This is a genomic window from Dapis purpurea BLCC-M126 (assembly GCF_050015975.1).
In the GTDB taxonomy this organism is placed as follows: Bacteria; Cyanobacteriota; Cyanobacteriia; order Cyanobacteriales; family Microcoleaceae; genus Trichodesmium.
Map to the genome: position 1 here is coordinate 130,813 of NZ_JBNHER010000260.1, position 57,671 is coordinate 188,483.

The window sequence follows — 57,671 nt, forward strand, 5'->3', positions numbered from 1 at the left end:
CAGCTAACCGAAACTTACACATTTCACAATTCATTTTTACTTCTCCTAATTGTGTTTCTATTTCCCTTTCTCGCAACAATTCTAATAATGTTGGATGCGCTCCCATTTCTGGCAAACAAGTCATGGAAATATCTGGATATTGTTCTTGTTGTTGAGCGGTAATATCAAATATTTTCTTGACCAAAACTCCCGTAAATAAAAAGTATGGTAAAACAATAATTCGCTTCGGTTTATATAATCTTGCTCGCCGAAAACCTTCTTCTAAACGTGGATGAGTAATGCCAATAAAACAGGTTTCAACTGTTAGATAACCACTACCTTCCCATAACATTCTAGCTAATTTATAGACATCTCCATTAGCATCAGGATCGCTCGAACCTCGCCCTACAAATAATAAAACTGTTTCAGAACGCTTAAAGTTAGTTGCATCTAATTCTGTAAGACGCGATCGCCACAGTTCTATAATCTTTGGAGTAATACCAAAATGTCGCCCATAATAGAATTTTATTTGAGGATGTCGTTGCTTTGCTCGGTCTAATTCATTAGTAATATCAAATTTATTGTGGCGAGCTGCAAATAACAAAATTGGCAAAGCAGATAATTCTGTATAACCTTGTTCTACACATTTATCTACTCCCTCTTTAATTGTTGGTCCTGTTAATTCCAAAAAACAAGGTATTACGGGTCGAGATTTATCTAAATTTTGATAAGCTGCAACAAAGTCTAAGAAAGTTTGTTTTCCTTCAGCATCTTTTGTACCATGACCTATCAACAATAAAGGTCTTTGTAGAGGTAATTGCTGTAACTTCTCTTCTGTAGATAAATTTCTTTTTTCTATAGTTGAAGTTAGCATTTCTTCTGTTTTGATTTTTGGGTTTTGATTGAAATATTTCATTAATTATACTTTTCCCGTGTCAGGCAGAAAATTAGTGTTTACAACTGACAATTAGGTGTTCTGGCTCATCGATTTCTTTTAATTAGTAAGCAATTATTAATTTTTTCTAGTTTGCTATTTTTATCGATTTACAGTTGCCGCACAGCCTCGGAATTTCACCACAGTTTCCCTAATTTATCAGTAAAATATGGGGCAGAAATTATTTTTGGCAAAAATTCTACGAAGTTTTTGCTATTTGACTAAATTTATATTATTTTAGATCATATAGGTATTCTAAATCATTAGTAAAATATTAAACTTCTAACTGTTTAAACAAGTAGGTGGACAAAATTATTTGTACATTCAGTTATCGGCTATATTCGTTTTGTTTCTTACCTGTCTTGAGTAAGTCTGTCTATAGTAAAAACTGCTCCAAAGCAAAATCTCTGTTTTAATTTTTTTCAGGTACTTAGCAGATAAGTAGGTGAGTATAGACAAATTTATGATTATATCATTTTGAAAAAATAATGTTACAAAACTCTAGTTATAGGCAACAGCTTCATAAGGCAAAATGCAGCAGAGATTTGCAGCAAACATTTATCATGCCTGGTATTAGAGGGCGGGTGAGTGAGAACTCTATCATGCTTAGATCAAGGCTATCGGTGAAACCCACTGGTACAATTTTTTAACGTTTATAGAACTTATATAAAGTTTAGTAGTATTATAGTTTTATAATATATTGAATTGATAATAATATAAATATTAGTATAGTAAAAAATTTAATACAAAATTTATTCAAGACTGATAATATCTTTTTTTATACTGATTAAATTTTAATTATAAACGCTACATATACTAATATGTTATGGCTTTTATCCACAATACCTACTATATATAGTGTCTTTGCGTAAGTTATGATTTAATTATACCTACCTACTCAGTTTTTACTATCCGTCATTCAAAGTCGTATCAATTTTATAAAAAATCATCATATTAAATTTCTTACTAGGTAGTAGGTAGAGTGGTAACTCAGAAATATATGAATTAATAGTTTTCCAGACGATTTTAGTATAACTATACTTTTTTGAATAAAATTCTTGAGTGCAGTCCCAATCCAAATCAAGCATTTTAACTGTGGTTAGCAAAACTAATAAATAGGGCTGGCTGATTAAATCTAAAAGCATTGACAGATAAAGGTTTTAGGCTTTTTTGAGCGAAAAAAAGTAGGGCTTATTCAGCTTGAGCAACCAGAAAGTTAGGGTTTTGAGGAGAATAATTGCAGAAAAATTGAGGGATTAAATATTCGACTAACTCCTCTAAATTCCCCATTTCTCCTGTCTCCTAACTTCCCCTCCTGGGAGGGTTTAGGGGTGGGTTGTCTCCTGTCTTCTCCCCTCAGGGCAAACGGATCTAAATTCTGGAAACTTCTGCCGTTAAGCTTTAGAGGGATAATGAGCATAAATACTTAGAAGTATGATATCCTTGCCCTGTCAGAACTTCAAAATAAGATGAGTTTGCCCTGCTCCTCCGCTCACCTATAAGACTTTTTCAGCAAACCCTAAATAAAACCAAAGTATCCTGTTACTCTCAAGACCTGTAGAGAATATTTGCAAATAAAACCAAAGTTGTAGATCTTTCCAGGTTTGTAGAATTGCGGTGGACAGAAAAATTAAGCCCGCATTAATCTTCGATATGGTGTGTGGTAGTGGAAAAATGTGGACATATTTACGACACAATAAAGTTATTTGGGATATATAGAAATAAAAATCTATACCACTCACTTCAATATTTATAAATTTGAAGGAACAATCATCTTACATTTATAGACATAATTTTATACTCTATCCAAACCAGTCTTAAGCTTAAAAAAATGTATGAGGATAAAACAATCTTTCACCTCTAACGGCAATTCTCAACCAGAGTTAGCCCATAATATACAAAAGTAATTAAGCAAAATTGGTGATAAAACGATAGAATCATAAGCCGTAGTATCTGACCACATAACCTGAAAATTAATATGAATGACACAACCAACGAATTACTCGAAAATATGCCCAGGGAGCAGAGAGTTGGGCAACTGCGCAACTTAATTGAAACCTTGCATATAGCTGATGAAGTGGCCAGTAAAGGCTATCTGATCACTAGCTCTGAGCTGGCCGATTTAATGGATATCAACGCCAGTGCAGTTACTAGCCGTGGAGACCATTGGGTATGGCGTAACTGGGTTGTATCTAGAGTTCGTCGTGAAGGAAACCAAAGTGCGATTCGTTTCTGCTAAAAGTTAGGGTCATAGTGCCAAGATGTGAGCAGAGTAAGGCCATTAGCCTTATAACTAAATGACCTTGGAGGTGAGATTCCTTCCGCCCAGGTGCAGGGTTGACAGCATCACCCCTACGGTAGCGATTAGCCATCAATCCGTAAAGCGGGGTGAAAAGGTGGTAAAACTAGCAGCTTAAGTTGGTTCCCATCGAGCAAAATACCCATTGGATAGCTATAGTGCGAAGATGTGAGTGAAGCGTCGTCACGTTCAGCCAGTGAAATAAGCTGTGACACTGGAGCCAAAAGGCAAAGGATAGGGAGTTAGCGAGATTTGGTTCGACTAACAAGCACTTCCCGTAAACCCGGCGCAAAGCATCATCCTAAAGGTATATAAATAAGGTCATTTGGAACGAAGTAACCCATGAAAAACTCTTGAATTATTAGTAGAAGAAGTCAGGAGTCAGGAGTCAGGAGTCAGGAGTCAGGATTTAAATTCTTGCTGTGACTATATTTGCCTAGGCTTTTGCAAGTACGACAACTCTTTGTTTCAGTCGAATACCTGATAACTGATAACTGAAAAAGCTGATAACTGATAATTGATCAAGTAGGTGCTAACCGTATGTTTGATTGGGAGGGATTGTGTCAGAAGCAAAAGCCCTTAGTTAATTTAATGGGATATGCAGACGGACACACGGTGATTTGGAATGTAGAGTTTGAGTAAGTAATTATAGATGTCTAATACGAGTTTAAAGACTACGGGGGAATGGAATAACTGGCGGGAAATTAACTGGTCAAAAGTTGAGCGTCAGGTCTTCAAGTTACAGAAAAGAATCTACAGAGCCTCTCAACGTGGTGATGTTATTGCAGTTCGTAAGCTCCAAAAAACATTAATAAAATCCTGGTATGGGAGATTATTGGCAGTGCGTAGGGTTAGTCAAAGTAACCAGGGTGAGAAAACAGCAGGATTTGGTGGTGTTAAGTCATTGTCTCCAGAAAAATGTTTTGCCTTGGCTAAAAGATTAAAACTAAATAGCAAAGTTAAATCCATAAGAAGCACTATTCAAGATCATGCGTGGCAAATACTTGTCAAGATAGCTCTAGAAAAGCAATGGGAAGCAAAGTTTGAACCCTATTCTTACAGGTTTAGACAAGGGGAATCATGTCAGGAGGCCATAGAAGCAATTGTTAATTGTGTTAAGCTTGAGCCTAAATATGTACTTAAAGCTGATATAGTTAATTGCTTTAAATGTCTCGACTATGAACAACTATTAAAAAAATTAGATACCTATCTCACCTTGCCCAAACAAATCCGAGCTTGGTTAAAGGGTGGGAAAGATTTGTTCCTAGCAGAGAAAGTAATTTCTCCACTACTGACAAACATAGCTTTCCATGGCATAGAAGAACAAATCAAACATTATGCTGAAACACTTAGTGAAAAATGTCAAGGTTTAAGTTTGATTCGTTATGCAGGTAACTTGGTACTAGCTCACGAAGATATTGAAGTAATTCAAAAATGCCAATATATAATTAGAGAATGCTTATCTGACTTATGTTTGGAATTCAAACCAAGTCAAATTATAATTTCTCACACACTCTATATATGTGGTGAAGAAGAACCTGGATTTGATTTCTTGGGATTTAATATCAGACAATATGAGGTGAGTAAAAATCAAAGTAAGCTAGGTTTTAAAACCAAAATTAAACCAAGCATGGAGAGTATCAGGAGTCATTATTGTCAAATCGCTGAGGTGATAGATAAACATAAGTCTGCGCCACAAGCTACCTTGATTAGACAACTTAACCCTTTGATTAAAAGTTGGGTAAGCTATTACTCGAAATTTGTGAGTAAGAAAACCTTCCAGGATTTGGATAATTTAATATTCCAAAAACTCTGGGGGTGGGCAAAAAGAAGACACACCAATAAAAATAATCGTTGGATTTGCCAAAAATATTGGCCAACTATAGGGGAAAAGAACAGAGAATTTTCTGTTAATGGCAAGAATGACAGTCAAGTTAGATTATTGAGACACGCAGACTGGATTTATTGGAGCAAATAAAAACCCACTTTTTCTGTTTCATTCATAAAGATAAAAAGACAAAGTGCAGACTGCAATTTATGGAAATTACCATAATGTAAAAACTGCTAATAATGGCAGTAGAGGTACTCTTTGAATTAGGGCCTAATCACTGAGGAGCCGGATGAGGTGAAAGTCTCACGTCCGGTTCTGAAGACGAGCAGTTCTGGTGATAGAATTGCTTAGTTTAACTTCTCTGGCAATTAGAAAGGGTAGATTAAATTTACCCATAACTTCCTATTTAATTAGGGGTTTTAAAATTAGCGATCGCTCCTCAGCTAAGAAGGTAAGCGATCGCTTAGTCCCTAATACCATTTCCCAAAACTAATGTTACATATTAATTTCTGTATCAAAAATTTGATTTGATATCATGTCCGTTGTTATCAGAATGTGTAAAAGTTGGGGAAATATCTACAATATTTAAGGTTTTTCCTTATAGGCTTTTTGTCGCACTGCCGATGAGTGAATTAAACTACCTTCCTGGTTTGTCTGTTCTTGAGCATCCTTGAGCAGGAAATAAGCTTTATTCATATTTAATAAATTCCTTCAAAGTGCTTACAGACTGTTCGTAACAGGTGGTGTAAGGGGGAGTCTATTTGTGTTACTGCCAGCCAATAACAGCATATTGACTGAGGAGAACGATCGCAAAAACAACTATCGCCTGTAGCAGGAGTTTTCTGATTAATCTCATAACTTATACCAATTTCGATCAAACAATGTTATACGAACTTTGTTTATAGAGAGTTCATAGATAACAGGGAACACCACGTCTCAAATTTGTAGCACAAATGGTACAAGATCATATTTTAGATAAATCTGTATAGTAATAGTACATAAAGGCTAAAAGCCTAACTATACCCTTAATTCACTACGATCCTTTGAATAATTAGTATAAATCTCAATTTTTAAGTCAAAATTAAGCTAAATTTCACAACTTACTCATGCTATTAGTTTTTTATAGATAAATAATAAAACGAATATTAATGGCAGAATAGTTTATGAAAAATCAATTCAAGAAATTATTATTTTTATTTCCCATAATTATAATCTTAAGTAGCTGTGGTGGATTCAATAATTCTACAAATACAGTAGCAGAAACTCAACAAATACAAGGAGCTACTACTACTTCAGCCAAACCATTTAATTATCAAAACTACAACTCAATTTTAAAGGAATATGTCAACGATCAAGGATTAGTTGACTACAAAAAATTAAAAGAAAATCGACAACAACTTGATGAGTTTAATTCAACCATTGGAGCTGTAACCACAAGCACTTATAATTCTTGGACAGATTCAGAAAAAATTGCTTTCTTAATTAATGCCTATAACTCTTTGACTTTAGAATCTATTATTGATAGTTACCCTACTAAAAGTATTAGAAGAATTCCTGGTGTTTGGAAGATTAGGAAATTCGAGGTTGCTGGGGAAAAAATGACATTAGACCATATTGAACATCAGGTTTTACGGAAAGAATTTAATGAGCCAGGAATTCATGTTGCTTTAGTTTGTGCTGCAATAAGTTGTCCCCCACTGAGAAAAGAAGCTTATACTGGTAAGCAACTAGAAAAACAACTAGATGATCAAGCTAAAAATTTTCTAGGAAATAGTCAAGGCTTCCGTATAGACAGTCAAAATAATGTTGTTTATTTCTCTTCAATTTTTAAATGGTTTGGTCAAGATTTTGAGAAGAATTATGGTCAAACTGAGAATATTAATGGTTTAAATAAAACAGAGACATCTATCGTAAATTATGCTCGTCAATATGTAAATTCTAATGCTCAAATTTTTTTGGACAAAGGTGGTTATAAAGTGAAATATTCTGATTATGATTGGTCTTTGAATGTTCAATAATATTATGTTTGCTTCAATACTTACAGCATATTTCAGATTAATGCATTAGAAGTGAAGGTGTAAATATTTTTTAGTTGTTACCTATCCTCCCATCCATCTTTTGTAATCTTTACCTCCTATTCTCTACTCCCTTAAACCATCAACATCTGTATAATTAATCAGGTTTTAAAAACTTGATAGTTGAATGCTTACTACTTATTAATAAGCAATAGATAAAAATGATACAATAAGCGAAAAGGAGGTTTATTTTTATCAGTATCAGCAAGATATTTTTTTTGATTACTTAGTTATAAGAGAATATAAAACTCTGTTTCATTATACGCAAATAAAATAAATGCTTTTAGAAAGAATATTAGTAATTATTCCTGTGCTTAACGAAGAACATACAATCACAAATGTAATTAAATCATTACACTGTTACGGATTAACTAAAATAATGGTAGTTGATAATGGTAGTACCGATAAAAGTGTAGAAAAATCCATTAATGCAGGTGCAAAAGTTATGCTAGAACCCATAGCAGGTTATGGTAGAGCTTGTTGGCGTGGCATTCAAAATACACCTTTAAATTGTGATTGGATTTTATTTTGTGATGGGGATGGTAGTGATGATTTAAAGCAACTACCAAAATTTTTGGAGGCTACTAATAAATATGATTTAATTTTAGGCAATCGCCGTGCTACTAAAATAGGCAGGTCTGCCATGACTCCTGTACAAAATTTTGGCAATAAATTAGCTACTTTTCTCATAGGTTTAGGATGGGGATATTGGTATCAAGATTTAGGTCCATTACGTTTAATTCGGAAGTCTAGTTTAGAGAGAATAAGAATGCGGGATCGAGGTTTTGGTTGGACTGTAGAAATGCAAGCTAGAGCCATAGAATGTGGTTTAAAAATTAGTGAAATTCCTGTTGGTTATCGTCGTCGTCAGGGTGGGCGTTCAAAAATATCAGGTACGATAAAAGGTAGCTTTCAAGCTGGGACTATTATTCTGGCAACTCTGGGAAAATTATACTTAAAACGTTTGTGGAAAATGATAAAATTACAGCGTAATATTAACAAATTAAGAAAGCCTAGACAGATTTAACGGAGTCATAAGTCAGAAGTTTTTTTTGTTAGGAAAATTTTCAGCAACCCTCCAAAAAAAATTTCCTTAAAATTTGGGGTTTGAGAACCAATTATCAAAATAATTGCTGGAAAAAATCTGTCGTTATTCAATTATTTTCCAAAAAATATTCGATTGATAGAAGTTAGTCAGTATAGATTTGTAACATTTATTTTGTATAAAAATAAAACGGAATGATAATTAACTAAAATTATTTTTTTGTAAGGATTAAGAGGTATTTCATGCCAAATTAATAAATGTTTACTACAAATATTAATACTGTTTATAGTAGTCAATAGTCAGTAGTCATTAGAAGTAGTTATTATTATCATTTTTTCCCTCAAATAATCTATTTGAAAAAAGCCTGCATCTGACTTAAACTATTTTAATTGACTAAACTATTCGTAACATTCTTTTTTCACGCTTGGTATAATGGCTGATAGCTGACGGCTGGATGCTTACGATTTTATTGTAACTATCTAGGGATTAATTTGCTTATCGTCAAAATTTGTAGACCTGTATAAAAAATCATAAAAATGCAGCAAAATATCAACAAATGGAAAAAGTAAATATCAATTCAATTACTGGGAAAAATCGACCGTTATTACTAAGTTCAATTTTGATATTAGTAGGAGCAATTATCATCATTCCCTATGGTGATTTTCAGCAACCTGGTACAGTAATAAAATTTTGGATTGCTATTAGCATAATGAGTTTAGGATTTATAATTTCCTGGACAATAAAATCAATTAATTCTGCCTGGTTTTGGAGTGTTACTATTCTAGCGAGACTAATATTAATTCCCATGGAAGCAGGGAATGATATTTGGCGTTATTTGTGGGAAGGTTACATTCAAAATTTGGGTTTTAGTCCTTATGATTTAGCTCCAAATGCTGTAGAATTAATTCCCTATCGAACAGAATGGTGGTCATTAATTAATCATCCTGATACTTCTGCTATTTATCCACCTTTAAGTGAATTAGGATTTCGGCTTTTAGCAGCAATTAACCCGTCAGTATTAATATTTAAGTTAGCTTTTATCTTGGCTGATTTAGGAATTTGTTGGCTATTAAGTAGAAAATTCAGCCTGGAAAAAATTTTAATTTATGCTTGGAACCCTTTAATTATTTACTCCTTTGCTGGAGGAGGTCATTATGATAGTTGGTTTATTTTCCCATTAGTAGCAGCATGGTTAGCTTTTGATAATTATCGTTGGTATTGGAGTAGTTTTTTAATTGGTATAAGTGTAGCGATTAAATGGATGTCATTACCAATTTTATGCTTTGTAGTTTGGCAGAAAATCTTAGATAAAGATGAGTCTAATACCAATAATATTTCCCAAATTGATGAATTAAACAGAACTATAAATTTAGCAAAAAGAGAACAAAAGTTAAGATTAGGCTGTACCAAATTAACTTGGAAGATTCTGTATCAGAAAATCAAACAAGCAGGTTTTTTATTATTAATTGGTTTATTACCAATGTGCATTGCTGCCCTGAATTTTTGTGAACCTGGAAAATGTTCACTTATTCCTACCAGTTCAAATTTTGTTGTTAAAGGTCGTAGTGCTGAATTTATTCCCTATTTAGTTAGCTTGATTTCGGAACAATCAACACAATATAATTGGATTTATGGGATTCCACTCGCTTTAGGAGTTGGAGTTTTAATTTGGAATACTCATAGATTTGTTAACTTTGCTGAATCTTATTTTTTTATACTATTAACTTTATCTCCAATAGTTCATGCTTGGTATTTTACCTGGTTAATTCCTTTTGCTGTAGCAACTAGAAATCTAGGTATAAAATGGGTAAGTTTATCAACATTTATTTATTTTATTTTGACATATAGACAAAGTTTAGGAGATAACAATTGGCTTTTAACTCCAATGGAAAGATATTGGTTATGGTTACCTTTAATAATCGGATTTATTTGGAGTTATTTGAAATATAAAAAAAATCTAGAATCCTCAAAGATAAACTCTGAATTATCTAGATAAATTAGATTATTTTGAAAAAAAGAATGTTACACGGGCTGATTTTATAAGCAAAAGGCAAGAGGTATTTGTGGTAAATATTTATCGTGAATTGTATTAGAGGCTATTCATCCTAGCTCTGTTCTCCTAACAATAGCATAACTATTTGTGGCAAATATTTATCACACTTAGTATTAGGTAGAATTCAATATTAGACATTTTCAGATTCTTCTGGTTTATTAACAAATCCACTAATAAAACTAGAAACCAGAGATAAAACAATTGCTCCAATAACTGCAGGCCAGAAACCATCTACTTCCAAACCAGGAGTAAAATATCCTGCTAATGAAAGAGAAATACCATTTACTACTAACAAAAATAACCCCAAACTAAGAATTGTCAGAGGCAAAGTTAGAATCGTTAAAACTGGTTTAACTATCGCATTTACTAATCCTAAAATAATCGCTGCAACTGCAGCAGCAGGAATACTATCAATTCTTACACCAGGTACAACAAACGCTGTAATTAAAAGTGATATAGTTGCCATCAACCAAGTCAATAAAAAACTTCCCATAGCTATTGTTTTAACCTCCTAATAAAATTGGAAAAATTATTTAGTCTAATTGGAATAAACCAACCTAAACAGTCTACTTACAGCAGATTTCATCTTGGTGAAGTACACCCATAGCGGGCAAGATGCCCGTACTACAAACATCTGTTAGCGTTTGCGGAGCATTCCGTAGGAAAGCTTTGCGTTAGCAAACGTTAATATTTGGGTAGTGGTAAACAAGTAATGATTTTGCTCGTCTAGCTTCTGATAATTTAAGGGATGTACCAACTAACATCCTTGCATCTTTAGCACTACCAATATTTGTACCTCATATACTTGGAATCTGGTGTATTATCCACCACCTCTTTCATATAGCAATAGTCAACTTACTGACAATGATTTTTCTGGCCAAGTGCTTTAGTCAGCAGAATTAGAAAATGCTAATCTTCAGTTAACTAATTTTACCAATACTGACTTACGGGGAGTAATTTTTAATTATTCCACTATAACTAGAGCAAATTTACATAGGATTGATTTTACTAATGCCGATCTATCTGATGGAGTATTTGTAGAGACAATAATGTTAGGTTCGATTTTTGATGGTCTAGAATTCTACCTCACCAGTATCGGAATTACTATATTCTGCTATGAAGTAAAAAAAATAGGGTGCTATTTTAACACCCTATTTTGAGATTAAATTAAGTTAAATACATAATTATAATTATTATTTACAACTTGAGACTGTTACTCTTTTTCCTCTCTGATTTAGATATTTCTGAAGATGCTCTTGTGATGTTACCCAAGACTTTAAATTAACATCCCAAAAAAAATTAATCCGATTCCTAATTCTGAGAGTATGAACCCTTTGAAAAGATACTCCTAGAAGTCTTGCTACATTAGTTTGAGTTAATTTATCTTTCATAGTTGATGAGTTAATTGAGATTTAAATGTTTTTGGATAAATTTAAAACTTGCATCTATAGTTAATGACTTATTCAGTCATTTCAGATGTTCTAATATCATCATATAGATTAAAAACAAAACCTTCAATAGTAAGATTACCGAATTTTGAGAATTTTATTTGTAGTCAAAAAATATCTCTACCCTAGGGAAATTACTCAGACGTTAAACTTAGTAAATTCAATACCAAATTACAGTTTTATATGATATTTTTGACGTTAGTGAATCAAGCTATGAAACCGTAAGTAATCAAGTTAATATAATATTATTGATAACAATCTTTTTTTTTATAAGGTATAACCAAATATAAACAAGGATTTAACTTTCATTAAAAAAACAGCTTCTAATAGTTACTTCATTTTGAGATCTGCGTAAGTCCTAAAGATAAATCTTAATGGTTTAGCATTTGATCTAAATATAGAAAGCCATTCATAGTTCCAAATGAAATGGGAGAATATTTGAAGCTGATGCGTGTTTACTTATCTTCACAAACTAAAGAATTAAAATACCAAATAGCTTCACAATTATCTAAATGTAAATTCAAGTGTCAACTTTTGTGACAAATTACCCAACCTTCACAAGTTCTTCATATTTGTCGATTAACTTTAGTTAGTAAGGTCAGCAGTTTGCCCTAACACTGATATATAAATTTTTTCTTTGGAGGTAGGAAATGCAATCAGTTTATATCATTCTATTGACTGTTTCTGCAACCGCCGTATTGATTTATAACCACACATCTGAAGATATATCCTTTGTTTTAGCTGTATTAACAGGATTAATCTGTTTCTTCTGGGGTTTTGCTTGTTCTCCATGGCTTGTTCAACTACTAATAGTATGTGGCCTATTCTATTTTTACAGACTTTACTCACCAGATAGCCAAGGTATCAGTTAATTAAAGCAACATTTTTTGAAATTTTTTCAAGACAATTTTTGTGATTTTTGTTGCTGATTCAGATCAATCATTTATAAGTCTTAACTAATTTAATCTGATTTTAATTCCTCATCTAATAATTATCAGTTATTTGTTAGGGGTTAGTTGTTGGAAGTTTCGTATTTTTCAAATAAATTCGAGGTATACTATGCATACTTGTCCTTGCTGCTCTACAACATTACTTCGCCACATACGTCATAACAGTATTTACTGGTATTGTCCTCACTGTCGGGAAGAAATGCCTGACCTAGAATCAATGCTATTGAATCGTTCTAAGTTATCTAAGTCTTATGGAGGTTGGTTAGGGGTTCATAAACAAAAGTCTGAAGTATTAGTTGTTGTTCCAGCATAAGTTAATTGCTATCTGTACTTCGATATTTTGGCCTAGATTTGAATTTAACATTTATATAGAGAAGTCAAAGTCACTTACAAAATCATTTTTTGTATCTTTGGCATAAAAATATATATTCTTTCCCTGTTCCCTACTATGTGCTAAAAGTCTATATATTTTTCACACCTATTCCTATTGAGATGCTAATTATTAACACTTTTATAGAAACCACGCCTTGTTCTTTTTCCTGTATCCTTACACAAAATTATCGAAATATCTATGCCTTCAAGTCACCAGAGGATTTCAACTTTCAAACTAGTATCACACAGAGATACTATAGTATAGAGAATCAAAATTATTCAAAACTATAAAGTCTTAGATAAGTAGTTTTGAAAACTTCATCTCGGGTAAGTCATGGGTAATTTTAGTCTCAAAGTGTAACTTACTTATGCCTTTATCTTCAAACTATCCAACATATAATTGTGTCGAATCAATTCTGTTCCTAATTTTTTACAACATATCATTTCATTAAAACATCCTAGCTCTCATCTTAATTCCCAAACTCTGGTAATTTGAGAATAATCACTAACCCGATTTAACATAAATTCAAGAGCAAGGCATGGCCACTATTTGGGAATTAGACTTCTACAGTCGTCCAATACTCGATGACAGACAAAAAAAACTCTGGGAACTATTAATTTGCGAAAGTCCCGTAGGTATTAATGACCCGACAGACTCTTTGTATCGTTACTCGGAGTTTACAAGTAATCAAGAAGTAAACTCAATTTGGCTACGGAATGCGATAAAAAAAGCGATCGCTGATGCTCCCGAACCGCCTCAAAAAATACGCTTCTTTCGTCGCCAAATGAATAACATGATTACTAAAGCTTGTGCAGAACTGACCATACCTACAGCCCTCAGTCGTCGCACTTATTTACTTAACCAGTGGCTAGAACAACGAATGGAAGAAGTTTATCCGACTTATCCCGGTTATCAAGCAGGAACAAATCCTCCAGTTCAATATATGAATTCTGTACCACAACCTTTACCAGATGCGTTAATAGGAGAAAAGTGGACATTTGTTAGTTTAGAAGCTGGGGCTTTTGCAGAAATGTCAGACTGGGATATTGATTTTGGAGAAGCTTTTCCTCTTAGCATGATGAATCTAGCAGCTAATTCTCCTATTCCTGGTTTGATTATCTATTCGTCTAGGGCCAAACCTTTAGCTGCTTGGATGTCAGGGTTAGAGTTAGCCTTTATCCAATTTAATCCGAGCCAACCAGCTAGATTACTACTACAGACTGGAGGTGATGATTCTTGGATTTTGGCTAATCTAAGTAATTCATCAACTATTGCTGAAGCTCAAAGATTTTCTGAAGCCAAGTCAAAGGCCAAAGAAGTTCATTTTTTGGCAGTACAGTCAAATCCAGAATCAGAATCATTTGCTGGTTTTTGGTTGTTACAAGAAATTAATATTTAGTTAAGCTTTGGGTGCTGGACATTGGTACAATCCTACTAGCAATTCCATTGTCCAAAATCAAAAATCCCAAACAGAATGTTATGACCGAATTAGCAGAACAACTGCTAGAACTAGCTGCCAAGGCAGGGGCTGAGGCAGCAGAAGTATTTCAGGCGGAATCACACTCCCAGCCTATATTTTTTGAAAGTAATAGACTCAAGCAACTAGAAAGTACCCAATCAGAAGGCACAGCACTTCGGCTTTGGCGAAATGGACGTCCTGGATTAGCTGTAGCTCATGGGCCTGTGACGCCTAAAGCTTTAGTAGAAAGAGCCATTTCTATCAGTAGTTTGAATGAACCAGAATATATTGAACTAGCCTCAAAAGCTAAAAATCGCCATTATCCCAACCAAGGGATATTTGTACCTGTAGAACAACTGGTAAAGTGGGGCAAAGAAGCGATTGCCTTAATCCGAGAATTTTATCCAGATGTGATTTGTAACGGAGAATGGGATTGTGAAATTGAATCTACCCGTTTGATAAATTCATTAGGACTAGATTGTAATCATATAGATACAACTTTAAGTGGTTATGTAGAAACTGATTGGGTAAGAGGTGACGACTTCTTAAATATATCTGATGGTCAAATCCAAAGAAATAGCCTCGATCCGAAGACAGTTGCCAACCGAATCTTACAACGATTAAATTGGGCACAGAAGAATGTGGCCTCCCCTAGTGGTAGAGTACCTATTTTATTTACAGCTAAAGCAGCAGACTTATTATGGAGTACCATATCTGGAGCTTTGAATGGGAAACAGGTACTAGAAGGTGCTTCTCCTTGGAGCGATCGCCTGGGGGAGCTTGTTACTAATAAACAAATTACTATTTCTCAACAACCAGAAGAAGGACCTTTTAGTTGTCCTTTTGATGATGAAGGTACTCCAACCCGCTCCATCGAATTTATTCAAAATGGTGTTTTACAACTGTTTTATACAGACCGAACTACTGGTAGATTATTGGGTAGTGGTACTACTGGTAATGGGTTTCGCCCGGACTTAGGTAGGTATCCTACACCAGAATTATTTAATTTTATAGTTAAACCAGGAGAGCGATCGCTAGAGGAATTAATAGGGATGTTAGATGATGGAATTATAGTCGATCAAATTCTAGGTGGTGGTGCTGGTATTTCTGGTGACTTTTCTATTAATGTTGAACTTGGCTATCGTGTGAGAAAAGGTGAAATAGTTGGTAGAGTAAAAAATACAATGGTTGCTGGTAATGTTTATACAGCATTAAAGCAATTAGTAAAATTAGGAAATGATGGGGAATGGAATGGTTCTTGTTATACTCCTCATGTAATTGTAGAAGGATTATCTACTATTGGTAAAGTACATTAAATTACTGATAAGTTATTAATATTTGTACTTCATCTACTTGGAATCCATTGTATATCTGTATTCTCTTTCATCAAAAATATACGAAACTTTTCAGGATGAGAAAGTAGATAAGGCATTAATCTTATATCTCTATTAATTTTTTTCTGTTGCCTTTTGATTACTTCCCCATAATTTTAGACCTCATCAAGCTGCAAACTTTTGTATAAAATGGTGAGTAAATTTTACTATATTTACCATAGGTCTAAATTAGTCAATATTTACCCACCCTACTACGTTAATAATTTAAAATATAACCTTATTTCTCATTATTTTCTGCTTTAGTTTTTGTAGACTTCCTACCACGAGTAGACTTTTTAGTTGAAGCTTTAGCCTGCAAAAGTTCTAAAGCTTGCTCCAAAGTCATATCTTCTACTGCTTTATCTTTGGGCAAAGAAGCATTTACCTTACCATGTTTTACATAAGGTCCATACCGACCATCATAAATACCAACTGGCTCACCATCTTCAGGATGTTTACCCAAATCTTTCAGTGGAGGTGTAGCTTTAGCACTACCTCGTTTCGCTCTTTTAGGTTGAGCTAATAACTCTAAAGCACGTTCCAAAGTAATAGTCAAAACATCATCCCCAGCTTTCAAAGAACGATAATCTTTACCACCCTCTTTTCCTTGATCGTGGACGACATAAGGACCGAAACGTCCTAAATTAGTTTGAATTTTACAACCAGTTTCTGGGTGAGTCCCCAAAGTACGAGGTAAAGACAACAAACCTACTGCCATATCCAAAGTCACATCTTCCATATTCACGCCCTTTGGCAGTGAACTTCGCTTTGGTTTTTTCTTACTTCCCTCCACCTCATCGCCCAACTGTACATAAGGACCGTAACGACCTGTCATTATATAGATAGGTTTATCTTCTTCTGGATGAATTCCTAATTCCTCCGGACCTTCTGTTTTTTGCTTAAGAATTTTCTCGATTTGTTCTGGATCTAAGTCTGAAGGAGTTAAATCTTCAGGAATAGAAGCTTTGACAACATCTTCACCATTCTCTGCCTCAATATAAGCCCCAAATTTGCCAATACAGATACGATAAGTCATCTCTGGATCGTTATCCAAATTCTCTAACTCAATAGTGCGGGCTAACTTGGGGTCAATATGCTCCTCTTGTTCCTTAATTTGAGTATCCAGTCCAGTTTCTCCAGAGTAAAATTCTCGTAGATATGGCAACCATTGAGCTTCACCCGTAGAAATATCATCCAGAGTTTGTTCCATACGAGCGGTAAACTTAACATCGACAAATTCAGGAAAGTGCTTTTCCAATAAACTTGTCACCCCAAAAGCAGTAAAAGTAGGAACCAAGGCATTACTCTGAAGTTTGGCATAACCACGGTCAACGATAGTACCAATAACAGTAGCATAGGTACTTGGACGACCAATACCTTCACTTTCTAGAGTTTTAACTAGAGATGCTTCGGTAAACCTAGCAGGTGGTTGAGTTTCATGTCCTACTACTTCTATTTCTTTACAATTTGGACTATCGCCCTGTTTTAGAGGAGGCAATGGTACTTCTTGATTTTCCAAAGCTGCTTCTGGGTCATCCGAACCTTCAACATAAGCCCGGAGGAACCCAGGAAAGTCTATCCGTTTCCCATTAGAACGAAAACCTGCATCTTCGACTTGTAAATTAACAGTAATATGGGTTTGACGAGAGTCAGCCATTTGACAAGCTACTGTCCTTTTCCAGATTAAATCGTAAAGAGCAAATTCTTGATCCTTCAATCCTGTTTCCTGGGGAGTGCGGAACGTTTCACCTGCAGGGCGAATAGCTTCGTGAGCTTCCTGAGCCCCCTTACTTTTAGTAGTGTACTGCCTGGGTTCAGGACTAAGATATTCTGCACCATACATTTTTTCCACACAACTCCGGGCAGCAGCGATCGCCTCATCGGACAAATGAACCGAGTCTGTCCGCATATAGGTAATAAAACCCTGTTCATATAAATTTTGGGCAGTCCGCATAGTTTGCCTAGCACCCATTCGTAGCTTGCGGTTAGCTTCCTGTTGTAAAGTAGAAGTGGTAAATGGTGGGGATGGTTTACGTTTAACAGCTCGCTCTTCAACATTATTAACACTCCAAGGTTTATTCTCAAGTCTTTCTTTCAGAGCTTCAGCTTGAGTCTCATCCAACAAAACAACATTACGACCCTCAGTTATTTTGCCCGTATTTTCATCAAAGTCACTACCCGTAGCAACTTTTGTTCCTCCAAGGGTGACAAGTTTAGACTCAAACGGAGTTTTTTCTTGTTCTAAACTGGCCTTTAAATCCCAATAACCCCCCTGTTTAAAAGCCTGACGTTGACGTTCTCGATTAACTAATAGTCGAACTGCTACTGACTGTACCCTACCTGCAGAAAGACCCCAGGCAATTTTTTTCCACAGTACAGGAGAGAGAGTATAACCATAAAGTCGGTCTAAAATACGACGAGTTTCTTGTGCCCTGACTAACTGTTCATCTATATTACGACAGTTTTCAATTGCCTTGCGGATAGCTTCTGGAGTAATTTCATGGAATACCATCCGTTTAATAGGGACTTTCGGTTTTAGTAGTTGTAATAAATGCCAACTTATGCTTTCCCCTTCTCGGTCTTCATCTGTCGCCAGAACTAATTCATCCGCTTCTTTCAGAGCATCTTTAAGTTCTTTAACGGTTTTCTTTTTGTCTTTAGGGACAACGTAAACAGGTTCAAAATCTGATTCTACGTTTACCCCTAGATGTGCCCACTTTTCTCCTTTGTATTTTTCTGGTATTTCCTCAGCAGAAGGTGGTAGGTCACGCACATGACCCATGGATGCCTCAACACGGTAGTCGGAGGGTAGATAGTTACGAATAGTACGGGCTTTAGTAGGAGATTCAACAATAACAAGAGTTGACATGAGACCTTATATTAGGATATTAATAACTGAGATTTTTGTATGCTAGTATGCACCTGTAAGCAATGGGGCAGAGATGGGATAGTTTTATTGTTTGCTTTGGTTTAGCTTTACAGAATAGATTTTTTGGTTTGACGCTATATTAATTTTTTTGTGTCTGCCAAAATCTATGTTTAATGAACTTAGGAACGGAAATTAAATAAGACTGGGACATTCTGGTTTCTGGTTATCAAATCTCTTGAGCGTAATTAATTTTATCCGGTTTGATTTTGTTCTCATTCCTTAATGGACACATTCATTTTTCAGGTATCCTTATTAAAATTTGCTAGCATAATCAATATTTTATGTCAATAGTATTGAGACATTGTTGCTCAAATCAAAATCCACGAATACATCCATGAAGATAATGCTTGAGTAGGACTACTTTAACTATTTATAGTCTCCAGTCCTCTTGATTTGGATTATCTCTACTTGATTAAAAATTCGTAAGTATTTTATTCACATAAAAATTTCAACTGTCTATCTAAAAATCTGAATTTTCCAGTTGTAATATTATGCTGGGATAATTAGTAATAAAACTCCATTCTGCTGAAGGGTTTAATGTCCCGCAGTGAACAGCGAAACAAAAAACTTTCTCCTCTTGTAATATTATGCTGGGATAATTGGTAATAGAACTCCATTCTGCTGAAGGGTTTAATGTTCCGCAGCGAACAGCGAAACAAAAAACTTTCTACTCGTTATATAGCAGTCAAAGTAAAGATTAGGAAATTTATAAATGCTCAAACGAGCTTCAGGGATTGCTTCTAACTTCTGACTTGCGCGTAGAGCTATACCTTTTTTCCTTCTCCTCTTTCCTCCTCAATTCTAACTACTAAGTTTTTTCTAATTATTTAGAACTTTTTAACTCGATATACTATGAATTATGGTTTGTAAATCATACAAGTTTGGTGTATTGTTTAGTCGATAATCTCATAATGTTAAGTATATTTATTATGGCCGTTGATATTATCGACTATGAAATTAAAGGAGAATCTCTACAATTAGTAGAAATTGAACTTGACCCTGCAGAAGGAGTCAGAGCAGAAGCAGGAGCAATGACCTATATGGAACAAGGCATTGAAATGCAAACTACTACTGGTGGTGGTGCTTGGAAAGGTTTTAAGCGAATGTTGACTGGGGAAAGTTTTATGATTACCACTTTTTTCAATCAAGGTACAGGTAAAGCTAGAGTTGCTTTTGCTGCTCCCTATCCAGGGCAAGTTATTCCTTTAAATTTAACTGAATTAGGTGGGGAATTTTTGTGCCAATCTAGTTCTTTTCTTTGTGCTGCTAATGGTATTGATATTGAAATTGCTTTTACTAAAAAAGTAGGTGCTGGTTTCTTTGGTGGAGAAGGTTTTATCCTGCAAAAATTACAGGGAAATGGTTTAGCTTTTGTTCATGCTGGTGGTACAATTATAGAAAAAAATTTAGCTGAAGGAGAAGAATTACGAGTAGAAACTGGTGCAGTTGTTGGTTTTTCTACCTCAATAAAATATGATATTGAAATGGTAGGTGGTATGAAGAATATTGTATTTGGTGGAGAAGGTTTATTTTTAACTAAACTTATAGGTCCTGGTTTAGTTTATATACAAAGTTTACCTCTTTCAAGCCTGGCACGAAAAATTGTTGCTGCTGCTCCTGTAAGTAATTAATTCCTTGAAATTGTAAATTAAATATCTTTTCGAGCTAGGAAAAAAGAGTTTTTATATAACAAAATTAATCACTATTGAAATTAAGGTTCAATTATATCAATAAAATACATTAATGATGCTACTTACGATCGAATAAGGAGATTGATAAGTAGCATAATTTTTTGTGTTTCTGTTACACCTCTTTCAAAATTTAATAGTCAGTAGTTACTAGCTAGAAGTTAGAGAGAACAAAGGTATCAAGTAATGAAGCGGAATATGGTCCCTGAATCAGTTATGATTAAAATTCAGTAGTTAAATTTCATTGGGAAGCTCTGCAAAACGGCCATTTTACAAAAAATAAGATTGTTTGAGTAATTCCCCCATTACTTAGAAATATATGACCGTACAAATATTCAAGAAAACCTTAAATCTTCAAAATCTCCAAACTCTAATAGTATCTCTACTATTACTAATACTGGCCACTATTGTCCCAGTATCATCTGCATCGGCAACAGGAGTTTATCAAATGCCTAATTTAACGGCAGGCGATCGCACATTTATTGTTGATGATGCAGATGTTCTTAGTCGGGTGACTAAGAGTAAACTGAAAAATTCTTTAGAAAATTTGGCCAATGCCACAGGAAATGAAGTGAGATTTGTGACTATCCGTCGTCTAGACTATGGTGAGACAGCAGATAGTTTTACGGAAAAATTATTTGACAAATGGTTCCCCACTTCAGAAGCAAAAGCTAATCAAACTTTATTGGTACTAGATACTCTTACTAATAATGATGCAATTCGCATCGGTGATGCAGTTAAAGAAATTATCTCTGATGAAATTACTCAGAGTGTAGTTGACGAAACTATTCAAGTACCTGTTAGAGATGGAAACAAATACAATGAGGCTTTTTTGGCAGCTAGCGATCGCCTGATTGCTGTATTATCTGGAGAACCAGATCCAGGCCCACCGGAAGTTAAGGATGAACTTTCAGCACAAGTAGCTGCTACTTTTAAATCAGCAGAAGAAACTGACGATCAAAGTGCAACTATTTTGGTGGTTATATTGTTGGTAGTTGCTACAGTTGTGCCTATGGTTACTTATTTCTGGTATCAAGGCTTTTCTGGATAGAAATTAAGGAGAATGGTTGGAGTATATTTTTTTGCCATTCTCCTTATTTAACTAGCTATTAACCTTTCTTCAGGGAATGCTCCGCTTGCCAGAATTTAGCCGTCAGCTAAAAATTCAAGGGTTTAAGTAACCCACTATATTTGAAAAAGTGCGTGGTAAGCTGTTGTGCATTTAAAGGACTTATTGCTCTGTGTCTTGTTCAAAGGAAAACCTTGATTAATTCTGACTTTTGACTTCTGACTTCTGACTTGCTAATACCCATTTTAAATGTGTATTAGCTTATGTGTTAATGGGGGTTTAAATTCCTTATTCTACACCTTAAGAAGCTGAGTTCTGAGTGCTGCTTCAATTAATCTTGAATATATTCTTTGCCAGTTAATAAAGCTGTTTCAGCACGCAAAAATTCCCTTCCTAAATAAGCAGCATGATCTAACATTGTGACTAGGCAAGGGTGTGTTTCTTCAAATATTTTGACACACATTTCTTTTGCGGTTCTAGAAGTAAATGTTGTGGTTTCTTGACGTTCTACTTTTCCTTTTACTGGAATAGGTTTTCCTGTTTCTGGATCGATAGCTAAACCACGGTCATCAATAATATTAGTGAAGTGTTTTGCACAAATTAAGCTTGCTTCTCGGTCAATAAAAATAATGAAGTAACCACCTGGATCAAGGTCTATGTGACGTTTAGAAAGTTTTTCATCAATGGTGGTCATGTCTTCAAATGTTAGATTCATAGTTCAAATTTAAAATTACCTGTATTTTATTCTACATTTTTATCTAAATTTCGGCACAAGACCAGCACTATGTGGAAATTTTATTATCTCAATAAATGCCAATTATTATGATAAAAAAAGTGATATAATGGTAATAAAAAATATTTCTGCGCAGCCAATATTTAGTGTTAGTAATTAGATATTAAAGATTGAAAGCCAGATAAAAATATAGAATACATCGAAATCATATATTAAGTCAAAAGGTTAAATCAATTATTTGGGTGTTGTCTTTTTTTAGGAATCAAAGTTTATCCTAGTAAAATCAATTATATATTAATCAAAAATAGAAACCTGATTATGTTAATTTGACTAAGCAATTCATAAGCGAGGCAAAAAAGGAATTATTTTGGTTGAAAAATTTTCCATCTACATCTATTACAATAATCCAGCAAAGACTTAGGCTAACCTGACAGAAACTTTTTTGATAATTGTACTGGGAAATGTAAAGCTATTAAAGTTAAATGTCCTAAATTTAAGAGTAGAAATTCTAGACAATCTACTAAATTTTTAGGTAGAAATTATAGAATAGGCCAAGATAAACTGTTTCCCACAAAAATAGGTAAGGTCAAAATATTTTGGTCAAGAAAACTTCGTACTTAACCAACTTTTAGCCAAAATTATCAAAAATTTTGCTCATAGATACTTTGCTAGTTTTGTTTTAGACATTCATTCTGAACAATTACCTAAATATAGATAAGTTAGTAAAAATTGATTTAGGTATCTCAACATTTGGAACTTTATCAACAGAACAAAAGGAAAAAGATAAAAAATTTAGCTAAATTTCAACGTAGATTATCTAGAAAACAAAACGGTAGTAAACCTAGAGAAAAAGCAAGATTGAGAATAGATAAATTACTGATGTCAGCAACAATTATCCTCACAATTACCGAAGGAAGTATCAAAGGTCAACAGTTCATCTTTGAAGAACGTACTACCTGTGTGATTGGTCGTTCCTATGACTGTTACCCTCAACTACCTAACGATCGAGCTCATCGCACTATTTCCCGATACCACTGTTTATTTGATATTAATCCTCCTGACATCCGTGTGCGTGACTTTGGTAGTAAAAATGGTACTTATGTCAATGGCCAAAAAATCGGGCAGCGCCCAGCAAATCAGACTCCCCTGCAAGCTGCCCATCTAAATTTCCCAGAATATGACTTAAGTGAAGGTGATGAAATTAAAATTGGTTCTACTGTGATAAAAGTTAGTATCTTAGGTACTAGAGAAGGTGATAGAAGTGATTTTCTCAACAACTTAGGTATTGAGGATGATGATGAGACTATTGCTGAATCAAAAGTTTCTCATGGTTCAACAACTGCTCAATTTAACCAACAGGAAATTGTCAAAAATCTACGACAGATAGTCAATGAAGGAGAGCCTAATCTTAAAGCTTTACAGGAATATACTATTATTAAACAACTTAGCAGTGGAGAATGCAGTCAGGATTATTTAACTTTGAATGAGGATAGTGGAGAGTTATTAGTATTGAAAATAATGCTGCCTCAAGTAAGGGTTAGTCAACGTGCGAGAGAAATGTTTCTTCAGGAGGTAGAAAATACTAAGGCTTTGGATCATCCTCACATAGTTAAATTTCAAGATTATAGTTATTTTAATGGTACTTTTTTCCTTACTTTGGAGTATTGTCATGGTGGTACTGTAGTAGATTTAATGCAGCGAGAGGGAGGTAAATTATCAGTTGAACAAGCTCTACAAATTATGTTTGAGGTGTTAGATGGTCTAGAATATGCTCATAATGCTGAAGTTCCTTATGTGAAACAAGCCGATAGTAGTTTTAGTCAGGGACGAGGTTTAGTTCACCGAGATTTAAAACCACATAATATTGTGCTGGGTAATGTCAGAGGTACTTCTGTGGCGAAAATAGCTAACTATGGATTGGCAAAAGCTTTTGATATAGCTGGTTTGAGTGGTCAAACTATGAGCGGCCTAACTTTAGGATTACCTGTTTTTGTTCCTCGTCAACAGGTGATTAGTTTTAACTATATGAAACCGGAAATGGATGTTTGGGCAATGGCAGCAACTCTCTACTATATGTTAACAGGAGCATACCCCCGTGATTTTTTGGAGAGAGACCCATTTTTGGTTGTTTTACAAACAAATGCTGTACCTATTCGAGAAAGAGATGTTTCTATTCCAAAAAATTTAGCAGAGGTAATTGATTTAGGATTAACTGATACACCTGAGATTTATTTTAAGAGCGCAGCTAAGTTTAAACAAGCTCTAATGAATTCAGTAGAAAATTAGTTTCTTCCATACATTTATCTACGATTTTGTCAATGACTAGAATTACTTAAGCATTTATAGCTGTCTAAATTTTGTTTATTTGAGGTTGTCTAAATTATTCTGAAAATTGGGGGATTTGAGATGAGATTAACGTAAATACTAGGTTGCAGCCTTATTTATCAGAGTCTTTTTTAAATTTATTTATAACATTGGCACAATATCTTATGTACAGACTATGATACCAAATCTCTGAAATAAGGCAAGCTCGTGAAATAATTTGTCATAAGCTCGAGAAAATGAGGCTAATTAGATTTAGAAAAACAATATTAAAAGTTAATTTGATTAGTAAAATCTATATTGAGCGATCGCTATTTTGTTTTGTTTTTGAAAGTTATTTTATCTTACTGCTTCCTCATCTCCCCCTCTCTTTTGAAAGATATCTCGAATGGTTTCTAGTATTATCTCTATCATCCCATTATGGGTAGGTAGGTGGGAAAATTTACAACTACGTCATTGCGACTGGAAAGGAGTGGAAGTAAGTAATATCAAGGGTTTCGAGTGTATTGATATTCGTTACAGAGTGAGGTTTATTCGCGCCTACCTACTTACTGTTTATCTGCTGGAAAAGCTTGAAACTCAAAGATAGGAAATTTTTCAGGATTTTCAGGAAGTTAGGTAGGGTTATGGATGGAAAAAAAATACATAGAAGTCTGATTAAATCTGGCTTTTGACTAATGTTTTGCTTAAATTAGAAAAAGAATTTTTTTAACTGCCTAAAGTCCTCTACAGTCTCTAGTACTGATACGATATATTGATAATTAATAAGAAAGTAGAAGGAAACAATCTTAAGGTTGATGATTCCTGAATCTTAAATAGTTAAATTTATTCCCATCTACTTACTTATTAATAAAGATAACTTTTAGTTCTAACCAGAATTTATATTCAAAGTTGAGAGAGAAATAATAAGAGTAAATTTAGGAGGTTAAATATGAATATACTACTTAAACCAACAAAACTAATTAAATACTCCCTGATGGCTTTTATAATTGGAACTTCAGTTGTTGTTTCCCATCAAGAAAAAGCCTGGGCAGGATATGGTGCGATATCTTATTCACCAAGTCAAAAAACAAACGGGATTTCAAATAATAAGGTTTCACAAGATAGCGCTGTAGAAGAAGCGAAACAAGATTGTGAAAAGCAAGGAGGAAAAAATTGTAAGACAAGATGGGTTAGAAATGGCTGTGTAGTCCTAATGGTTAATTCATCTAACGCACAATATTCGTTTGGCTCTGGTATCTCTTTAAGCAGTGCAGAAAATGATGCGAAAAACAATTGCCAAGAATGTGAAATTACCAGATATTTGTGTACCAGTAATTAATTAGCTTTACTCAAAGGCTTTAATTAAAGTTTTAATCTTATTCTTCGCCTGTGCTAAAATCATCTTCGTCATCAGAATTAGTTGGTGAAGAATCATTTGGGGTATCTTGTTCTGCCTCTTGCCTCTCGATACCAAACTGTAAAAGGTATTGACTTGTGTCAGGTAAAAGTCCAGAGTTAATTCCGGGGTCAAATCTTGAAATTAATTGTAGTAATTTTTGATCTATTTCAATAATGAAGATGCTATTTTTTTCAGTTGGATTTGCTGCTTTATCTTGACTGTTTTTATTGATGAAATTCTTATCTGAATAGCCATTAGTTGCAATGTAGCTGAGAATTCTATTTTCAATATTTACAGATTCTATAAGTGTTACCAAATGATATTTATGACTCAAATTGAACTGAAATAAAAGAGGAACTTGAGTAATCAAAATCAACCAAAAACTATTAACTATAAATAAAGTTGCAGGACGTTGAGCACCAGAATTTTCTTGCTTAAATATTTTTTCAAATCCATCTTTACTTAGAAAAACAAAAAGTATTCCACTAACTAATGCTAGTGGCCAAGCAAACAAACTCGTGGTAAAGTCTAGAGAATTGTAGAAAATTAATTTATCTTTTGCTATCTTTATGTGTTGCTTTACTGAGTTTAGCTGCTTTGTTATCCTCTCTTTTTGTGCTGGAGTAGCCTGTAAATTTGAGAGGATAACTATATATTGCAATTCTTTTTCAAATTCTTCCCATTTGTGTCTTTTAATCCAGTTGAATCGGAATATAGGGCTTTGTTGGTCTTCTGAGCAAAATAATTTATAACGGCTTGATTGACATAGTGAATCAATCAAAGAATTTTCGTAAGCTACATTATTATTATTTTTTAATAAAGGTAACAATTCTGAAATTGAATTATGTATATTTTGATTTATTTCTTGTTCAGATGTTTTTATTTTTTCCTTTACCTCAGATATTTTCTTTAAAACTTCTTCCTTACTATCATCTTTTAGAATTATTTCTATATTATCCTCAAAATTTTCTAACTTGTTCTTTATTCCTTTAAAGAAATAGAAATTTATTTCTATTAATTTTATTTGATCGTTAATATTAGATATTGCCTTAAGTGAAGAACACTTCTTCTGTCTCTGATATTCACTATCACTATCACTTAGACTACCTTGAATCGCTTCATTTTCATTGAAACATTTTTCATTGTTAACATCATCTGCAAAGTTATTATTATTTGTAATTTCCGTCAAATCCCGAATAATTGATTCTAAAATATCGCTAGCTTTTATAGTATCTAATGAAGGATATTCTATCAATTTTATTTGAATTTCATTTAAAATATCATCTGGCTGATACAAAGAATTGATTTTAATAGCTTTTTCAGCAATTTCCTTATTCAAAGGAGTTCTTAAATAATATGATTGACCGTTTAGCCATTGATTAACTTGCCACCGCTTAAAAAACAAAACTAATAGAAAAAAAAGTCCAAAACTTAGAGAATAAATGAACAGAATTCTGAATATAAGCCAAGTATCTATTTTCTCACATGAATCTGTTGTTTTTTGTGAATCTTGTGGTTCTTTTTTGCTGGTCATATTGATATACTTCTACAGTTCAATATTTAGTAATAAATAGGTAGATGCACTAAAATTTTCAAGAGTTGAGATTTTGTTAGATGAAGTAGTATTTTAATCGATAAGCGCCTACATAAATCGATATTTACATATTCATGATTTTAGAATCTCAAATATGTAATTTATTTTGTTGACCTGTTGAACACAATTTTAACAAAAAATTCTGGTTTATATAGGGGTTTTCATATTAATGAACTAGGGTATTTTTTTCTATTATTTGTATTTGTTCCCAATTTCCTAACAAATGCTGAATTTTTCAGCTAAGTAGGTGAGCATAAATAAGCACCATTTCTGTTATAGGATAGGTTTTTAGGGAGAAATTGCTAATTTCTCAAAGCTTTCTGCCAAACCCACCCCTACAATTTTTTTAACGTTTCATTAGACCTACCTACTTAGTCGCTAAAATTAAACTAAGCCAACTAATTAAAAAAAGAGAACATGAAAGGAATCTGGCTAGAAAACCAACAACTACAACTCCGCACTGACCTTCCCACACCGGAACCTCCAGAAGGAGAAGCACTTGTTCGAGTCTTGCGTGCTGGTATCTGCAATACAGACTTAGAACTTCTTAGAGGTTACTACCCATACAAAGGTATTCTCGGCCATGAATTTGTTGGTGTGGTGGAACAAGGACCAGAAAATTTACTCAATCAAAGAGTGGTGGGAGAAATTAATGCCGCTTGTGGTAAATGTCGCTTTTGCTTGAGCGACCAACCCACCCATTGTGAAAATCGGACAGTCTTAGGAATAGTTAACCGCAACGGAGCTTTTGCCGAATATCTCACCTTGCCAGTCAAAAATCTCCATCCAGTACCTGAAAATGTCTCAACAGATGAAGCTACATTTACCGAACCAGTCGCAGCAGCATTAGAAATTCAACAACAAATACAAATTTGCCCAGTAGATAAAGTCTTAGTAGTGGGGGATGGTAAACTCGGACAGTTAGTCGCGCAAACTTTAGCTTTAACCGACTGTCAGTTATTGGTTATTGGTCGTCATCAGGAAAAACTGGCAAATTTAGAAGAGAGGGGAATTAAAACTGGGTTTGTTGATGCAGTTACTACAGGAGCTTTTGACATTGCAGTGGAATGTACAGGCAACCCAGAAGGATTTGCTATTGCTCGTCGCGCTCTACGTGCCCGTGGTATTTTAGTTCTCAAAAGCACTTATGCAGGGAATCTGAGTTTGGATATTTCCTCATTGGTGGTGGATGAAATTACTTTAATTGGTTCTCGTTGCGGACCTTTTGAACCAGCATTAGAACTTCTATCAGAACATAAGCTTAATGTCAAGCCATTAATTCAAGCTCATTATCCCCTAGAAGCTGGAATGGATGCTTTTACTCATGCTCAGAAAAAGGGTGTTTTAAAAGTATTAGTAGATATTGGGAGAGGATAGGGTATTTATTGATAGACAAAAATATCTGTGTACTTATGCTCAGGTATATTTTACCCTACCAGTTCCTTGTTCCCTACCTCTAAAAATTTATTTGTCAAAGAATTTTTTTTAGGTGAAACAGTCATGGAGAAAAAACTCTTATTTTTACTCCAATATTGATTTGGAATAATATCAGGTTTAAATAATTACTGATAAATAAAATATTCAAGTCTTTCCCACAGAGGATAAATAAACCAGATAAATCAATTTCTCCCCTACTTCCTATTAGTATCTCAGGATTGATGGGAGGGATAAGCCATTAAATTTTCCCCCTGGTCTACTTTCCTTGCTTGTATTGTCAAAACTATAGTCATTTCAAAATTGACAAACAAGTAATCCTTCTCTATTAGGAATTAACCTTATCGTACCAACTCACAAATTTAGGTCTGTAGTCAATACAATTAATTGCTTTTTCCGAAAGAGCAACTTTAGGTTGTACAGGACATTTTAGATGATAATCTCCGGTAAAAAATAGACAATTAGCACAGGGAATATTGTGCATCTTTTTAGCCCTAGTGACCGAATCATAAATAGCGCTTATTATACTCCAAACTGTTAAAATTATCAATCCCCAAGCAAATAAAAAACACAGAGGAACTAGAAATGGCTGTATGGCATGAATTACAAAGTAAAGAATTTGAAACATAGCTAGTCATTCATAACACAAATTGCATAAATTTTAACTTAACCTAATTTAATCCATTTTTAACGTAATTTTTAAGAATATCTAAAGTTAAAAGCTTGAGTTCCTATAAAATGAAAATATGGTAATTGTTCACTATAAACAATATAGGAAATTAGACTATGACTTTAAGACTAGGTGACAAAGTACCTGACTTTACTCAAGCTTCCTCCGAAGGGGACATCAACTTTTATGAGTGGGTAGGTGATAGTTGGGTAGTATTATTTTCTCACCCTGCCGACTATACACCTGTTTGCACAACAGAATTAGGTATGGTTGCCAAACTCAAACCAGAATTTGATAAGCGTGGAGTTAAAGTTATTGCCCTCAGTGTAGATGACGCAGAATCTCACAAAGGTTGGATTGGAGATATCAATCAAACCCAAACCACAACTGTTAATTATCCCATCTTAGCAGATGTAGATAAAAAGGTTTCTGACCTATATGATATGATTCATCCAAACTCCTTAAATAATCTAACAGTTCGTAGTGTTTTTATCATTGACTCAGAAAAGAAACTGCGCCTTACTTTAACTTATCCAGCTAGTACAGGTCGTAACTTTGATGAAATTATCAGAGTAATTGACTCTTTACAACTAACAGATAACTATCAAGTTGCTACTCCTGTAAATTGGAAAGATGGAGATGATTGTGTAATTGTTCCTTCTCTAAAAGACCCCGAAGTATTGAAAGAAAAATTCCCCAAAGGTTACACAGAAGTTAAGCCATATTTACGGATGACTCCTCAACCTAATAAGTAAATTTATAATGTAGTTAAGGATTAAGAGTGATAAGTTTGCTTCTTAATCCTTAATTATTTTTAGGAGGGAGAAAGATGCTTGAAGAACAGATTATTTTCCAAATGCTTCCAGATTAAAAAATGACAGAGGAACAACTTTTTTAATTCTGTCAAATTAATCCAGATTTACGCATAGAAACTAATAAGTTTGGAGACTGATTAATCATGCTTCCTACTGTTTCAGAAACAGGAAATAGAGAAGGTAATACCTTTGGGCAGTTATGGGTATCGTCATAACAAGATGGTACAGGTATAGTTTTCAGTTCAAGCACTGGATTTACTCTTTCTACAGGAGCAAAAAAATCCCCGGATGTTTCCTGGATAAAATTAGAAAGATGGAATAGTTTATCTCAAGAACCAAAAGAAAAGCTTGCTCCTATTTGCACGGATTTTGTATTGGAATTAATGTCACCTTCAGATAATCTGAAAACTCTGCAAGCAAAAATGACAGAATATATGGAAGAGCCTGGAGTAAAATTAGGTTGATTAATTGATAGAAAAGAGAGAAAAGTTTATATTTATCGCCCAGGAATAGCTACCGAATCTTTAGAAAATCCTGAGAGTATAAGTGTAGAAACAGTCTTACCAGGATTTGTTTTAAATATGAATAAAATTTGGTAAAAAGGAGGGAAAATTATGGTTGACGATTTGATGATTTTACAAATGCCTCCAAGTTTAAAAATGACAGAGGAACAATTTTTTGAATTCTGTCAAATTAATCGAGATTTACGCATAGAAACTAATAAATTTGGAGAGCTATTAATTATGTCTCCTGCAGGTTCAGAAACAGGAAATCGAGAATTCAATATATGTCTGCAACTAGGGTTATGGTCAGAACAAGATAGTACGGGTTTAGCTTTTAGTTCTAGTACAGGATTTACTCTTTCCACAGGAGCGAAACAATCCCCGAATGTTTCTTGGATAAAATTAGAAAGATGGAATAGTTTATCTCAAGAACAAAAAGAAAAATTTGCTCCGATTTGCCCGGACTTTGTAGTGGAATTAATGTCACCTTTCGATAATCTGAAAACTCTGCAAGAAAAAATGACAGAATATATGAAAGAACCTGGAGTAAAATTAGGTTAGTTAATTGATAGAAAAGAGAGAAAAGTTGATATTTATCGCCCAGGAATGGCTACCGAATGTTTAGAAAATCCTGAGAGTGTAAGTGGAGACCCAATATTGCCAGGATTTGTTTTAAATATGAGTAAGGTCTGGTGAATACCGAGAATTAATCTCACTTTCAGATAATCTGAAAAACCCCTAAACAAAAATGACAAAATATATTTAATAAGTGGGAATAAAATGAGGTCAGTTAATCGAGAGAAAACAGATAAAAATTTATATTGATTATTCAAAGTTACTAACAGAATGTTAACAAAATTATAACAGTTTGAATAGAGAACCAATATTGTCAGGGTTTGCATTAAATATGCAGAAAGTTTGGTAAAATTTTATTTTGTAAATACTAAATAGTAGATTGGTAAAAACATGGATATTAAACAAGGCTTTGTCGGTGCCGTTGGTAACACACCATTAATTAGATTAAATAGTTTCAGCGAAGAAACTGGATGTGAAATTTTAGGCAAAGCAGAATTTCTTAATCCAGGAGGTTCAGTTAAAGACCGAGCAGCACTTTATATTATTAAAGATGCAGAAGAAAAAGGTTTACTCAAACCTGGTGGAACAGTTGTGGAAGGAACTGCTGGTAATACAGGAATAGGTTTAGCACATATTTGTAATGCTAAAGGTTATAAGTGTTTAATTATTATTCCCGAAACTCAATCTATTGAAAAAATGGATGCTTTGAGAACTTTAGGTGCAGAAGTTAGAGCTGTTCCAGCAGTTCCTTATAAAGACCCAAATAACTATGTGAAAATGTCAGGTAGATTAGCATCGGAAATGGAAAATGCTGTCTGGGCAAATCAGTTTGATAATTTGGCAAATAGAATCGCTCATTATGAAACAACTGGACCAGAAATTTGGGAACAAACTGATGGAAAAGTAGATGCTTGGGTAGCTGCTACTGGTACAGGTGGAACTTTTGCAGGTGTTTCATTATTTTTAAAAGAAAAAAATCCGCAAATTCAAACTGTTTTAGCTGACCCGATGGGAAGTGGTCTTTATAGTTATGTAAAAACTGGGGAAATTTCTACTGAGGGTAATTCTATTACTGAGGGTATTGGTAATGGTCGGGTAACGAAAAATATGGAAAATGTGCCTATTGATGATGCGATTAGAGTTGATGATAAAGAGGCAGTCAGAGTCGTTTATCAGCTATTAAGAAAAGACGGTTTATTTATGGGTGGTTCTGTAGGAATTAATGTTGGTGCAGCAGTAGCTTTAGCAAAACAAATGGGTCCTGGTCATACTATTGTGACTGTATTATGTGATAGTGGTTCTCGTTATCAATCTAAATTATTTAATCGTGAGTGGTTAGCTGCTAAAAATTTATTGCCAGATGAAGCATAACTTTGATAATTTATGATGGAAAATAGTCAAGTTAAAAGAGTTTTATTAGTCTGTCAAAATCGCACTTGTCGGAAACAAGGTTCGGAAAAAGTATTAACTGCTTTTCAGGCATTTGATACTCCTAATATTACTGTTGAAAAAAGTGGATGTTTGGGTAAATGTGGCAGCGGACCAATGGTTTTAGTTTTGCCAGAGGAAGTTTGGTATAATCATGTACAACCTACAAATATTTCAGTAATTCTGGAAAAACATTTGCTGATTAGACTACCTGTTAAAGAAATGGTTGATTCTAATTTTCATTTGGTTAAGTAATAATTAAATATAGCACTACAAGTTAAGATTAGACAAATACTGTAAATTCTGCATTAAAACTCCGATCAAACTCTGTTCTATAATTTCCTGATTTTAGGTCTTAACTTATATTTGTAGTGCTATACCTGAGAAATATTACCCCTACTAATAATGTCAAAAAAGGTTCTTAAGTTTTGAAAATCTTAGTTTGAGAATGGCGATCGCTTCCCCGAAAAAAAATTATGGTTAAAGAAATTAAGGCAATGAATCAAAAATCTCAAGAATTTAATGAACAACGTACCCTCTCTCATGGAAATAAGAATGAAACCATTGAAGAAACCATAGAAAGGATTAAACAAAGAATCATTCAGAGTGGAGATAAACCCCATGTTACTGTTGCCAGACAATTAGAACTTCTTAATGAGTTAGCAAGTTTTCCTTTAGGACAATTTTTATTACAAAATAGAGGAGTAAATGGCTATTGGACAGATTATGTAATGGAACACCAGTATAGAGGAAGAATTACTGGTATTGATGCAGAAGGTCGTATTTTAACAGAATTGGAAAAATTTTTGCTGGATAAAAAATTCTTGCCTACACAACAAAGATATGTCATTTTTAGTGAATTTATTCAGAATTATGTGAGAGATGGTATAGTTTTTGCTTCCTTACCTTGTGGGGTAATGAAAGATTTGTTGAAATTAGATTTTACAGGTATAGAAAATTTTCGCTTAGTGGGGATTGATATTGACTATGAAAGTTTAGAATTGGCAAAAAAATTAGCTGAAGAATATGGATTATCTGAAAAAGTAGAATTTCATCAGGAAGATGCTTGGAAGTTGCCTTTTGAAGATGAATTTACACTATTGACCAGCAATGGATTAAATGTTTATGAAGCTGATGACAATAAAGTAACAGAGTTATATCGACAGTTTTTCCAAGCATTAATGCCAGGAGGTATATTGGTAACTAGCTTTTTAACCCCATCCCCAAATATTAACCCCAATTCAGAATGGGATATGAGTCAGATTAATTCAGAAGATTTATTACTTTCAAAAATTATATTTTTTGATATATTAGATGTTAAATTTACAGCCTTTAGGAGTTCATCAACAACAAAATTACAACTACAAAGTGTTGGTTTTGATGAAATAGAATTTATTTGGGATAATGCGAGAAGATATCCCACAGTAACAGCGCGTAAACCTAAATAGGGCCTGGATAAATTTCTTATTTAATAACAAAGATTTAGCAAATATTTAAACTCCCTTTCTTGACCGTGTGAAAGAAAACCTCCTACCTAAGAAATTTAGGCCAACTAAAACTTAAATAGTTTAGTTGGTTGATATAGCAATCAGGAATGAGATGTGAGAATTTTTATGATAGTTGCTTTGAGGTGAAAACCTTAAAAATTCTGACTCCTGACTCCTGACTCCTGACTCCTAACTACCATCAAAATCTTACAACTGAAATAGGATTGCTATAGTTTGTTATAATTTCTTTAACAAAATAGTTATAGGAATCCCAGGATATCAATTATGGCATACGATTACGATTTATTTGTAATAGGTGCAGGTTCAGGAGGGTTAGCATCTTCAAAAAGAGCAGCATCTTATGGAGCCAAAGTAGCGATCGCTGAAAATGATTTAGTTGGAGGTACTTGTGTTATTAGGGGATGTGTACCGAAAAAACTAATGGTTTACGGTTCGAGATTTTCTCACTTATATAAAGATGCCGTAGGTTATGGTTGGAGTGAAGTAGAACCTAGTTTTGATTGGCATAAATTAAGAGATTCCGTAAATACAGAAGTTCTACGTCTGAATAAATTACATATCAGTTTCCTGGAAAAAGCAGGGGTAGAGTTAATAGAGGGATATGCTAAATTTATTGACCCCCATACTGTAGAAGTAGGCGATAAGAAATTTACAGCAGATAAAATTTTAATCGCTGTTGGTGGTAGACCAGAAAAAATAAATATTCCCGGAATTGAACATAGTGTTACCTCCCGTGAAATGTTCCACCTTACAGAAAAACCAAAAAGAATGGCAGTTTGGGGAGGTGGTTATATCGGTGTCGAATTTGCTGGAATTTTAAATGGGTTAGGCACTGAAGTTACTCAAATTATTCGTCGAGACCTAATCTTACGAGGATTTGATGACGATATCCGCAGCAATATTCAAGAAGGAATGACAAAACATGGTATTAACTTCCGTACTAATACCAATGTAGAAAAAATTGAGAAAGTACCAGAAGGGTTAAAAGTTCACTTGAGTGGAGAAAACGCTGAACCCTTAATAGTCGATACATTCCTCTGTGCAACTGGTCGTAAACCAAACTTAACAGGTTTGAATCTAGAAAATGCTGGAGTAGAAACTCTCAGAGGTGCAGTTGCTGTCAGTAACAACTGTCGCACAACTCAACCAAATGTTTATGCTGTGGGAGACTGTATAGATAAAGCAAACTTGACCCCAGTTGCTATTGCACAAGGTCGCGCTTTTGCCGATACCGAATTCGGTAATATTCCTAGAGCAATTTCTCTCGATAATATCCCGACTGCTATTTTCTCAGAACCAGAAGGAGGAACAGTAGGTCTGACAGAAGCAGAAGCACGAGATAAATTTGGTGAGTCTATCAAATGCTACCGCGCTAAATTCCGCCCAATGTTCCACAGTTTCACAGGTGCAGAGGATAAAGTAATGGTGAAATTGGTAGTCGAAGGTAATACTGAGCGCGTTTTAGGAGTACACATGGTCGGTAAAGATGCTGGTGAGATTATTCAGGGTATGGCGATCGCTGTAAATATGGGCGCAACCAAGGCTGACTTTGACCGCACTATTGGTATTCACCCTTCTACTTCAGAAGAGTTTGTGACTTTACGTTAAAGAATTTAGAATTCATAAGTTAGTATCAGTATTGGTGAAATAAGGTATGTTATTTGTATCAGAGTCAAATTAATAGTAAGAAAAAAAACTGTTTTAACTACTGACTACTGACTACTAAAAACCATACAATCATTCACCAATACCAAAAAAAGATTTAACTGATAACTGATAGATATGCCTAAGAAAGAATTGGTTAGGACAGAGACTGATGAATCTTAGACTATGAAATGTTTTTTCAACTGTTCCCTGCTATAATTGATAACTCAAAAGAGGCACTTTAGCGTTTTTGATCAATTCTTAGTCCATACTACAGGCAAATTATTAAGAGGAAAAATTTTATGTCTCCGGTTTTGATTTCTGCTGTATTAGGATTATTGGTTATGCCTTTAACTATTAGTTCTGTATTAGCAAATCCTAGTTATAATAATGTCTCTGAAAAAAACAACCCAATTATCAAAGTACAACGTCCAGGACGAAATCAAAACAGGATATTTGAACAACTAAATCTTACCGAGGCGCAAACTGAGAAAATTATTACAATTCGTAATCAAAATCAACAAGAAATCAGACAAAGTTTACAAGACTTGCGTAATGCTCAAGCAGAATTAAATACAATGATTACTGGTAGGGAGACTGATAATCAATTACGGAAAAAACATGGTGAAGTTTTACAGCTGAGACAAGAACTAGCACAATTACAATTTAATACTCTGCTCAAAATCAGAGAAGTTTTAACTCCTGAACAATTACAAGAGTGGTCTAAATTAATGCAGCAACGTCGGGAATCTCGTAATACTCCCTAGGTAGGGGAGTGTGGGAGTGTGGGAAAAAAATGTATATTCTTACTATTACTATGTAGGAGAACTGAAAAATCAATTAGGATTTATGAAAAGACACTACATATAGTAGATATAATCGAGAAAAACCATAACATTTTAGTATATGTAGTGTTGAGAACTAATTTATTCCCTAAGTTCTGAGTTAGATAGGAGCGATCGCTATTTTCTCTGGTTTAATGGAGGTAAGTTGTTAAGTATTTTGACTGTTTCTAAACTAACTCTAACTATCCTTTTTACTAAGTTTACTATATAACGGGAATCTTCTGACCAGTTGTTGGGGTCGTTGACTATTCCACTGTTTTTATCTTTGGTAATTTTATATCTTTCTATTATCCATTCTAATGCTGATTTTCCATTAACTATATATTGGTAAGTTTCTAGAGAAATTTGTGATCAGGTCAGTTTACTGTTATAGATGATTGTGGTTTTATCTATGCCGTTTTTGTTTCTGCCAAATGTCATTTTTTCTACTCGATAATCTTCATCATTATTCACCATAGAATTACGAGGAGTAAGAAATATCACCGCATCCAACGCCGAAACATCTACCCCTTCCGATAAACACCGAGCATTAGACAAAATTTGACAGATATTTTATAGAGTATTAGTCTCAGCTTTTAACCACTCTAACTTTCCATTTCTTTCCAAATAATTTTGTTTACCATCAACAGGATCTAATTCACATTGTCAAAATTCCTTATCATCAGGATTTAACTGTTGATATTTATGAATAATATCAGCAAATAATTTGACAATTTTTTGTGAATCTTCAATACTACGAGAAAAAGCAACCGCTTAACTTAAAAAAATGCTGAATAATTACACTTTTATTTATTTACATGGATTTGCCTCTAGTCCGAGGTCTAATAAAGCAATATATTTGCGCGATCGCTTCGCTGAAATTAACGTTAAGCTCAATGTTGTTGACTTAAATCAAGATGATTTTTTTAACCTAACTCTTAGTAGACAAATACATCAAATTGAGTCAGAAATTCAAAATAAATCTACACCAATAATATTAATTGGTTCTAGCTTTGGTGGTTTAACATCTACCTTTTTAGCAGAAAGAAACCGAAATATTAAAGCAATAGTTTTACTAGCACCAGCCTTTAATTTTTTATCTCATTTGCGCAAAAGTTTGGGAGAAGAAAAATTACAAAAATGGAGGGAAAGAGGCAATTACTGGATCTACCATTATGGAGAAAAAGGTTATTCTCTTTTGAGTTATAATTTTATAATAGATTTGATGAAATATCAGGATGAAAAATTACGGCGTCCTTTACCAACTTTAATTTTTCATGGTTTAAATGATGGTACAATTCCCATTCAAGCTAGCCGAGAATTTGCCGTTAAACGGTCCTGGGTAGAGTTAATAGAACTTGATAGTGACCATACTTTAGGAAATGTTATGCCAACAATTTGGGAAGAAATTAATCAATTTTTTCAGTAATACCATGTCTTAAAAAAAATCCTATAGTTACTGAATACTTCAGTTATTAAGTAATAAATAAGTAAGAACAATCTTGTTAAGGATTCCTTTGCAAAAAGCAAATAATTTTATGCCTAATAACCCTACTCCCTACTCCCTACTCCCTACTCCCTACTCCCTAATAATAAATAATTAAGATAAGCTTATAAATGCTCTCAGAATCAAAAAATAGTCACTATTATAATATAAGAATATATCAGTAATAAACTAAGAAATAACTATGCAAACTTTAGCTGTTGATATTGGTGGCAGTGGCATTAAAGTAATAGCCTTAAATGAATTAGGAGAAGCTACCACAGAACGTAGTCGCGTAGAAACACCAAACCCAGCAAAACCAGCACCAATATTAACAGAGATTGTATCTTTAGCAGCAAAACAAGGAGAATTTGACAGAGTATCGGTAGGTTTTCCTGGTGTAGTCATGGGTGGCATTGTTACAACAGCAGTCAATTTAGATCCTGACTGGGTAGGACTAGATTTGGCGGCAGTGCTATCAGAAAGGTTAGGAAAACCTGTGCGAGTTGCTAATGATGCTGATATTCAAGGATTAGGAACAATTGAAGGTAAAGGAGTAGAATTGGTAATAACCTTGGGTACTGGTTTTGGTTCAGCATTGTTTGTAGACGGGAAATTAGTGCCAAATTTGGAAATGGGTCATCATCCATTTCGCAAAGGTGAAACTTATGAGGAACAATTAGGAAGAGCTGCATTAGATGACGCTGGTAAAAAAAAGTGGAATGAACGTTTAGAAAAAGCCATAGCTACTCTAGAACATCTATTTAATTGTGATTATATTTATCTAGGTGGAGGGAATACAAAAAAAATTACATTTGATTTACCACAAAATGTAAAAATAGTGCCAAATGTGAATGGTTTATTAGGTGGTATTGCTTTGTGGCGAGATTAATTATAGTAGGGAACAGGCAAGAGTAGGAAAAACATTTATTAGTCTAAGATTGATCGTTAGTTTATGGCTAACCGTTTTGATTGTTGGTATAGTAAGTGATAAAAATTTTGTGGAGTAGGTAATGGATAAATAGCAACCTTTCTCTTGATAATTCAACCTACCCCTACTCTATACATTCATATTATTGTTATTACTCAACTAGCAAAAAACAAAGCTTTGAATCTAGACTGACTAATTACCTTTTTATACCAAAATATTACAACATCAAATTGGGATAATTATCATCCCAAGTTAAATATTTATTTATCTTTATGATTCATGCAAGGAATGGAGAGATTTATCAAGTTCCATTCTCTGTTTAGCTTGATTTAAAAAGTAACCGCTCATCATTGCAGAAGCAAGAAGTTGACCAAGGTTTTCTTTGCTAGTAGTTATTGCCATAGAAAAATGTTCGGATGGTAAATGTCCCAACATTCCTCTTAAATTTTGTTCCATAATTTGAGCTACTTCTGGATCTGGTTTAGAAAGTTGAGCAACTATTTCTGGATTCATAGATTGAACATATTGCCATAGTAAATTACTGCTATTCGATTGGTCGCCAAAATTTTCGGAAGGATTACCAGAAAGATTATTCATAATATTTACCTCGGACAAGTAGAGTTATTTAAGATTAGTTACATATTAACAAGATATTTTCCAGCTACTCTAGTCAGTGCAACCGAACTTTCAGAGACGGACTTTTCGACAAACTGTTATAAGGAAATTTCTAATTTTACTTTGTACTCAAGACATAAACAAAGTTGGTAGTCCTTTGATCATTCTGACTTGTTGTAGAAGTAGGGAATAGTTAAATAATTAATAATTACCTTTCCTTAAAACGGATAGGATTGACCAAAATGATTTTTGTTCTTCTCTTGGTCGATTGGATATGGCGCACTTCGGAGCGGCTCTGTAAGAGCGACAAATCCTTCCTTCCGGGACGCTGCCTCTTGCCTCCTCCGGAGGAGCTGCGCTTTTTCGTATAGGGAATGCTCCGCAAACATGTCGCGTAGCGAAACAGAGGATCTAACGCTAACGCGCACTTCGGAGCTTTGCCTTACCAAGCGCCATCCCATCCTACGGACAGCTCCGCTGACCACTTTTTCTACTTAAAAGCTTAATACCCTAATTATCCGGTAATAGGAAAAAACCCAAATTTGCTGCTTTTAAAGGAAGAGTATTTTCTGATCTAATTGATTTTTTTCATAAGCTTATACCAATTTAATAAATGTTTGTTACAAATAGACAGGGTATTTTTTAGGAGTCAGGAGTCAGGAGTCAAGAGTCGCATGGGAATAGCTTCGATGCTTTTTTTTAGTTCATAAATCATCTTTTTAGTCAAAGGGACATCTCCTGTAAAATCTTTTTATCGTCCTTATTATTCGTAACATTCTTTTTTCAAAATGGTATTACTACTTGTACACTACTACCAAAAAGTCCAAAAAGTAAGGTTGAATCTACTCTGCATAATGAAACTCATTCAGAGGTTATTTTTGACTTTTGACTTGCCCGTAGGGCTGTAGACTGGGTATGTAGAGATGGAAAAAATCCCATGAAAAAATCATCTAAAGCTAAAGGTCGCCTAGTTTGGAATCATTCAACCCATATCGAAGGGTTAATCCCAATTTTAGAGAAATTAACCCAACATCAAGGTATTGAAACTGTTACTCCCGGAGTTATCAGTAGGTCTAGAAGCCACATTCCCCAGATGAAGCTCAAAGTATCAGTACCTATTCGGGGTGGTTTTAAACTTATTGCTAGACAAGGAAAAACAGTACAAGAAGTATTTATGTTGACCAGTTTAGCTCAAGAAGATTTAGAAGAGGCGATCGCTAAAATCTTAGCTAAATAAATATACTTCCTGTCCGATTTTTGGTAGATGTATTTGGATAAGCTATTTGATTAAAGCCTACACTTTCCCACTGTAAGTGTAGGCTCTTATATTTTTTCTGACAATTACTACACCTTAGAGGATTAAATTTTGACCTGTATTTTATTCAACTTCGATAATTTAACTTTTAAACCATCACGGGGATGAGGCGTACGTACTGCAACTAAACTTAAGTCTTGTTCTGGTCAAAGTTACAATTCATAACTCCGCAACAACATTACTGCAAAAATTTTCATCTCCAAGCGAGCAAACTCTTTACCCAAACATTCCCGCATTCCACCACCAAAGGGAATATAACCAAATACTTTTTGTTTATCTACAGCATTTTCTGGAGCAAAACGTTCGGGGTCAAAATTTTCATGGTCTGGGTAAATAGTCTCATCTTGATGAGTCTTACTAAATCGACGAATGTTTTTAAATCGCGGTTTGCAGTAGATAGGTTTTTAAACTCCCGTTGCCATGCCTGCTTTTGCAATTCAGGCAAATACTCAACCTCAGTTAAAAATCTAATATTATCCAGCAAATATTCAATTAAGTTAGTAGTAGAATGGCTGAGTATTTTCAGAAATAATCCACCTAAAAAAGCACCAACTAAGGTGGTGATAAATGCACTCGACATCCCAGACAATGCCTTGCCAAGTCCAGATAAAGAAGCTGCCATGTTGGAAGGATCAGCAATATCCGTAGACTGCATATTAACTCTAATTCCATCAATTGCTTCCAAAAGACCACCCATCGATAAAGTCAAGCCAAGCACAGTACCTATCATTCCTAGAGTAATCAATAAACCGGCAAAAAGCTGTACCCAATTTTCCCTTCGGCTCAACTTATTTTCCATTATTTGTAACAAAAACTCTTGGTCAACTTGCAAACTATTTTTAGCTGCCTGTTCTAGATTTTTAATATGCTGCTTGAACAAACTAAAGTTAGACCCACTGTGTTTTACATTTGCAAATTCCCACTTAATTTTAATTGTATTGGTAATATTTATTAGCAATGCAACTAAAAATAGAGCGATAATTACAAATGTAATTCCGGTCTGGTCTGTGTAATTTTTGGTGTTGTTTGAGTAATATCCAATCACTGTAATTGAGATGATTGAAAAAATTGCTAACTAGAACAGCCATAATAAAAAATCTTTACCAGAAGAACGCATATTTAATAGCAAATAGTTATCAAAAAAAAGCTAGTTTATCAAAAAATATCGTACTCCCCTGTTATAGCCATCCTATTTAGCTATTATTATCACCCACATTCTGTGCTTAAAATACAGCACAAAAGTAAGATAAGATTGAGAATCCCTCCGAATATTCACGGTAGGGAGTATGTCAATCTTTTATTAACAACTCCTCCAGGGAATAGTAGTTTACAAAGCCCAATTATCTTGCCACTTGACATTTCCCTCTTCAGCTAACAACCATTGTCGAGAAACCAAATTTTCTCGCTTCGGTATTTGGGTTTCATTTCCGTGTTCATCTCGATAAACAATTGCATACTTATAAGAAATAACTTTTCCTGCACTTTCATCAAAGGGAATTTCATTAAACCAAGTATTAGAATTGATATACTCTAACTGGTAAGATTTACTAAGATCCCAATTTCCCAACTCTGGGCAATCTCCCGTTACTACTATTACCTCACCATGATTAGTTGAAATTCCATTTAACTGCGCCCGCACAACAACTTTTCCTTTGACACGATCGCCTAAATAATTAATCACAATCATGTCTTGTACACCGAGTTCTAAATTATGTAGAGCACCATCTTTTACTTCAAAAAAGCGCTTAGTTAAACTACAAATATATTCCCCATCTTCCAAATCAGTTTCTACCCGATCAATTGTTATTGGATTACCGCGATTAATTGCTACAAAACAACGATAATCTCGGTAACGTCGCACATAACAATAAACATCCTCATTCACATATTTTGCCCACTGACTTCCCAGAGAAATAGCAGGATTAATTCGACGTACTTTTGATAATAATTGAATATCTCTATAAATAGGTGTATCTGTATCCCATTTTTCCATCATCGGGCGATTATAAGGTTCTTCTCCACCATCTGTATCATTATAAAGATATTGCTCACTACCATAATAAATGCAGGGAATACCACGGGAAGTCATAATTAAATTAATAGCTAATCTCAAAATTCCTGGGTCGGGATTCAAATTTTGAAATCTCGGCATATCGTGGTTATCAACAAAAGTTACCAGTTCACTAGGAGTGTTATAAACATTATCTTGGTCGAGTAATTCTTGAATAAGATGAAATCCTCCCGGTTCACATTTTCCGAGAGCGCGTCTAATAGCAATACAAAAACCAAAGTCTAGCATTGACATTCCAGACTTATTGGCAAATTCCACTGATGGAGAATCATAAGGTCCGCTAAAAATCCATTCCCCAAAAATAAATACTGATGGTTTGTGACTTTTAATATCAGCATAAAATTCTTGCCAAAACCATAATGGCATATGTTTAATTGTATCTATTCGTAGGGCATCAACTCCTCTATCTAACCATAATTTTATTGCTGATTTTATATATTCTCTATAATCATGATTATTTTCATTAAAATCTGCCAATCCTCCCAATTCTTGGTTTTCAACTTGCCATTTATTATCCCAATCTTCTACTTCACCATAGTGATGATACCAGTCATTAACATCATTATGAAAATCAGCAATTAAAACTCCATCATCAAACAGTTGACCTTTCTTTCCTCCTGCATCTGGGCTACTGTGATTACAGACAATATCTAAGATTATTTTTATCCCTAAATTATGAGCTGCTGCTACTAATTTATCAAAAACAGTCTCCTGATTTTTTACTAAGGAAATCTCATCATCTTTATCTACTAAACGAGGATTGAGGCGCTTAAAATCCTTAGCCCAGTAGCCATGAATTGGAGCCATTTCAAATAACTCTTCTTCTATTTGTTCAAATAAAGGAGTCATCCAAATAGCAGTAACTCCCATTTTTTTGAGATAGTCAAGTTTATCAATTATTCCCTGTAAATCTCCACCCCAATATAAACCCCATTTTTCTTTATTGGGGTCATATAATTTAGGGTTAGGACCTTCATTATTACTAGGGTCACCATCAAAAAAACGGTCTACTATGATAAAGTAAATTGTTTCTTGGCGAAACTCAATCGAGCGAGTAAATAAAAATTCAAAATCACTATTAATATTAGATTCACCACTAGATGTTTGACTTGTAGAATTTGTTGGCATTCTTGAGTTTTCTCCGGTTAAAATAGTCTATGCTTCATTTGTTTTATACCAATTTTAAGTAGCCATGTAAAATTAATTGGAGATAAAATTTAGCTCAAAAGCTTGTTTAACAAGGATAAATGTACAAATAATTTTGCTTAGTGCCGCTACGCAGAAGTTAAAAGCGAGTGCGTAATTCTGAGGTTTCCTCAGAATGCAAGACGCACTAAAGACAGTCAAAAGTATTGATTAGTAAGGCTTTTAGGATTTTGTAACTGGTCAGTTATTTCCGCCATTCTGCACTAGGTACTTATAGCAATCATAAATTGGTTGTGATAATTTTTATAACAGTTAATTTTAATTGAAAACTTCTGAAATTCTGACTCCTGACTCCTAACTGCAACCAAAATATAACAACTTCAATAGGACTGCTCATAGCACTACGTATTGAGGTTAGGACATTGGTAAACCCTGTTTACGGAGCATTGACCTAGGAAAAACTCAGTCAGATATTATTTTTGACTTTTGACTTTTGACTTTCGCTATATTACTTCATCTGCAAAGCTAGCCCAACGAACAAACTCAAAAGGTCCAGCGATCGCTCCCCAGACTTGTTGATCAGTTTCCGGGTCACATCCTGTGTCATGGCTCATAAATTTATGTTCATTTATCTCAAAATGACTTTTTAGATAGGTAGTTTTTCCTTTACGAACTACAGTACAAGCTTTCCCTGGCTCTACCTCGCCTCTAAAACTCTTACCTGTCCATTTGGTAATAAAGGTGCAACCAGGAAGTTTTTTAATGTGTTCAGTTTTGAGATTTTCTAGACGTTGGGGGTCACGGGAACCTCCATAAAATTCTTCTTCTTCGTCAATGGCGTAGTTTTCAATATCTATATGGTCTTCTGAAGGGACTAATTTAAGAATTCTAACTCGGTAGGGTTGATTAAGGGTAATGTCATAAGCTTGCTCTAGATAAAGGCTAAGTCCATCGAGTAGTTGATATGGAAGTGGACGCATACAGACGCGAATGTGGGCAAAGAGGGGTGGGTTGTCAAAAGCTTGTTGTTGGTTACTGAAGTCAGCAGCTAACCAACGCGCCAAGGTAGTAATATCTGTTGAGTGGGTCATTTCAGTTATCAGTTATCAGTTATCAGTCAGTGCTTACGCAGAGACACTATATACAGAGTTTAAGAGCTATAAAGTTATATATATGTGCTGTTTAGAACTCATGCATTGCATAAGTACTATTAATTTTATACACATAACGATCCTTACTCCTAAATAATCGACAAAAACACCCATTGGGGATGTCCACACTAACCATTTCCTATATTCATAGCGTCTTTTTCTGATATCTTGTCTCTCTTCTTATGATAGAAATCTTCAACAGCAACTTGAGCCCTAGCTATAACTGCTAAAGTTGTATCTGTATCACTAATTTGATGAATTCGAGTCACAATATCTTTAAACCAATCTTTACCACTAACTTTGACTACTTTTGCTAAACCTTCCAAACCTACCACAGCTGCATAACGCACTACCCATTCGGGGTCTTGAGATACTTGCAGCAGGGTTTGAAAAGCACGTTTTTGCGCATCAGAAACTTCTGCTTCTGATAACTGTTCCCAATGAATAAAACCTAAACCTCTAGCTGCACCTCGTCGTACACTAAAAGAAAAGTCATTTGCAGCACTATCTAATAATATTTCTAACCCACGAGGGTCACCAATACCTGCTAATGCTCTTATTGCCCAAGCTCTAGCACCATAGTTATAACCATCCAGTGTTTCTAGGAGTGGGAGTACCGCAGGTTCTCCTATTTCGACTAATCCATCAACTGCTGCCACTGCCGCACCAGGGTTATTATAGCCCAAAACCTTAATTAATATTGGGATAGCTTCTTTGATATGAGCTGCTGCTAAATCTTTAACTGCATCTATTAAACCTTGAGAAGAGTCTGCTTCTTCAACTGCTCGGATGAATTTATTATCTATTATTAAGGATTGATTATTCATTCTTAGGGAGTAGGGAGTAGTTAATAATTAACAATTAATGATGTATAACGTAATCATAATTTAAAAGGCAAAAGTTGTTTTTGTAACTAGGATTTTGAGCAAACTTGCAAAAACATTTATCCTCAAAAGGCAGGGTTTTAAACCCAATTATTTTGATCAATGAATGTTTTATAGAAGAGAGTCCATTAAAGTCATTACCTCAATAACCTCATCTGATAATAATAGTTGAGATTCTACCTTTGAATTTTGACTCTCTTGCTGCCCATTCCCAAGCCAGTCCGTTGAGCAGATCTCCTGACTTGAAGGAACTGGCGTTTGTGTATCACGACGACGCGGGGTTGCACCGCTTTTGACTTTTGAATTTATTGTGAGGTGATGTTCTAAAAGTCCTTTCAGAGCAATTAATTTCATACTATTTTCGGCTAAGGTTTCTGATATTGCCTTAGCTGCTGGCAAATAACCGATCACCGCTAAATCTAATAGTGCAGATCGTCGTAACTGTAAATTATCACCCTCTAATGCTTGAGTCAAATATTCTCCATATACTGCCTCTTCCGTAAGTTGATACAGAGATCTAGCAGCAGCATATTGTACTTTTTCTGCCGGATGTTCTATAAAAGGCTTAATTAAACAAATTGCTTCTTGAGCTTGTAGTGTTCCCAAGGCTTCGATAATATCTTCGTAGGGTTGAATCAAATGAGGTTTACCAGGAACCAAAACAGCAGTTTCAACACCTCCCTCTAAAAGCTTGATTAACGCTGGAATACAACTAGGATCTCCCAACATTTCCAATGCTTCTATTGCTGCTTCCCTTACATAATAGTCAGAACATTCCAAACATTTTATCAAAGCAGGTACAGCTTTTTTATCTTCTAACTTACCAAGGGCGCGAGCAGCATTCCTTCTCAGGGGATATCCACCATCCTCTGTGCGGTCAGACTCATCTTTTAGTGCAGCAAGCAAACCCTCAATAGCATCAGGAGTATTAACTCTAAATCTCCCTAACCACCAAGCAGCATAATATCGTTTACCTAATTCTTCATGGCGTAAGTTAGCGATCGCCTTTTCCACAGTTAGAGACTCGCCATTGTCTGATAATTCTTGTGATGGTAATTCCAAATACTGCTGCTCCATTTTTATATCTATGATTTATAGGGTCTCCTTAATTACTTTTTAAATAATAACCAAAAAATAAGGTCAATAGGCTCCCCTTGGATAGGAGATGAAAAAAATTAACTTCAGCATTTTAAGGCTCTGACTTCAGCAGTCAATAATTATAACTGATAACTGAAATAACGATGCCCGGAAAGATTAACAAATACTAACCATAGGCCAGCACCTATATACCTGTCCGGGCTACGTTGAATATTAGCTCAGGGTAGTTAATTTAGTGAATATTAATTTCACATTCACTACCTAGTTAATGTGACAACTACTAGCTAAGAGCATTAATAGCGTAATCAATGTAGTTGTTGGCTTCAGTAGCAGGATCACCAGTGATACCATGGTTAGCTTTGATGTACTTCAAAGCTTCAATGTACCAGCTAGGAGATAACTCGAAAGTGCTATTGATTTCATCAATACCTGCAATGAGTATCTCATCCATAGGACCTGTACCACCAGCAATCAGACAGTATGTCACCATCCGGAGATAGTAGCCAATGTCACGAGAACACTTTGCCTTTCCTACAGGAGTAGAAGCATAGTTAGGTCCCTGCATTGTAGTAGTGTAGGGGAACTTGTTGTATACTGCTTGAGCAGCACCATCAATCAAGGTTTGAGCTTTATCAGTTAGAACCTTAGCAGCTTCTAAACTTGCCGGAGCATACTTATAACGACCAAACGCTGCAAATAATTCTGTGCTAGTCAGGAAGCGGCCTTGAGAATCTGCCGCAGTTACTGCTTCAGTCAGAGGTGTTTTCATGTTTGAGGTACTTTCCTTATTATTGTGAGTACAAATTTTGGTACAAATTTAAAATCTGTAGAGATGCTAAGGTGCATCTTTACAAAAAAGTTTTTTACAGTGTTTTTAAGCGACTGATGCTGCTGCGCGGTCGAAGTAGCCACCAATCTCAGCCATTAAAGAGGAGCAATCTCCAGCAGTAATGCCATTAGGATCGTTAGCAATAGCAATAGCAGCTTCTTTCATTTTTTGCACACCTAATGCTACAGAAGCACCAGGAGTTCCTAGAGCTAAGTATGTTTCACGAAGGCCATTGAGGCAACGGTCATCTAATACACTTGCATCACCAGCGAAAGTAGCATAAGTTACATAACGTAGGATGATTTCCATGTCACGCAAACAAGCAGCCATACGACGGCTTGTATAAGCATTTCCACCAGGAGCAATCAACTGAGGCTGATCTGAGAATAGAGAACGAGCTGCATTAGCAACAATAGTAGAAGCGTTGCTAGTAATACGGTTAACTGCATCTATCCGCTTGTTGCTGTCTGCAACCATTGCCTTCAAAGCCTCAATCTGGCCAGCAGGAACAAAATCACCCCTGGCATCTGCCTGGGAAACTACTTTTGTGAAAGCATCAAACATTGATTAATTCTCCTAATTTGCTTTTTTTTATTTGCTTTTCGATGCTATGGGTATTTTTCAGTTTTTTCAGGCTAGGTGTCCATGCCTGGAAAAGTAAGACTAGGACTTTTTGATAATCCTGAGAAAATCTGACACTTTTTATGAGAAGCTTTTCAACTTCGTTAATAATTGGTCTTATTGATTTTCCCTATCTTTTAAACCCTTCAGATATTCTTTATACAATGCTGTTGTGTTTTTGTTTATTACAAATTATTAACAAACCTTTCTGAAGCGGGAAAGTTAGGCAGGATTTAAGGCCAATTTCCTTTCTAGGTCAAACAGAAAGCCATGAATGTATTCTTCTGTCCATTGTGGGCCATAAAACCTCGTAAACATTCCCCTAGCTGGATCTTTCTCAGCTCGATACCTTAAATAACGCAGTTGTGATTCCTTAATTTCTGCTAATTTTTCTGGATCAGTAATGGGTTCTGCTTGCTTTACAAAAATTAAATAAGCTTGCAGATAATCTTTGAAGGCATCAAATACTTTTGTCTCAACTAACTCAGTTTTTTGAGGACGAGTCCAAAGAAAGGCTGGAGAAAAGAATGGGGTTGCTTCTTCAGGAAAATCACCTCCCCAAGGTAAATATTTCTGATGTTCTTGGAAAGTCTCCCATATTGGCTGAGTATACTTTTCTTGGTACTTGGGATCATCCCTAAATAAGGGCTGCATATCTAGGGCAATTAAATGTCCCCCAGGCAAGGTAACTAGATCTGCTCCAAAAAAGGGCAAGTCATAATTCAAATGAGGGAATATGACAAAATTTAATACTTGCAGGGCACTGCCACCTTGGACATGAGCTGCTCTAATTTGCCGGAGTTTGGGGCTACAGTAGGCGTAACTGGTTGTGTCTACTTCTTGTTCCTTTTTACCCTTACCAGTCATAGCAACTTTATGTTCAAATCCAGAGGGTATGGGGTACGGTTGTAGTTTTAGTTCCTGCTTGAGCTGAATCAAAGCATAATCTAGAAAAGGTTGATACAAATTCACAATATTTTCAGTAGGTGTCATTTCAGTTATCAGTTATCAGTACCTCAGTAGGAAGCAAGAAAATCCCAAATTTCCTTATTTTATTCCTTTGAAAGGGGATGACTGTTTCATTGTCGTATTAAAAAGATGGATGTAGAAAGAGGAAATTGGATTAGAGGGCAAATTTTAGGGGAATAATCTGGCAAATTATCAAATTTATCCGATAATTATTTTTCAGGAATTACATCGATAAAAATCAGTTCACACCCCCCTGAAATTGTTGGAGAGGTGTGAGTTAAATTCTTAGACTTAATAGTTAATAAAGTCATCGAGTTGTAGTAGGAACTGCTAATGGTACAGCATCTTCAAATAAGAATTCGTAGAGAAATTTTTCTGACCATTCATGGCCAAAATAACTACTAAATAATCCTGATGCTGGGTCTCGTTCAGCACTATATTGATCGTAATCTTTTTGAGCTTTAACTATTTTTTGAATATCTGCTTCTGTTTGGATAATTTCTGCTTGGTCTAACATTTGCCAATATAAACTAATGTAATCTTGATAAGCTTGGAAAAATTTAGTTTTTACTGTTTCTGGATCTGTTTTGGCAAATAATAAATATTTAGAAAAATATTGATTGGCATCGTAAAACTTCATTTCTAAGTTTTGAGCCAAGTCATTATATTTCTCTCGTAGCGATCGCATCGGTTCTATATACTTGGTTAAATATGATTCTTCTTGGAATAAAGGTTGAAAATCTAATACTATTAAGATTTTATTTTTACCGAAAGATAATAAGTCTATTCCTAACAGTGGGATATCGTAGTGATAACTGGGATAAATTACACTATTAAATACTTGAGCTGCAGCTCCTGCGTCAATGTAGGTATAACGTATTTTTCTCAGTTCGGTACACTCGTAACACCAACTTTGAATGGTGGCTTGATTTTTGCCTCTGTTACTAATGTTAGCTTCCAAACCAGCAGGAATTGGTCTGCTGCGTAAGTCAAATTTACTAAATAACTCTTTTTCTAAATGTTCAAGAAATGGTCTATACATCGATACTTATAGTCATATATTAATTCGTTTACGACAATAATAGATGGCCATAACCAGAGTCTCATTTCTTAGAAACAAAGCAACAATCCTTCATAAAGTCAAAAGTCAAAATTTAAAAGTCAAAATTTAAAAGTTAATAAAATTAAGTAGAGTTTCTTCAATAAAGTCTTTTGGTGAGAGCAGGGAATAGAAAATGGGTAATAATTTGACTGTTAATTTGTCTGCTTTTTCGCCTCACATTTTGGCAAAATTATAGGTTTTTGAATTGTTGGGGAGTTATCTGAGGATGTTTGGAAATAGTATTCTCTATAATAAATATTGACATTCTCCTGGATAATAATGATCGAAAAATTTATTTTACCTATGTTAATTACTTAATAGTTGAAGCTCCACATAAGTATAGCATTATTTTTTTGAATTGGTATAAGAACCCATAATAATATTTAATTACAAAGATATAATAATATGATATATTTCTGAAATATTTAAATATTTTAACTTTTAATAATCAAACTAATTTAGTAACTATTTTTAACTCAGCTCTGATGGTACTTGTTGCTAAAATAAACCAGATATAGCGTTTATCAAGCTGGTGAGAAACATTTATGTTTTTGTCTTTTTATTCCCTGTCTCTTGATAACTGAAATGACCATAATTAGCAACATTTTACCTCAGAGAAAATTTTATGATTTTAGCTTTTTTTTTGTAGGTTGACTAATCAGAATTTCCTCAATACCTTTGATAAAGGTTGCATAGGTTAATTTTTCTTATTTAGATATGAATTGGAGAATTTTTGCTCAGGAAAAAATCTGTGATTTTAGTTTTTATTTTGTAATTTGACTCGTCAAAATTTCCTTAGCTTTTTTGCTCAAGTTCTGATGGTACTTGTTGCCAAAGTAAACGATATAGTTGTATGGGTTCTTCTTTTCCTTTAACCATAACTGGTGGAATTTTTTCTAAGGGAAAAATCTGTGATTTTAGTTTTTGTTTTGTAGTTTGACTAATCAGAATTTCGTCAGCTTTTGCTTCACTACATATTCGGCTAGTAACATTAGTTGTATCGCCAATAGTAGCGTATTGAATTAATTGTTCCGAACCAATATTTCCCGCTGCTACTTTACCAGAATTAATTCCTATATGAATAGCAATTGGTTTTTGATGACGTTTTTCTCTCTGTTGATTTAACCGACGAACTGCCCATTGCATATCAATTGCTGCTTTGATCGCTTTTTCTTCATCATTAGCAGTTTGATAAGGAGCGCCCCAAATAGCAAATAAAGCATCTCCTATATATTTTTCTAAAGTTCCTTCATACCTAAAAACAATATCTTCGACCATAATTTTAAAATACTCATTCAGCATAGAAATTATTTGGCGTGGCTCCATCGTTGAAGACATTTTTGTAAAGCCACTAATATCAGAAAATAAGGCTGTTACTTCTGTATCAACTATTTCTAATTTATCTGTTTCCTTGAGTTTTCTAGCTACAGTTAAAGGAAAGAAGCGCTCTAATTTATTTCGGAGAATTGCCTCTGCTTGTATCTTCTTATAGAGTTGGGTATTATCTATAGCGATCGCTGCTTGATTAGCTAAACCTGTCAGAAATTCTACATCTTCATCAGAATAAACATTTGATAATGATAAATTATCAGCATATAAAACTCCAATTACTTTATTTCTAGGTTTTAGTGGGATACAAACTGCTCCATGTATTGATTGAGAAACAATTGACTCTGGATTCTCAAAGCGTTGATCTAGACAAGCATCTGTAGTGAGAAAAATTGTACCTTTTTCTAATGCAAAATTAGTAATATTTTGGCTATAAAATCTACCTTCAGTTATAATTCCTTCTTTTCCTTTAACTGCTTTTTGTTCAAGTTCTCCAGTTTTTTCATTCACTAAAAGTATGACAGCTCGATCTACTTTAATGATCTTAAACAGCAAGTCAAGAATTTTTTCTAATAAAATTTCTAATTCCGTAGGAGAAGAAAGTTGTTTACTGACTTCCAACAAAATTTTTAATTTATCTACTGCCTGAAGATTAATATCTTTTTGCCTCAGTTTAAGCACTGATTGTGAATCATATTGTTGTTGATCTAAGAGTTGATTTAATTCAGTTTGAGTAGATTCTTGCAAGTATTCTTTAACTATATTTGTCGGACTTATATCTTGTTGTTGATTAGGATTAGTAACAAATTTAAAAATTGCATTACCACAATGAATTAAATCTCCCTCATTGAGTAAGCAACTATCAATTTTAGTCCCATTAACAAAAGTACCATTACTACTGTTTTTATCGACAATATTCACACTATCTTGAGAAATTATAATTTTTGCATGATGACGAGAAACGCTTGTTTCATTAGTAATAGCAATAATATTGTCTCTTTCCCTACCAATACTAATTTCACCTTTGGGTAGTTCATATACTATTACATTGCTAGTATCTGGAGCATAAATTAAGTATGGCATTTATTATTCTCCTAGAGAGTTAGACGAATTAAATACATAGTAAGTATACAGATATATTATCTTAATTCCGATTGAAATCAGGAGGAAGTTGGTATTGAAAGTTTTCCAAATTCTGTATAACACTGCTGCAAATTGATTTTAGGCAATAGGTTCAGTTTTGATCGTAAAGTCTGAAAATTAAACAAATAAAAAAATACTGTTTAGCTGAGGAGAGTAGGAAACACTATCTATGGTGCAACTACAGAAGATATTTTTCATCCCATGAGCAAAAGTTGTATTTTATTTAATTGAAATATATTTAGCAAAAGTCTTCTGATATGCAGATGAAAAACTATATAATACCAATTACCAAAAGTAATGCTATACTTGGGTGTGATTTCAATTATTAAGTAATTTAGACAAGCCAAATAACTTTTTTGATAATTACTGGCTGGTTAATGTCAATTATTCTTATTTTTACTTCTCCCCCACTCCCATCCTCAATAAAATGTAGAAAAGTTTTTGAGAAATGGTATAATACCAATTTTATAAATTTTTACTACAAATAGTATAAATAAGGAAGAAGGAAGAAGCAAGAAGGGATAAACATTCAAAAAAAAAGGAAAAACGTATAGATATAACTATCTAAAATGAATTGGAGCAGCTATTTTTCAGCACATCTGATCGAGAGCTACCTTTTCGTAGCATTCTTTTTTTAAACTGGTATAAGGTCTTTCCTACTCTTGTACATAGCCAAACGATAGTAGGGGCAATTTATTAATTGCCCCTACTAAAAATTACTAAAAAAATTTAATTTACCAATCTTTTTTCAAACTGATAAAACTAGCTAGATTTATTTCATAAATGAACCTACTACACCATTCATATCACTATCCAAAGGATCGCCCAAAGCATTAAATTTCCACAATGTATTATCTCGATAAACTGCTCCCATTAACATTGATATTTTACCTTCATAAGTACCATTACCAGATAAAGTATATTTGGCTATTTCTACTCCTTTATTATCAACAGCTCTAACAAAAGCATTTTCTACCATTCCAAATTGTTGTTTCCTATCTTTAGCTTGATAAATACTTACTGCTAGGATAATTTTTTGATATTTTTCAGGAATAGAGTTTAGTTTCAAGATTATTTGTTCATCATCTCCCTCTCCTTCTCCAGTTAGATTATCTCCTGAATGAATTACTGTCTTATCCTTAGATTCTAAATGACCATAATAAATTACATCTTCTTTGTAATTTTTGAGTTTGTCATTATCTTCTAATAAAATTGCATAACCATCAAGGTCAAAATCGGATCTGTTACCAAATAAACTAGCTAAACCACCTGCAGATTTTGCTACATCCCACCCTAGTCCCATTGTCAGTCTTGATAGATCATATTCACTTTTATCAAGTACAATTTTTTGTCCTTTTTTGAGATTAATAGTCATATATTTATTTCCCTTTATAAACTCTAAAACACGTTTTTTATTTTAGCTATAGCCTTATCCAAAATACTCTTTTATTTATTAGTAAACATATTTTTCTACAAAAGTTTGTAACCCAGCATTATATCCTGTTCCTACTGCTTGAAATCTCCATTCACCATTTTTCTTATATAGGCGACCAAATTCTATTGCAGTTTCTCTGGAAAAATCTTCTTCTAATTCATACTTAGTTATTTCTTCTTGAGTCTCTAAGTCATAAACTCTAATGAAAGAATTTTTAACTTGCCCAAAGTTTTGCCTTCTTTTTTCTGCTTCATGGATAGTGACAACAAAAAGTAGTTCTTGAATACTAGAGTTAACATGAGTTAAATCTACTTCTATTGTTTCATCATCTCCTTCCCCTTCTCCAGTTCTGTTATCTCCCCAATGCTTTACAGAACCATCTAGAGATTTTAAATTATTGTAGAAAACAAAATATTCATCCTCTGGAATTTTTCCATCATCTCCTAACATAAAAACAGAGGCATCTAAATCAAATTCTGTACCTGTATCAGTAGGATTAACATCCCATCCTAAAGCAATAGCAACTTTTGTTAAGCCTGGTGCATCCTTAGAAAGATTAATTCTGTGACCTTTACTGAGTTTAACAGACATTTATTTTCCCTCTTTAAATAAATAATTTCCAGTATCTTTTAAGATAACCATTTATATTTATCTTGATTTATTATTGCGGACTAAATTCCTTTCAGTTATCACTTATAAATACCTCCTGGAATAGGGAGTCTTGAAATACTAAAACTTTATTTTTTTATCCCCCTTAAAGAAGATGATTGAAACCTTATTTTTTTGTCAGAATAATTTATGGAAGTGAAGTTTAGCAAATAGCAAATCAAGTAAATTTTGATTCGAGGCAATATCTATTTACTTAACCTCTCAAGTTATTGAGTAGATTTTCAAACATATACTCGTAGCTATTTTCTAAACTCCACGTATTTCGTAAGCATTTCTTGTCGAATGCTGGGCAAAGATCCATCAGCTATTACCGAATGGAGGAAGCAAAAGTACTGGAGTAATTTAGATAAAATTCCAAGTTACTGCTAAAGTACGCTCTCTTAAAAGCAAACAGTATTTATTTAAACCTGACCTTTAAAAATCAGAATATGATTCCTGATAGCTGACTGCTAAGAGCCAAATGGTTACCCTATTTCTATTTTATCAGAATTATTTTTTACCAATTAATAGTTCACTAAATCAATGAACTAGGTATATTTTTGTACAAAACTTTCTAAACCAGAGTTATAACCTTCTCCGACTGCTTGAAATTTCCATTCACCATTTTTTTTATACAATTTCCCAAACTCTATAGCTGTTTCCCTGGAGAAATCTTCTTCTAGTTCATACTTAGTTATCTCTTCTTGAGTTTCCCCATCATAAATTCTGATGTAAGAATTTCTCACTTGCCCAAAGTTTTGCCTTCTTTTGTCTGCTTCATATATAGTGACAACAAAAATAATTTCTTCAATTGTCGAATCAACCTTTGATAAATCTACAGTGATAGTCTCATCATCTCCTTCTCCTTTTCCTGTACGACTATCTCCCATAGACTCTACCGAACCATCAGCAGATTTAAGGTTATTATAAAAAACAAAATATTTATCTTGAGGAATTTTGCCACTTGCTCCTAACATAAATACAGAAACATCAAGGTCAAAATCTGAACCTGTATCTGAGACATTTACATCCCATCCTAAACCGGCTCCAGCTTTTTTCATTCCAGGCGCTTCTTTAGATAAACTAACTCTCTCACCTTTGCTGAGATTAATAGTCATAAATATTTCCTCGATTTATTTACTATTTTTAACTACAACTACCACGACTATAGATTACGGAAAAAGATTACAACAAAATTTTAATTAAGATTTATAATTATTACAAAAAACTAATTAAAACCAATGTTTAATAACAATTTTATAAATGTTTAGTACAAATTATTAGGCTATTTATTAGGAGTCAGGAGTAATAATGAATTGCGTTAGTACTATTTGTCAAGTCAGAAATTATCTTTTTTTTCAAAGAGATATCTCCTGTAAAGTCTTTTAATCATACTTCTGATTCCTAATACTCTTTTTTTTATTGGTATAAGATTTAGTAATAAAATAAAACCCTAAATAGTCTCTGCCAAAAATCTTCTCTGATTAGGATTAGGAATAGAGAAAATTTCTTTCGTTAATTAAACTATATTACTCGACTGCTTTATCCTAAAAAATTGTATAGTTTTTGCTGGTATCAAAGACCTCAAATTTCACTTAGTAAAAATTTAAATAATTCTCTCTGATATTAAGACTAAAATCTCTCGATTTTTCAGCAAATCCTAAATCAAGTATACTCTTTTCAATAAATATTTCTACTATCATATAAATAGCAATCTTATTTTAATTTTGATAAATTCTAATATTTTTAGAGAAAGGTTAATAGAGAAGTAAAAAAACTGTATAGTAATTCTCATATGGTTGCAAAAGTTTCTGTAACAGTCAATATTAACGGAAAACGTTTAAAATTATGATTTCTGAAGGTACTTTGGAAATCAAATTGCTTTCCTACCTAACTAACACAAAAATTTTACAACTAAAATAGAATTACTATATCAGATAAAAATACAAAGTGCCACACACTAA

General features: G+C 34.1%; 50 protein-coding genes and 2 pseudogenes (1 of these 52 running past the window's edge). 27 read left to right on the forward strand and 25 right to left on the reverse strand.

From position 1 onward, the window contains the following. On the reverse strand, window positions 1-895 hold the 5' portion of the coding sequence (locus ACP6PL_RS23885; RefSeq protein ID WP_426547789.1) for a sirohydrochlorin chelatase. 155 nt of this gene lie to the left of the window's left edge; only the first 895 of its 1,050 coding nucleotides appear in the window; the start codon lies at window positions 893-895; its stop codon lies off the left edge, out of view. A gap of 1,996 nt (window positions 896-2,891) precedes the next feature. Between ACP6PL_RS23885 and ACP6PL_RS23890 the strand changes: the two genes are divergently transcribed. From ACP6PL_RS23890 to ACP6PL_RS23915, 6 genes are all read left to right on the forward strand, one after another. Beyond that, window positions 2,892-3,152 carry a hypothetical protein gene (locus ACP6PL_RS23890; protein WP_124147250.1) on the forward strand — a complete coding sequence of 87 codons (261 nt, stop codon included), beginning with the start codon at window positions 2,892-2,894 and terminating at the stop codon, window positions 3,150-3,152. Window positions 3,153-3,864: 712 nt separating this feature from the next. Beyond that, on the forward strand, window positions 3,865-5,190 hold the full coding sequence (locus ACP6PL_RS23895; protein WP_426547790.1) for a reverse transcriptase N-terminal domain-containing protein: 1,326 nt from the start codon (window positions 3,865-3,867) through the stop codon (window positions 5,188-5,190). 187 nt (window positions 5,191-5,377) lie between these two features. Beyond that, window positions 5,378-5,536, forward strand: coding sequence for a hypothetical protein (locus tag ACP6PL_RS23900; RefSeq protein WP_426547791.1), 159 nt, complete (start codon window positions 5,378-5,380; stop codon window positions 5,534-5,536). Window positions 5,537-6,206: 670 nt separating this feature from the next. Further along, complete coding sequence (locus tag ACP6PL_RS23905; protein WP_426547792.1) at window positions 6,207-7,061, forward strand: DUF547 domain-containing protein; 855 nt, start codon at window positions 6,207-6,209, stop codon at window positions 7,059-7,061. Window positions 7,062-7,395: 334 nt separating this feature from the next. Continuing rightward, a complete protein-coding gene (locus ACP6PL_RS23910) occupies window positions 7,396-8,145 on the forward strand; it encodes a glycosyltransferase family 2 protein (RefSeq protein WP_426547793.1) in 750 nt (249 codons plus the stop codon). A gap of 574 nt (window positions 8,146-8,719) precedes the next feature. Further along, the gene (locus tag ACP6PL_RS23915) at window positions 8,720-10,159 is read left to right on the forward strand and encodes an MptA/MptB family glycosyltransferase (RefSeq protein ID WP_426547794.1); all 1,440 of its coding nucleotides are present in this window, start codon (window positions 8,720-8,722) and stop codon (window positions 10,157-10,159) included. A gap of 187 nt (window positions 10,160-10,346) precedes the next feature. Here the strand turns inward: ACP6PL_RS23915 and ACP6PL_RS23920 are convergent, their stop codons facing one another. Continuing rightward, the gene (locus tag ACP6PL_RS23920) at window positions 10,347-10,709 is read right to left on the reverse strand and encodes a phage holin family protein (protein WP_426547795.1); all 363 of its coding nucleotides are present in this window, start codon (window positions 10,707-10,709) and stop codon (window positions 10,347-10,349) included. Window positions 10,710-11,121: 412 nt separating this feature from the next. Here ACP6PL_RS23920 and ACP6PL_RS23925 point away from each other — a divergent pair. Then, window positions 11,122-11,376: pseudogene (locus tag ACP6PL_RS23925) on the forward strand (pentapeptide repeat-containing protein); the annotation flags it as partial. Window positions 11,377-11,409: 33 nt separating this feature from the next. Here the strand turns inward: ACP6PL_RS23925 and ACP6PL_RS23930 are convergent. Then, window positions 11,410-11,607, reverse strand: a complete 198-nt coding sequence (locus tag ACP6PL_RS23930) for a hypothetical protein (protein ID WP_426547797.1) — start codon at window positions 11,605-11,607, stop codon at window positions 11,410-11,412. A 1,116-nt stretch (window positions 11,608-12,723) separates the two neighbouring features. Between ACP6PL_RS23930 and ACP6PL_RS23935 the strand changes: the two genes are divergently transcribed. The 3 genes from ACP6PL_RS23935 to ACP6PL_RS23945 all read left to right on the forward strand — a co-directional run bounded on the left by ACP6PL_RS23935 (window position 12,724) and on the right by ACP6PL_RS23945 (window position 15,762). After that, complete coding sequence (locus ACP6PL_RS23935; RefSeq protein ID WP_426547799.1) at window positions 12,724-12,927, forward strand: hypothetical protein; 204 nt, start codon at window positions 12,724-12,726, stop codon at window positions 12,925-12,927. Between the two features lie 598 nt (window positions 12,928-13,525). Continuing rightward, a complete protein-coding gene (locus ACP6PL_RS23940) occupies window positions 13,526-14,386 on the forward strand; it encodes a Tab2/Atab2 family RNA-binding protein (RefSeq protein ID WP_426547800.1) in 861 nt (286 codons plus the stop codon). Window positions 14,387-14,466: 80 nt separating this feature from the next. Beyond that, the gene (locus ACP6PL_RS23945; protein ID WP_426547801.1) at window positions 14,467-15,762 is read left to right on the forward strand and encodes a TldD/PmbA family protein; all 1,296 of its coding nucleotides are present in this window, start codon (window positions 14,467-14,469) and stop codon (window positions 15,760-15,762) included. A 295-nt stretch (window positions 15,763-16,057) separates the two neighbouring features. On the opposite strand, the gene topA is transcribed toward ACP6PL_RS23945, so the two are convergent. After that, a complete protein-coding gene (topA, locus tag ACP6PL_RS23950; protein WP_426547802.1) occupies window positions 16,058-18,688 on the reverse strand; it encodes a type I DNA topoisomerase in 2,631 nt (876 codons plus the stop codon). A gap of 989 nt (window positions 18,689-19,677) precedes the next feature. On the opposite strand from topA, the gene ACP6PL_RS23955 reads away from it, so the two are divergent. Beyond that, window positions 19,678-20,379: a TIGR00266 family protein gene (locus tag ACP6PL_RS23955; RefSeq protein ID WP_426547803.1), complete on the forward strand. Its 702-nt coding sequence runs from the start codon at window positions 19,678-19,680 to the stop codon at window positions 20,377-20,379. A 376-nt stretch (window positions 20,380-20,755) separates the two neighbouring features. Further along, window positions 20,756-21,487, forward strand: a complete 732-nt coding sequence (gene psb32 / locus ACP6PL_RS23960; protein ID WP_426547804.1) for a photosystem II repair protein Psb32 — start codon at window positions 20,756-20,758, stop codon at window positions 21,485-21,487. Window positions 21,488-21,836: 349 nt separating this feature from the next. On the opposite strand, the gene ACP6PL_RS23965 is transcribed toward psb32, so the two are convergent. Next, window positions 21,837-22,220 (reverse strand): DUF4346 domain-containing protein, encoded by a 384-nt coding sequence (locus ACP6PL_RS23965; protein WP_426547805.1) that lies wholly within the window; start codon window positions 22,218-22,220, stop codon window positions 21,837-21,839. Between the two features lie 768 nt (window positions 22,221-22,988). On the opposite strand from ACP6PL_RS23965, the gene ACP6PL_RS23970 reads away from it, so the two are divergent. From ACP6PL_RS23970 to ACP6PL_RS23980, 3 genes are all read left to right on the forward strand, one after another. After that, window positions 22,989-24,524 (forward strand): protein kinase domain-containing protein, encoded by a 1,536-nt coding sequence (locus ACP6PL_RS23970; protein WP_426547806.1) that lies wholly within the window; start codon window positions 22,989-22,991, stop codon window positions 24,522-24,524. Window positions 24,525-24,948: 424 nt separating this feature from the next. Next, window positions 24,949-25,149: a hypothetical protein gene (locus ACP6PL_RS23975; protein ID WP_426547807.1), complete on the forward strand. Its 201-nt coding sequence runs from the start codon at window positions 24,949-24,951 to the stop codon at window positions 25,147-25,149. A gap of 342 nt (window positions 25,150-25,491) precedes the next feature. Beyond that, entirely contained in the window at window positions 25,492-25,881 is a 390-nt protein-coding gene (locus tag ACP6PL_RS23980) for a DUF4189 domain-containing protein (protein ID WP_426547808.1), read from the forward strand. A 37-nt stretch (window positions 25,882-25,918) separates the two neighbouring features. Here ACP6PL_RS23980 and ACP6PL_RS23985 read toward each other — a convergent pair whose 3' ends face one another. After that, on the reverse strand, window positions 25,919-27,475 hold the full coding sequence (locus tag ACP6PL_RS23985; RefSeq protein WP_426547809.1) for a hypothetical protein: 1,557 nt from the start codon (window positions 27,473-27,475) through the stop codon (window positions 25,919-25,921). 477 nt (window positions 27,476-27,952) lie between these two features. On the opposite strand from ACP6PL_RS23985, the gene ACP6PL_RS23990 reads away from it, so the two are divergent. Continuing rightward, entirely contained in the window at window positions 27,953-28,912 is a 960-nt protein-coding gene (locus ACP6PL_RS23990) for an MDR/zinc-dependent alcohol dehydrogenase-like family protein (protein WP_426547810.1), read from the forward strand. Window positions 28,913-29,297: 385 nt separating this feature from the next. Here the strand turns inward: ACP6PL_RS23990 and ACP6PL_RS23995 are convergent, their stop codons facing one another. Continuing rightward, window positions 29,298-29,597 carry a hypothetical protein gene (locus ACP6PL_RS23995; protein ID WP_426547811.1) on the reverse strand — a complete coding sequence of 100 codons (300 nt, stop codon included), beginning with the start codon at window positions 29,595-29,597 and terminating at the stop codon, window positions 29,298-29,300. 158 nt (window positions 29,598-29,755) lie between these two features. Between ACP6PL_RS23995 and ACP6PL_RS24000 the strand changes: the two genes are divergently transcribed. Continuing rightward, window positions 29,756-30,394 carry a peroxiredoxin gene (locus ACP6PL_RS24000; RefSeq protein WP_426547812.1) on the forward strand — a complete coding sequence of 213 codons (639 nt, stop codon included), beginning with the start codon at window positions 29,756-29,758 and terminating at the stop codon, window positions 30,392-30,394. A 148-nt stretch (window positions 30,395-30,542) separates the two neighbouring features. Here ACP6PL_RS24000 and ACP6PL_RS24005 read toward each other — a convergent pair whose 3' ends face one another. Further along, window positions 30,543-30,704: a hypothetical protein gene (locus ACP6PL_RS24005; RefSeq protein ID WP_426547813.1), complete on the reverse strand. Its 162-nt coding sequence runs from the start codon at window positions 30,702-30,704 to the stop codon at window positions 30,543-30,545. On the opposite strand from ACP6PL_RS24005, the gene ACP6PL_RS24010 reads away from it, so the two are divergent. The 7 genes and pseudogenes from ACP6PL_RS24010 (at window position 30,685) to ACP6PL_RS24040 (ending at window position 36,880) form a co-directional block, all read left to right on the forward strand. Continuing rightward, window positions 30,685-30,918, forward strand: coding sequence for a Uma2 family endonuclease (locus tag ACP6PL_RS24010; protein ID WP_426547847.1), 234 nt, complete (start codon window positions 30,685-30,687; stop codon window positions 30,916-30,918). The two genes, ACP6PL_RS24005 and ACP6PL_RS24010, sit on opposite strands and share 20 nt — an antisense overlap. A gap of 150 nt (window positions 30,919-31,068) precedes the next feature. Continuing rightward, window positions 31,069-31,653 (forward strand): annotated as a pseudogene (locus tag ACP6PL_RS24015) (Uma2 family endonuclease). 270 nt (window positions 31,654-31,923) lie between these two features. Beyond that, window positions 31,924-32,904: a cysteine synthase A gene (locus ACP6PL_RS24020; protein WP_426547814.1), complete on the forward strand. Its 981-nt coding sequence runs from the start codon at window positions 31,924-31,926 to the stop codon at window positions 32,902-32,904. Between the two features lie 12 nt (window positions 32,905-32,916). Then, complete coding sequence (locus ACP6PL_RS24025) at window positions 32,917-33,216, forward strand: (2Fe-2S) ferredoxin domain-containing protein (RefSeq protein ID WP_426547815.1); 300 nt, start codon at window positions 32,917-32,919, stop codon at window positions 33,214-33,216. A gap of 221 nt (window positions 33,217-33,437) precedes the next feature. Beyond that, the gene (locus tag ACP6PL_RS24030; protein ID WP_426547816.1) at window positions 33,438-34,409 is read left to right on the forward strand and encodes a class I SAM-dependent methyltransferase; all 972 of its coding nucleotides are present in this window, start codon (window positions 33,438-33,440) and stop codon (window positions 34,407-34,409) included. 324 nt (window positions 34,410-34,733) lie between these two features. Then, a complete protein-coding gene (gene gor / locus ACP6PL_RS24035; RefSeq protein ID WP_426547817.1) occupies window positions 34,734-36,077 on the forward strand; it encodes a glutathione-disulfide reductase in 1,344 nt (447 codons plus the stop codon). Window positions 36,078-36,415: 338 nt separating this feature from the next. Then, window positions 36,416-36,880, forward strand: a complete 465-nt coding sequence (locus ACP6PL_RS24040; RefSeq protein ID WP_426547818.1) for a Spy/CpxP family protein refolding chaperone — start codon at window positions 36,416-36,418, stop codon at window positions 36,878-36,880. A 195-nt stretch (window positions 36,881-37,075) separates the two neighbouring features. On the opposite strand, the gene ACP6PL_RS24045 is transcribed toward ACP6PL_RS24040, so the two are convergent. After that, window positions 37,076-37,303: a type ISP restriction/modification enzyme gene (locus tag ACP6PL_RS24045; RefSeq protein ID WP_426547848.1), complete on the reverse strand. Its 228-nt coding sequence runs from the start codon at window positions 37,301-37,303 to the stop codon at window positions 37,076-37,078. A gap of 6 nt (window positions 37,304-37,309) precedes the next feature. Next, the gene (locus ACP6PL_RS24050) at window positions 37,310-37,495 is read right to left on the reverse strand and encodes a hypothetical protein (protein ID WP_426547819.1); all 186 of its coding nucleotides are present in this window, start codon (window positions 37,493-37,495) and stop codon (window positions 37,310-37,312) included. A gap of 229 nt (window positions 37,496-37,724) precedes the next feature. Here ACP6PL_RS24050 and ACP6PL_RS24055 point away from each other — a divergent pair, with 229 nt between their 5' ends. After that, the gene (locus ACP6PL_RS24055; protein WP_426547820.1) at window positions 37,725-38,366 is read left to right on the forward strand and encodes a YqiA/YcfP family alpha/beta fold hydrolase; all 642 of its coding nucleotides are present in this window, start codon (window positions 37,725-37,727) and stop codon (window positions 38,364-38,366) included. Between the two features lie 259 nt (window positions 38,367-38,625). After that, window positions 38,626-39,312 carry an ROK family protein gene (locus tag ACP6PL_RS24060; RefSeq protein ID WP_426547821.1) on the forward strand — a complete coding sequence of 229 codons (687 nt, stop codon included), beginning with the start codon at window positions 38,626-38,628 and terminating at the stop codon, window positions 39,310-39,312. Between the two features lie 309 nt (window positions 39,313-39,621). On the opposite strand, the gene ACP6PL_RS24065 is transcribed toward ACP6PL_RS24060, so the two are convergent. Further along, window positions 39,622-39,948 carry a DUF760 domain-containing protein gene (locus tag ACP6PL_RS24065; protein ID WP_426547822.1) on the reverse strand — a complete coding sequence of 109 codons (327 nt, stop codon included), beginning with the start codon at window positions 39,946-39,948 and terminating at the stop codon, window positions 39,622-39,624. Window positions 39,949-40,903: 955 nt separating this feature from the next. Between ACP6PL_RS24065 and ACP6PL_RS24070 the strand changes: the two genes are divergently transcribed. Continuing rightward, a complete protein-coding gene (locus ACP6PL_RS24070) occupies window positions 40,904-41,203 on the forward strand; it encodes a DUF2103 domain-containing protein (RefSeq protein ID WP_426547823.1) in 300 nt (99 codons plus the stop codon). Window positions 41,204-41,433: 230 nt separating this feature from the next. On the opposite strand, the gene ACP6PL_RS24075 is transcribed toward ACP6PL_RS24070, so the two are convergent. From ACP6PL_RS24075 to ACP6PL_RS24140, 14 genes are all read right to left on the reverse strand, one after another. Then, window positions 41,434-41,652, reverse strand: a complete 219-nt coding sequence (locus ACP6PL_RS24075; protein ID WP_426547849.1) for a cytochrome P450 — start codon at window positions 41,650-41,652, stop codon at window positions 41,434-41,436. Then, window positions 41,559-42,326 (reverse strand): MotA/TolQ/ExbB proton channel family protein, encoded by a 768-nt coding sequence (locus tag ACP6PL_RS24080; protein ID WP_426547824.1) that lies wholly within the window; start codon window positions 42,324-42,326, stop codon window positions 41,559-41,561. The genes ACP6PL_RS24075 and ACP6PL_RS24080 overlap by 94 nt, the downstream gene beginning before the upstream one ends. A 282-nt stretch (window positions 42,327-42,608) precedes the next feature. Beyond that, the gene (locus ACP6PL_RS24085) at window positions 42,609-44,480 is read right to left on the reverse strand and encodes an alpha-amylase family glycosyl hydrolase (protein WP_426547825.1); all 1,872 of its coding nucleotides are present in this window, start codon (window positions 44,478-44,480) and stop codon (window positions 42,609-42,611) included. Between the two features lie 521 nt (window positions 44,481-45,001). Then, the gene (locus ACP6PL_RS24090) at window positions 45,002-45,589 is read right to left on the reverse strand and encodes a chromophore lyase CpcT/CpeT (protein WP_426547826.1); all 588 of its coding nucleotides are present in this window, start codon (window positions 45,587-45,589) and stop codon (window positions 45,002-45,004) included. Window positions 45,590-45,777: 188 nt separating this feature from the next. Next, on the reverse strand, window positions 45,778-46,476 hold the full coding sequence (locus ACP6PL_RS24095) for a HEAT repeat domain-containing protein (protein ID WP_426547827.1): 699 nt from the start codon (window positions 46,474-46,476) through the stop codon (window positions 45,778-45,780). Between the two features lie 168 nt (window positions 46,477-46,644). After that, entirely contained in the window at window positions 46,645-47,610 is a 966-nt protein-coding gene (locus ACP6PL_RS24100) for a HEAT repeat domain-containing protein (RefSeq protein ID WP_426547828.1), read from the reverse strand. Between the two features lie 301 nt (window positions 47,611-47,911). Next, on the reverse strand, window positions 47,912-48,400 hold the full coding sequence (gene cpcA, locus ACP6PL_RS24105) for a phycocyanin subunit alpha (protein ID WP_426547829.1): 489 nt from the start codon (window positions 48,398-48,400) through the stop codon (window positions 47,912-47,914). Between the two features lie 105 nt (window positions 48,401-48,505). Beyond that, window positions 48,506-49,024 carry a phycocyanin subunit beta gene (locus ACP6PL_RS24110; protein ID WP_426547830.1) on the reverse strand — a complete coding sequence of 173 codons (519 nt, stop codon included), beginning with the start codon at window positions 49,022-49,024 and terminating at the stop codon, window positions 48,506-48,508. Between the two features lie 279 nt (window positions 49,025-49,303). Next, window positions 49,304-50,074, reverse strand: coding sequence for a phycoerythrobilin:ferredoxin oxidoreductase (locus ACP6PL_RS24115; protein ID WP_426547831.1), 771 nt, complete (start codon window positions 50,072-50,074; stop codon window positions 49,304-49,306). A gap of 283 nt (window positions 50,075-50,357) precedes the next feature. Continuing rightward, window positions 50,358-51,092, reverse strand: a complete 735-nt coding sequence (locus ACP6PL_RS24120; protein WP_426547832.1) for a 15,16-dihydrobiliverdin:ferredoxin oxidoreductase — start codon at window positions 51,090-51,092, stop codon at window positions 50,358-50,360. Between the two features lie 855 nt (window positions 51,093-51,947). Beyond that, the gene (locus ACP6PL_RS24125) at window positions 51,948-53,564 is read right to left on the reverse strand and encodes an adenylate/guanylate cyclase domain-containing protein (RefSeq protein ID WP_426547833.1); all 1,617 of its coding nucleotides are present in this window, start codon (window positions 53,562-53,564) and stop codon (window positions 51,948-51,950) included. A gap of 832 nt (window positions 53,565-54,396) precedes the next feature. Further along, a complete protein-coding gene (locus tag ACP6PL_RS24130; RefSeq protein WP_426547834.1) occupies window positions 54,397-54,999 on the reverse strand; it encodes a TerD family protein in 603 nt (200 codons plus the stop codon). A 78-nt stretch (window positions 55,000-55,077) separates the two neighbouring features. Next, a complete protein-coding gene (locus tag ACP6PL_RS24135; protein ID WP_426547836.1) occupies window positions 55,078-55,650 on the reverse strand; it encodes a TerD family protein in 573 nt (190 codons plus the stop codon). Window positions 55,651-56,255: 605 nt separating this feature from the next. Then, window positions 56,256-56,825, reverse strand: coding sequence for a TerD family protein (locus ACP6PL_RS24140; RefSeq protein ID WP_426547837.1), 570 nt, complete (start codon window positions 56,823-56,825; stop codon window positions 56,256-56,258). Window positions 56,826-57,671: the final 846 nt, after the last annotated feature.

Excerpts from the sequence above, each read along its gene's own strand:
- ACP6PL_RS23890 (WP_124147250.1), top strand. The coding sequence starts at position 2,892 with ATGAATGACACAACCAACGAATTACTCGAAAATATGCCCAGGGAGCAG.
- ACP6PL_RS23895 (WP_426547790.1), top strand. The coding sequence starts at position 3,865 with ATGTCTAATACGAGTTTAAAGACTACGGGGGAATGGAATAACTGGCGG.
- ACP6PL_RS23905 (WP_426547792.1), top strand. The coding sequence starts at position 6,207 with ATGAAAAATCAATTCAAGAAATTATTATTTTTATTTCCCATAATTATA.
- ACP6PL_RS23910 (WP_426547793.1), top strand. The coding sequence starts at position 7,396 with ATGCTTTTAGAAAGAATATTAGTAATTATTCCTGTGCTTAACGAAGAA.
- ACP6PL_RS23915 (WP_426547794.1), top strand. The coding sequence starts at position 8,720 with ATGGAAAAAGTAAATATCAATTCAATTACTGGGAAAAATCGACCGTTA.
- ACP6PL_RS23920 (WP_426547795.1), bottom strand. The coding sequence starts at position 10,709 with ATGGGAAGTTTTTTATTGACTTGGTTGATGGCAACTATATCACTTTTA.
- ACP6PL_RS23930 (WP_426547797.1), bottom strand. The coding sequence starts at position 11,607 with ATGAAAGATAAATTAACTCAAACTAATGTAGCAAGACTTCTAGGAGTA.
- ACP6PL_RS23935 (WP_426547799.1), top strand. The coding sequence starts at position 12,724 with ATGCATACTTGTCCTTGCTGCTCTACAACATTACTTCGCCACATACGT.
- ACP6PL_RS23940 (WP_426547800.1), top strand. The coding sequence starts at position 13,526 with ATGGCCACTATTTGGGAATTAGACTTCTACAGTCGTCCAATACTCGAT.
- ACP6PL_RS23945 (WP_426547801.1), top strand. The coding sequence starts at position 14,467 with ATGACCGAATTAGCAGAACAACTGCTAGAACTAGCTGCCAAGGCAGGG.
- topA (WP_426547802.1), bottom strand. The coding sequence starts at position 18,688 with ATGTCAACTCTTGTTATTGTTGAATCTCCTACTAAAGCCCGTACTATT.
- ACP6PL_RS23955 (WP_426547803.1), top strand. The coding sequence starts at position 19,678 with ATGGCCGTTGATATTATCGACTATGAAATTAAAGGAGAATCTCTACAA.
- psb32 (WP_426547804.1), top strand. The coding sequence starts at position 20,756 with ATGACCGTACAAATATTCAAGAAAACCTTAAATCTTCAAAATCTCCAA.
- ACP6PL_RS23965 (WP_426547805.1), bottom strand. The coding sequence starts at position 22,220 with ATGAATCTAACATTTGAAGACATGACCACCATTGATGAAAAACTTTCT.
- ACP6PL_RS23975 (WP_426547807.1), top strand. The coding sequence starts at position 24,949 with ATGGTTTCTAGTATTATCTCTATCATCCCATTATGGGTAGGTAGGTGG.
- ACP6PL_RS23980 (WP_426547808.1), top strand. The coding sequence starts at position 25,492 with ATGAATATACTACTTAAACCAACAAAACTAATTAAATACTCCCTGATG.
- ACP6PL_RS23985 (WP_426547809.1), bottom strand. The coding sequence starts at position 27,475 with ATGACCAGCAAAAAAGAACCACAAGATTCACAAAAAACAACAGATTCA.
- ACP6PL_RS23990 (WP_426547810.1), top strand. The coding sequence starts at position 27,953 with ATGAAAGGAATCTGGCTAGAAAACCAACAACTACAACTCCGCACTGAC.
- ACP6PL_RS23995 (WP_426547811.1), bottom strand. The coding sequence starts at position 29,597 with ATGTTTCAAATTCTTTACTTTGTAATTCATGCCATACAGCCATTTCTA.
- ACP6PL_RS24000 (WP_426547812.1), top strand. The coding sequence starts at position 29,756 with ATGACTTTAAGACTAGGTGACAAAGTACCTGACTTTACTCAAGCTTCC.
- ACP6PL_RS24020 (WP_426547814.1), top strand. The coding sequence starts at position 31,924 with ATGGATATTAAACAAGGCTTTGTCGGTGCCGTTGGTAACACACCATTA.
- ACP6PL_RS24025 (WP_426547815.1), top strand. The coding sequence starts at position 32,917 with ATGATGGAAAATAGTCAAGTTAAAAGAGTTTTATTAGTCTGTCAAAAT.
- ACP6PL_RS24030 (WP_426547816.1), top strand. The coding sequence starts at position 33,438 with ATGGTTAAAGAAATTAAGGCAATGAATCAAAAATCTCAAGAATTTAAT.
- gor (WP_426547817.1), top strand. The coding sequence starts at position 34,734 with ATGGCATACGATTACGATTTATTTGTAATAGGTGCAGGTTCAGGAGGG.
- ACP6PL_RS24040 (WP_426547818.1), top strand. The coding sequence starts at position 36,416 with ATGTCTCCGGTTTTGATTTCTGCTGTATTAGGATTATTGGTTATGCCT.
- ACP6PL_RS24055 (WP_426547820.1), top strand. The coding sequence starts at position 37,725 with ATGCTGAATAATTACACTTTTATTTATTTACATGGATTTGCCTCTAGT.
- ACP6PL_RS24060 (WP_426547821.1), top strand. The coding sequence starts at position 38,626 with ATGCAAACTTTAGCTGTTGATATTGGTGGCAGTGGCATTAAAGTAATA.
- ACP6PL_RS24065 (WP_426547822.1), bottom strand. The coding sequence starts at position 39,948 with ATGAATAATCTTTCTGGTAATCCTTCCGAAAATTTTGGCGACCAATCG.
- ACP6PL_RS24070 (WP_426547823.1), top strand. The coding sequence starts at position 40,904 with ATGAAAAAATCATCTAAAGCTAAAGGTCGCCTAGTTTGGAATCATTCA.
- ACP6PL_RS24085 (WP_426547825.1), bottom strand. The coding sequence starts at position 44,480 with ATGCCAACAAATTCTACAAGTCAAACATCTAGTGGTGAATCTAATATT.
- ACP6PL_RS24090 (WP_426547826.1), bottom strand. The coding sequence starts at position 45,589 with ATGACCCACTCAACAGATATTACTACCTTGGCGCGTTGGTTAGCTGCT.
- ACP6PL_RS24095 (WP_426547827.1), bottom strand. The coding sequence starts at position 46,476 with ATGAATAATCAATCCTTAATAATAGATAATAAATTCATCCGAGCAGTT.
- ACP6PL_RS24100 (WP_426547828.1), bottom strand. The coding sequence starts at position 47,610 with ATGGAGCAGCAGTATTTGGAATTACCATCACAAGAATTATCAGACAAT.
- cpcA (WP_426547829.1), bottom strand. The coding sequence starts at position 48,400 with ATGAAAACACCTCTGACTGAAGCAGTAACTGCGGCAGATTCTCAAGGC.
- ACP6PL_RS24110 (WP_426547830.1), bottom strand. The coding sequence starts at position 49,024 with ATGTTTGATGCTTTCACAAAAGTAGTTTCCCAGGCAGATGCCAGGGGT.
- ACP6PL_RS24115 (WP_426547831.1), bottom strand. The coding sequence starts at position 50,074 with ATGACACCTACTGAAAATATTGTGAATTTGTATCAACCTTTTCTAGAT.
- ACP6PL_RS24120 (WP_426547832.1), bottom strand. The coding sequence starts at position 51,092 with ATGTATAGACCATTTCTTGAACATTTAGAAAAAGAGTTATTTAGTAAA.
- ACP6PL_RS24125 (WP_426547833.1), bottom strand. The coding sequence starts at position 53,564 with ATGCCATACTTAATTTATGCTCCAGATACTAGCAATGTAATAGTATAT.
- ACP6PL_RS24130 (WP_426547834.1), bottom strand. The coding sequence starts at position 54,999 with ATGACTATTAATCTCAAAAAAGGACAAAAAATTGTACTTGATAAAAGT.
- ACP6PL_RS24135 (WP_426547836.1), bottom strand. The coding sequence starts at position 55,650 with ATGTCTGTTAAACTCAGTAAAGGTCACAGAATTAATCTTTCTAAGGAT.
- ACP6PL_RS24140 (WP_426547837.1), bottom strand. The coding sequence starts at position 56,825 with ATGACTATTAATCTCAGCAAAGGTGAGAGAGTTAGTTTATCTAAAGAA.